The 57,671-nt window shown below is 48.3% G+C and carries 68 protein-coding genes (1 of these 68 running past the window's edge); 2 read left to right on the forward strand and 66 right to left on the reverse strand.

Going from position 1 to position 57,671, the window contains the following annotated elements; genetic code table 11:
- Window positions 1-114 precede the first annotated feature (114 nt).
- Complete coding sequence (gene tnpA / locus QTL79_RS08110) at window positions 115-585, forward strand: IS200/IS605 family transposase (RefSeq protein ID WP_346353254.1); 471 nt, start codon at window positions 115-117, stop codon at window positions 583-585.
- 134 nt (window positions 586-719) lie between these two features.
- On the opposite strand, the gene QTL79_RS08115 is transcribed toward tnpA, so the two are convergent.
- From QTL79_RS08115 to QTL79_RS08150, 8 genes are all read right to left on the reverse strand, one after another.
- A complete protein-coding gene (locus QTL79_RS08115; protein WP_346354465.1) occupies window positions 720-2,306 on the reverse strand; it encodes an ArnT family glycosyltransferase in 1,587 nt (528 codons plus the stop codon).
- A 12-nt stretch (window positions 2,307-2,318) separates the two neighbouring features.
- Window positions 2,319-3,860 (reverse strand): ArnT family glycosyltransferase, encoded by a 1,542-nt coding sequence (locus tag QTL79_RS08120; protein ID WP_346354466.1) that lies wholly within the window; start codon window positions 3,858-3,860, stop codon window positions 2,319-2,321.
- Window positions 3,861-3,875: 15 nt separating this feature from the next.
- Window positions 3,876-4,796: an NAD-dependent epimerase/dehydratase family protein gene (locus tag QTL79_RS08125; RefSeq protein ID WP_346354467.1), complete on the reverse strand. Its 921-nt coding sequence runs from the start codon at window positions 4,794-4,796 to the stop codon at window positions 3,876-3,878.
- Window positions 4,797-4,820: 24 nt separating this feature from the next.
- Window positions 4,821-5,657 carry a ChbG/HpnK family deacetylase gene (locus QTL79_RS08130; RefSeq protein WP_346354468.1) on the reverse strand — a complete coding sequence of 279 codons (837 nt, stop codon included), beginning with the start codon at window positions 5,655-5,657 and terminating at the stop codon, window positions 4,821-4,823.
- 119 nt (window positions 5,658-5,776) lie between these two features.
- The gene (folE2, locus tag QTL79_RS08135) at window positions 5,777-6,565 is read right to left on the reverse strand and encodes a GTP cyclohydrolase FolE2 (RefSeq protein ID WP_346354469.1); all 789 of its coding nucleotides are present in this window, start codon (window positions 6,563-6,565) and stop codon (window positions 5,777-5,779) included.
- A 12-nt stretch (window positions 6,566-6,577) separates the two neighbouring features.
- Complete coding sequence (queC, locus tag QTL79_RS08140) at window positions 6,578-7,252, reverse strand: 7-cyano-7-deazaguanine synthase QueC (RefSeq protein WP_346354470.1); 675 nt, start codon at window positions 7,250-7,252, stop codon at window positions 6,578-6,580.
- Window positions 7,253-7,276: 24 nt separating this feature from the next.
- Window positions 7,277-8,371 carry an HD-GYP domain-containing protein gene (locus QTL79_RS08145; RefSeq protein WP_346354471.1) on the reverse strand — a complete coding sequence of 365 codons (1,095 nt, stop codon included), beginning with the start codon at window positions 8,369-8,371 and terminating at the stop codon, window positions 7,277-7,279.
- A 162-nt stretch (window positions 8,372-8,533) separates the two neighbouring features.
- A complete protein-coding gene (locus QTL79_RS08150) occupies window positions 8,534-9,589 on the reverse strand; it encodes an HD-GYP domain-containing protein (protein WP_346354472.1) in 1,056 nt (351 codons plus the stop codon).
- A 182-nt stretch (window positions 9,590-9,771) separates the two neighbouring features.
- On the opposite strand from QTL79_RS08150, the gene QTL79_RS08155 reads away from it, so the two are divergent.
- The gene (locus QTL79_RS08155) at window positions 9,772-10,005 is read left to right on the forward strand and encodes a hypothetical protein (protein WP_346354473.1); all 234 of its coding nucleotides are present in this window, start codon (window positions 9,772-9,774) and stop codon (window positions 10,003-10,005) included.
- Window positions 10,006-10,080: 75 nt separating this feature from the next.
- Here QTL79_RS08155 and QTL79_RS08160 read toward each other — a convergent pair whose 3' ends face one another.
- The 58 genes from QTL79_RS08160 to QTL79_RS08445 form a co-directional block, all read right to left on the reverse strand.
- Window positions 10,081-13,215, reverse strand: coding sequence for an efflux RND transporter permease subunit (locus tag QTL79_RS08160; protein WP_346354474.1), 3,135 nt, complete (start codon window positions 13,213-13,215; stop codon window positions 10,081-10,083).
- Window positions 13,212-14,339 carry an efflux RND transporter periplasmic adaptor subunit gene (locus QTL79_RS08165; protein ID WP_346354475.1) on the reverse strand — a complete coding sequence of 376 codons (1,128 nt, stop codon included), beginning with the start codon at window positions 14,337-14,339 and terminating at the stop codon, window positions 13,212-13,214. Before QTL79_RS08165 ends, QTL79_RS08160 begins: the two co-directional genes overlap by 4 nt.
- A 279-nt stretch (window positions 14,340-14,618) precedes the next feature.
- The gene (gene aroB / locus QTL79_RS08170) at window positions 14,619-15,704 is read right to left on the reverse strand and encodes a 3-dehydroquinate synthase (protein WP_346354476.1); all 1,086 of its coding nucleotides are present in this window, start codon (window positions 15,702-15,704) and stop codon (window positions 14,619-14,621) included.
- On the reverse strand, window positions 15,670-16,218 hold the full coding sequence (locus QTL79_RS08175) for a shikimate kinase (protein ID WP_346354477.1): 549 nt from the start codon (window positions 16,216-16,218) through the stop codon (window positions 15,670-15,672). The genes aroB and QTL79_RS08175 overlap by 35 nt, the downstream gene beginning before the upstream one ends.
- Window positions 16,215-17,375: a chorismate synthase gene (gene aroC, locus QTL79_RS08180; protein WP_346354644.1), complete on the reverse strand. Its 1,161-nt coding sequence runs from the start codon at window positions 17,373-17,375 to the stop codon at window positions 16,215-16,217. The genes QTL79_RS08175 and aroC overlap by 4 nt, the downstream gene beginning before the upstream one ends.
- Window positions 17,376-17,387: 12 nt before the next feature.
- Entirely contained in the window at window positions 17,388-17,963 is a 576-nt protein-coding gene (locus QTL79_RS08185) for a type IV pilus inner membrane component PilO (protein ID WP_346354478.1), read from the reverse strand.
- Window positions 17,960-18,502 carry a PilN domain-containing protein gene (locus QTL79_RS08190; protein WP_346354479.1) on the reverse strand — a complete coding sequence of 181 codons (543 nt, stop codon included), beginning with the start codon at window positions 18,500-18,502 and terminating at the stop codon, window positions 17,960-17,962. Before QTL79_RS08190 ends, QTL79_RS08185 begins: the two co-directional genes overlap by 4 nt.
- Window positions 18,499-19,494 (reverse strand): type IV pilus biogenesis protein PilM, encoded by a 996-nt coding sequence (gene pilM, locus QTL79_RS08195; protein ID WP_346354480.1) that lies wholly within the window; start codon window positions 19,492-19,494, stop codon window positions 18,499-18,501. The genes QTL79_RS08190 and pilM overlap by 4 nt, the downstream gene beginning before the upstream one ends.
- A complete protein-coding gene (locus QTL79_RS08200; protein ID WP_346354481.1) occupies window positions 19,460-19,777 on the reverse strand; it encodes a late competence development ComFB family protein in 318 nt (105 codons plus the stop codon). The genes pilM and QTL79_RS08200 overlap by 35 nt, the downstream gene beginning before the upstream one ends.
- 14 nt (window positions 19,778-19,791) lie before the next feature.
- Window positions 19,792-20,280: a PilW family protein gene (locus QTL79_RS08205; RefSeq protein ID WP_346354482.1), complete on the reverse strand. Its 489-nt coding sequence runs from the start codon at window positions 20,278-20,280 to the stop codon at window positions 19,792-19,794.
- Between the two features lie 3 nt (window positions 20,281-20,283).
- A complete protein-coding gene (locus QTL79_RS08210; protein ID WP_346354483.1) occupies window positions 20,284-20,682 on the reverse strand; it encodes a hypothetical protein in 399 nt (132 codons plus the stop codon).
- Window positions 20,679-21,107: a pilus assembly FimT family protein gene (locus tag QTL79_RS08215; protein ID WP_346354484.1), complete on the reverse strand. Its 429-nt coding sequence runs from the start codon at window positions 21,105-21,107 to the stop codon at window positions 20,679-20,681. Before QTL79_RS08215 ends, QTL79_RS08210 begins: the two co-directional genes overlap by 4 nt.
- A 16-nt stretch (window positions 21,108-21,123) precedes the next feature.
- The gene (locus QTL79_RS08220) at window positions 21,124-21,894 is read right to left on the reverse strand and encodes a prepilin peptidase (RefSeq protein WP_346354485.1); all 771 of its coding nucleotides are present in this window, start codon (window positions 21,892-21,894) and stop codon (window positions 21,124-21,126) included.
- Between the two features lie 4 nt (window positions 21,895-21,898).
- The gene (locus QTL79_RS08225; protein WP_346354486.1) at window positions 21,899-22,342 is read right to left on the reverse strand and encodes a hypothetical protein; all 444 of its coding nucleotides are present in this window, start codon (window positions 22,340-22,342) and stop codon (window positions 21,899-21,901) included.
- A 37-nt stretch (window positions 22,343-22,379) separates the two neighbouring features.
- Window positions 22,380-22,862, reverse strand: coding sequence for a prepilin-type N-terminal cleavage/methylation domain-containing protein (locus QTL79_RS08230; RefSeq protein WP_346354487.1), 483 nt, complete (start codon window positions 22,860-22,862; stop codon window positions 22,380-22,382).
- Window positions 22,863-22,885: 23 nt separating this feature from the next.
- The gene (locus QTL79_RS08235) at window positions 22,886-24,103 is read right to left on the reverse strand and encodes a type II secretion system F family protein (protein WP_346354488.1); all 1,218 of its coding nucleotides are present in this window, start codon (window positions 24,101-24,103) and stop codon (window positions 22,886-22,888) included.
- A gap of 10 nt (window positions 24,104-24,113) precedes the next feature.
- Window positions 24,114-25,166: a type IV pilus twitching motility protein PilT gene (locus QTL79_RS08240; RefSeq protein WP_346354489.1), complete on the reverse strand. Its 1,053-nt coding sequence runs from the start codon at window positions 25,164-25,166 to the stop codon at window positions 24,114-24,116.
- Window positions 25,167-25,191: 25 nt separating this feature from the next.
- On the reverse strand, window positions 25,192-26,877 hold the full coding sequence (locus QTL79_RS08245; protein WP_346354490.1) for a GspE/PulE family protein: 1,686 nt from the start codon (window positions 26,875-26,877) through the stop codon (window positions 25,192-25,194).
- A 194-nt stretch (window positions 26,878-27,071) separates the two neighbouring features.
- Window positions 27,072-27,911, reverse strand: coding sequence for a shikimate dehydrogenase (locus QTL79_RS08250; protein WP_346354491.1), 840 nt, complete (start codon window positions 27,909-27,911; stop codon window positions 27,072-27,074).
- Window positions 27,904-28,476 (reverse strand): YqeG family HAD IIIA-type phosphatase, encoded by a 573-nt coding sequence (locus QTL79_RS08255; RefSeq protein ID WP_346354645.1) that lies wholly within the window; start codon window positions 28,474-28,476, stop codon window positions 27,904-27,906. Before QTL79_RS08255 ends, QTL79_RS08250 begins: the two co-directional genes overlap by 8 nt.
- Window positions 28,476-29,168 carry an enhanced serine sensitivity protein SseB C-terminal domain-containing protein gene (locus tag QTL79_RS08260; protein WP_346354492.1) on the reverse strand — a complete coding sequence of 231 codons (693 nt, stop codon included), beginning with the start codon at window positions 29,166-29,168 and terminating at the stop codon, window positions 28,476-28,478. The genes QTL79_RS08255 and QTL79_RS08260 overlap by 1 nt, the downstream gene beginning before the upstream one ends.
- 161 nt (window positions 29,169-29,329) lie before the next feature.
- Window positions 29,330-29,569, reverse strand: a complete 240-nt coding sequence (locus QTL79_RS08265) for a hypothetical protein (RefSeq protein WP_346354493.1) — start codon at window positions 29,567-29,569, stop codon at window positions 29,330-29,332.
- A 543-nt stretch (window positions 29,570-30,112) separates the two neighbouring features.
- The gene (locus tag QTL79_RS08270; RefSeq protein WP_346354494.1) at window positions 30,113-30,652 is read right to left on the reverse strand and encodes a hypothetical protein; all 540 of its coding nucleotides are present in this window, start codon (window positions 30,650-30,652) and stop codon (window positions 30,113-30,115) included.
- 122 nt (window positions 30,653-30,774) lie between these two features.
- Window positions 30,775-32,304, reverse strand: coding sequence for a YifB family Mg chelatase-like AAA ATPase (locus QTL79_RS08275; RefSeq protein WP_346354495.1), 1,530 nt, complete (start codon window positions 32,302-32,304; stop codon window positions 30,775-30,777).
- A 23-nt stretch (window positions 32,305-32,327) separates the two neighbouring features.
- Window positions 32,328-32,882 (reverse strand): UbiX family flavin prenyltransferase, encoded by a 555-nt coding sequence (locus QTL79_RS08280; RefSeq protein WP_346354496.1) that lies wholly within the window; start codon window positions 32,880-32,882, stop codon window positions 32,328-32,330.
- A gap of 61 nt (window positions 32,883-32,943) precedes the next feature.
- Window positions 32,944-33,303, reverse strand: coding sequence for a YraN family protein (locus tag QTL79_RS08285; protein WP_346354497.1), 360 nt, complete (start codon window positions 33,301-33,303; stop codon window positions 32,944-32,946).
- A 6-nt stretch (window positions 33,304-33,309) separates the two neighbouring features.
- Window positions 33,310-33,603, reverse strand: coding sequence for an EscU/YscU/HrcU family type III secretion system export apparatus switch protein (locus tag QTL79_RS08290; RefSeq protein ID WP_346354498.1), 294 nt, complete (start codon window positions 33,601-33,603; stop codon window positions 33,310-33,312).
- 3 nt (window positions 33,604-33,606) lie between these two features.
- On the reverse strand, window positions 33,607-34,395 hold the full coding sequence (rnhB, locus tag QTL79_RS08295; protein ID WP_346354499.1) for a ribonuclease HII: 789 nt from the start codon (window positions 34,393-34,395) through the stop codon (window positions 33,607-33,609).
- A gap of 104 nt (window positions 34,396-34,499) precedes the next feature.
- A complete protein-coding gene (gene ylqF / locus QTL79_RS08300) occupies window positions 34,500-35,360 on the reverse strand; it encodes a ribosome biogenesis GTPase YlqF (RefSeq protein WP_346354500.1) in 861 nt (286 codons plus the stop codon).
- 13 nt (window positions 35,361-35,373) lie between these two features.
- Window positions 35,374-35,901, reverse strand: a complete 528-nt coding sequence (gene lepB / locus QTL79_RS08305; RefSeq protein WP_346354501.1) for a signal peptidase I — start codon at window positions 35,899-35,901, stop codon at window positions 35,374-35,376.
- Between the two features lie 53 nt (window positions 35,902-35,954).
- The gene (gene rplS, locus QTL79_RS08310) at window positions 35,955-36,296 is read right to left on the reverse strand and encodes a 50S ribosomal protein L19 (RefSeq protein WP_346354502.1); all 342 of its coding nucleotides are present in this window, start codon (window positions 36,294-36,296) and stop codon (window positions 35,955-35,957) included.
- Window positions 36,297-36,406: 110 nt separating this feature from the next.
- Entirely contained in the window at window positions 36,407-36,985 is a 579-nt protein-coding gene (locus QTL79_RS08315; protein WP_346354503.1) for an RNA methyltransferase, read from the reverse strand.
- On the reverse strand, window positions 36,975-37,733 hold the full coding sequence (trmD, locus tag QTL79_RS08320; RefSeq protein WP_346354646.1) for a tRNA (guanosine(37)-N1)-methyltransferase TrmD: 759 nt from the start codon (window positions 37,731-37,733) through the stop codon (window positions 36,975-36,977). Before trmD ends, QTL79_RS08315 begins: the two co-directional genes overlap by 11 nt.
- A 2-nt stretch (window positions 37,734-37,735) precedes the next feature.
- A complete protein-coding gene (rimM, locus tag QTL79_RS08325; protein WP_346354504.1) occupies window positions 37,736-38,236 on the reverse strand; it encodes a ribosome maturation factor RimM in 501 nt (166 codons plus the stop codon).
- Window positions 38,237-38,240: 4 nt separating this feature from the next.
- Entirely contained in the window at window positions 38,241-38,648 is a 408-nt protein-coding gene (locus tag QTL79_RS08330; protein ID WP_346354505.1) for a YlqD family protein, read from the reverse strand.
- Between the two features lie 90 nt (window positions 38,649-38,738).
- Window positions 38,739-38,966 carry a KH domain-containing protein gene (locus tag QTL79_RS08335; RefSeq protein WP_346354506.1) on the reverse strand — a complete coding sequence of 76 codons (228 nt, stop codon included), beginning with the start codon at window positions 38,964-38,966 and terminating at the stop codon, window positions 38,739-38,741.
- A 20-nt stretch (window positions 38,967-38,986) separates the two neighbouring features.
- Window positions 38,987-39,259 carry a 30S ribosomal protein S16 gene (gene rpsP / locus QTL79_RS08340; RefSeq protein WP_346354507.1) on the reverse strand — a complete coding sequence of 91 codons (273 nt, stop codon included), beginning with the start codon at window positions 39,257-39,259 and terminating at the stop codon, window positions 38,987-38,989.
- Window positions 39,260-39,294: 35 nt separating this feature from the next.
- Window positions 39,295-40,644, reverse strand: a complete 1,350-nt coding sequence (ffh, locus tag QTL79_RS08345) for a signal recognition particle protein (RefSeq protein WP_346354508.1) — start codon at window positions 40,642-40,644, stop codon at window positions 39,295-39,297.
- Window positions 40,645-40,646: 2 nt separating this feature from the next.
- Entirely contained in the window at window positions 40,647-41,006 is a 360-nt protein-coding gene (gene ylxM, locus QTL79_RS08350; RefSeq protein ID WP_346354509.1) for a YlxM family DNA-binding protein, read from the reverse strand.
- 76 nt (window positions 41,007-41,082) lie between these two features.
- Entirely contained in the window at window positions 41,083-42,000 is a 918-nt protein-coding gene (gene ftsY / locus QTL79_RS08355) for a signal recognition particle-docking protein FtsY (RefSeq protein WP_346354510.1), read from the reverse strand.
- 22 nt (window positions 42,001-42,022) lie between these two features.
- Window positions 42,023-45,589, reverse strand: a complete 3,567-nt coding sequence (gene smc, locus QTL79_RS08360; protein WP_346354511.1) for a chromosome segregation protein SMC — start codon at window positions 45,587-45,589, stop codon at window positions 42,023-42,025.
- 128 nt (window positions 45,590-45,717) lie between these two features.
- Complete coding sequence (locus tag QTL79_RS08365; RefSeq protein ID WP_346354512.1) at window positions 45,718-45,978, reverse strand: stage V sporulation protein S; 261 nt, start codon at window positions 45,976-45,978, stop codon at window positions 45,718-45,720.
- Window positions 45,979-46,071: 93 nt separating this feature from the next.
- Entirely contained in the window at window positions 46,072-47,133 is a 1,062-nt protein-coding gene (locus QTL79_RS08370) for an elongator complex protein 3 (RefSeq protein WP_346354513.1), read from the reverse strand.
- A 54-nt stretch (window positions 47,134-47,187) separates the two neighbouring features.
- A complete protein-coding gene (gene rnc / locus QTL79_RS08375; protein ID WP_346354514.1) occupies window positions 47,188-47,913 on the reverse strand; it encodes a ribonuclease III in 726 nt (241 codons plus the stop codon).
- Window positions 47,914-47,917: 4 nt separating this feature from the next.
- On the reverse strand, window positions 47,918-49,159 hold the full coding sequence (gene fabF, locus QTL79_RS08380; protein ID WP_346354515.1) for a beta-ketoacyl-ACP synthase II: 1,242 nt from the start codon (window positions 49,157-49,159) through the stop codon (window positions 47,918-47,920).
- 18 nt (window positions 49,160-49,177) lie between these two features.
- Window positions 49,178-50,125 (reverse strand): NAD(P)H-dependent flavin oxidoreductase, encoded by a 948-nt coding sequence (locus tag QTL79_RS08385; protein WP_346354516.1) that lies wholly within the window; start codon window positions 50,123-50,125, stop codon window positions 49,178-49,180.
- A 91-nt stretch (window positions 50,126-50,216) separates the two neighbouring features.
- The gene (locus QTL79_RS08390; RefSeq protein ID WP_346354517.1) at window positions 50,217-50,453 is read right to left on the reverse strand and encodes an acyl carrier protein; all 237 of its coding nucleotides are present in this window, start codon (window positions 50,451-50,453) and stop codon (window positions 50,217-50,219) included.
- Window positions 50,454-50,490: 37 nt separating this feature from the next.
- Window positions 50,491-51,234, reverse strand: coding sequence for a 3-oxoacyl-[acyl-carrier-protein] reductase (fabG, locus tag QTL79_RS08395; protein ID WP_346354518.1), 744 nt, complete (start codon window positions 51,232-51,234; stop codon window positions 50,491-50,493).
- A 1-nt stretch (window position 51,235) separates the two neighbouring features.
- The gene (gene fabD / locus QTL79_RS08400) at window positions 51,236-52,183 is read right to left on the reverse strand and encodes an ACP S-malonyltransferase (RefSeq protein WP_346354519.1); all 948 of its coding nucleotides are present in this window, start codon (window positions 52,181-52,183) and stop codon (window positions 51,236-51,238) included.
- Between the two features lie 14 nt (window positions 52,184-52,197).
- Window positions 52,198-53,088: an enoyl-[acyl-carrier-protein] reductase FabK gene (fabK, locus tag QTL79_RS08405; protein WP_428845470.1), complete on the reverse strand. Its 891-nt coding sequence runs from the start codon at window positions 53,086-53,088 to the stop codon at window positions 52,198-52,200.
- A 61-nt stretch (window positions 53,089-53,149) separates the two neighbouring features.
- Window positions 53,150-54,160 carry a beta-ketoacyl-ACP synthase III gene (locus QTL79_RS08410; RefSeq protein WP_346354521.1) on the reverse strand — a complete coding sequence of 337 codons (1,011 nt, stop codon included), beginning with the start codon at window positions 54,158-54,160 and terminating at the stop codon, window positions 53,150-53,152.
- On the reverse strand, window positions 54,153-55,172 hold the full coding sequence (plsX, locus tag QTL79_RS08415; RefSeq protein WP_346354522.1) for a phosphate acyltransferase PlsX: 1,020 nt from the start codon (window positions 55,170-55,172) through the stop codon (window positions 54,153-54,155). Before plsX ends, QTL79_RS08410 begins: the two co-directional genes overlap by 8 nt.
- The gene (gene fapR / locus QTL79_RS08420; protein ID WP_346354523.1) at window positions 55,169-55,741 is read right to left on the reverse strand and encodes a transcription factor FapR; all 573 of its coding nucleotides are present in this window, start codon (window positions 55,739-55,741) and stop codon (window positions 55,169-55,171) included. The genes plsX and fapR overlap by 4 nt, the downstream gene beginning before the upstream one ends.
- 128 nt (window positions 55,742-55,869) lie before the next feature.
- Window positions 55,870-56,046 (reverse strand): 50S ribosomal protein L32, encoded by a 177-nt coding sequence (rpmF, locus tag QTL79_RS08425; protein ID WP_346354524.1) that lies wholly within the window; start codon window positions 56,044-56,046, stop codon window positions 55,870-55,872.
- 54 nt (window positions 56,047-56,100) lie between these two features.
- Complete coding sequence (locus tag QTL79_RS08430; RefSeq protein ID WP_346354525.1) at window positions 56,101-56,604, reverse strand: YceD family protein; 504 nt, start codon at window positions 56,602-56,604, stop codon at window positions 56,101-56,103.
- A 75-nt stretch (window positions 56,605-56,679) separates the two neighbouring features.
- Window positions 56,680-57,132, reverse strand: coding sequence for a hypothetical protein (locus QTL79_RS08435; RefSeq protein WP_346354526.1), 453 nt, complete (start codon window positions 57,130-57,132; stop codon window positions 56,680-56,682).
- Between the two features lie 64 nt (window positions 57,133-57,196).
- A complete protein-coding gene (gene thmT, locus QTL79_RS08440) occupies window positions 57,197-57,382 on the reverse strand; it encodes a 2-hydroxymuconate tautomerase (protein ID WP_346354527.1) in 186 nt (61 codons plus the stop codon).
- A gap of 42 nt (window positions 57,383-57,424) precedes the next feature.
- On the reverse strand, window positions 57,425-57,671 hold the 3' portion of the coding sequence (locus tag QTL79_RS08445; RefSeq protein ID WP_346354528.1) for a TVP38/TMEM64 family protein. Its footprint extends 455 nt past the window's final position; the window shows 247 of its 702 coding nt (coding positions 456-702); its start codon lies beyond the right edge, outside the window; its stop codon occupies window positions 57,425-57,427.

The following is a 57,671-nucleotide window of genomic DNA, read 5'->3' on the forward strand; positions in this document are numbered from 1 at the left end:
CTAGGCGTGTGGTTCCGGAAAGCTTATAGCTATAAGTAGAAAAGAAAAGCCTCCTTTGCTAGAATAAATGCAGGTTTGCCGACCGCATAAACTAACAAAGGAGGAGTATCCAAAATGGATAACAGCAGTTTAGCACACACAAAATGGAAATGCAAATACCATATAGTTTTCGCACCGAAATACAGAAGACAAATCATATATGGGAAAATAAAAAGTGATATCGGAGTTATACTGAGAAAGCTATGCGAACATAAAGGTGTTGAAATTATAGAAGCAAGTGCTTGCCCGGATCACGTTCACATGTTGGTAAGCATACCGCCGAAAATAAGCGTGTCAAGTTTTGTGGGGTATCTAAAAGGAAAGAGTTCATTAATGATATTTGATAGGCATGCGAACTTGAAATATCGATATGGCAATCGACAGTTTTGGTGTAAAGGATACTATGTAGATACAGTAGGTCGAAATAAAAAAGCAATTGAAGAGTATATCAAAAATCAGTTAAAAGACGATGTGATCGCCGAGCAACTTACTTTGAAAGAGCTAGTTGACCCGTTCACGGGTGAGCCAGCAAAAAAGTCGAAATAAGACCCCTTTAGGGGTAGACTGAAAAGGCTATGCGGTTGGCGAACTATTCAGCGAGTCTTGAGACTCAGCCAGTATTATGCCCTTATAAGGCTAAAGCAAACCACCCGTTAGACGGGTGGTCCTGATTTATTGCCTTATGGCTGTCGATAAAAAAGTCGCATATCTTTCGTCTTCGCAATTTCTTTAAACATATCACGATATGACACGTGGTCAAAGTCCGAAATATTTTTCGTTCGAACGATAATGTATTGCGGTCGATCGCTTGCCAAGAATGCCGCCGCACTCTGGGTCGGCATCGTGTATTTCCCTGCCCAGATATCCCGTTCAGGATTTTTCGCTTCTGCTAGGCGGACTATTTTTTGATTGCCATAAAAAACAGCGGAGGTCGGGTAATCGCCATAGCAGGCGATTAGCGCCCGTTCTGTTTCTGCCGGGAAATATGGCGCAATGTCTTTCGCCGAACGGCTTTGAACGAGCGGCGCAATCAGGCAAAATAGCGTGACTAAGACCATTGCCGTATTCGATATAACCGCCACCGGAACGAACATCGTTCGCTTTCCTCTTGCCTGCTGCCAGACACTGAGCATCAGGCAAAGCGCGAGGACCGAATAAAGCAGCGCAGGCTGCTGCACTTCGATTCTTCCGGCCGCGACAGCAAACGTTATCGCTTGAAGCCCGAGCGGTATAGTAAGCCAAAGCCATTCGCGCCGTCCAGACCATGCCTGCGCCATCTCTTCGATGCGCTGGCCAATCAAAATCGCCGCCGGAAACAAAGCCGGGAAAGCATATGTCGCGTACTTGGTCGCCATTAACGAGTAAAAAAAGATGATTACCCCAAGCCAAAGCCAGAGAAAAAGTCCATTACTGGCCCGCGTATGACGGATTCGCATCAAGCAACGCAGAAAAATGCCGCTCCAGGGCAACAACGCAATCGGCATGAGCAGCAAATAATAGTACCAGACATTGTCCTGCGGATGTTCTGATACCGTGGCACGAACATAATTGTGCAACCCAAGAAAAGTTTGCACGAACGCGTCACCATGCAACGAATACATCGCCAAATACCAGGGCGTCACAACGAACGTGAAACAAGCGACTCCCCGCAATAACGCCCACGGCCTCAGCCAACCCCACTGCTTGCTTTGCAGTGAAAACAACAGAATGATTAAACCGGGCAGAACCAGACCGACCGGCCCTTTCGTCAGGACAGACAACCCCGATGCGACAAATGCGAGATCAAGCCAATACTGTTCTCGTTCACTCCACCATTGATAAAAGGCAGCTAACGTCAAACTGGCAAAGAGCATTAGAACCGCATCTGTTATTATGCCTCTGGCAACAATCCAAAACTGTAACGCAGTTGCCAGTACAAGCGCCGCATACAGTGCCCCTTGGCGATGCCGATACAGTTTCAAACTAAACCAATAGGCCAGCATGACCGTAGCTGCACTCGATAAGGCGGCAGGCAAACGAGCGGCAAACTCGGTAAGACCGAAAACTTTAAAGGAAGCTGCGATAAGCCAATAAATCATAATCGGCTTATCAAACCAAACCTGCCCATAAATTTGCGGCGACAGCCAATTTCCCGTCAGCAACATTTCCTTCGCCGTCAACGCATAATTTGATTCTACCGGATCCGTCACCGGCAATATATCGTTGCAGGCCATATTAAACAGCAATGTTCCCGCAAATAACAGAAACATTATCGCTCGATTCGACATAGCGCCTCCCTATTAGCGGCTTTTTTCCAATAGAATTTTGTCATCGACATCCGCTAAGACTTTGGTTTGAATACGCAAGGCATCCGGCAAATGAGAATACTCTGACTTGCGTATCAGATAGTAGGCTTTCCCCTCTTTGCCGAGCGCCTCCTGCAACTCAGACTCCGTCTTGATTTCAGAGCCATACAGACCGCTGTAAAAACTGACGCCGGGACGGAGAAATTTAATGACGTAAAGTGAACTTTTTCCATCGTATTGCCGCGTCAGTTCTGTTGCAATGTCTTTACTTGTAAACAACGGCGCAGCGATAGGGAACATCACGCCAACCAAAATGATCGCAAAAGCAGTCATCGCAGTTACTTTTACCCCAACAGCCCACGCGTAGTCCTTTCGCCAGACAAACCACCAGACTGCTGCCATCATCGCAACCAATACGCTGAGTTGCATATAAACGCCGTGTGCAAGCTGCGGCATCTCTTTTAAGCCAAAAAGCATGCCGCCCCCCAATAAAACGCTCATGACGGTCAAACCGATAGCCCAACAATAGGGGCGCGGTTTCGGATACTGTTCGCTTAACTGTGCAATATACCAGCCCACCAAAATTGCTAATGGCGGATACATCGGCAAGATATAAGAAACCAGCTTCGTCTGCGAGACGGAAAAAAACAAAAAGATAAAGCTTGCCCAGATCGTCAAGAAGAGCATCAATTGCCCTTTTTCACCCCGTGTGTCAATTGCCCGCCATAAAGCCTGCGGCAGCAATGCAATCCACGGAAAAAAACCAAGCACTAATACCGGAATATAATAATACCACAGCACCCCTTCCGGATGTTCCGGCGAAGTGAATCGCGTGACATTATGAAATCCGATAAAAGTGTCAATAAATGCATTGCCATGCATTTTATACATAAACCAATACCAGGGCAGCGCGACAATGGAATACACCAGCATGCCGCTACCCAATTTCATGCGTAAAAGCAAGCCAAATTCACGTGACAATAACAAATAACAAGCCAAAATTCCGCCTGGGAACAGCAAACCAATCGGCCCCTTCGCCAACGTCGCCAACCCAGCAAAAAAATAGGCCCAATAATAACGTTTATCCCAAAAGCAAAGCAGCGCAAACGTTAAACAGCTGACTAACGTAATATCGGTTACTGCCGCTTTGGCCAAATAGAAATATTCAATGCTGGTCGCCAATACCAATCCGGAAAAAATCGCCGCACGATCACCAAGCCAGCGCCTGGTAAAAACATAGACCGCTGCTGCAGAAACAACAGCCAACAATGCGGAAGGAAAGCGCGCCGCAAATTCGTTAACGCCAAATAATTTATACGATCCGGCTACCAACCAATAATAAAGCGGCGGCTTATCGTACCAGTATTCGCCATAGATACGAGGCGACATAAATTCATTGTATTGGAACATTTCCTTTGGCGTCTCCGCATAAACAGGTTCATCCGGATCCAACAAGGGTATTGCGCCTAAGTTGAAAAAATTGATAACCACCGACAACAAGATGACCAATAACATTCCTTTATCAAACCTGATCACGCTGTAAGCCCTCCATTATCCTTTTCCCGCCAACGCGGCATATGTTTTGGCCAGCCCTTCAGCCAATGTTGTTTTTGGTTGCCAAGACAACGCATCTTTGGCAGCCGCATGTGAAAGACAGGAACGATAAATATCTCCTTCACGAATCGCACAATATTCTCGTGTTGCTGCAACACCGGAGACGCTCTCCATTTGCGCAAGCAACTCATTCACGCTGACTTCGCTTTGTGTGCTTATATTATAGATGCCGTGTCCGACTGCAGTATTCAATCCCAGCCAGTTTGCTTCAGCAACATCGCCAACATAAATGAAATCGCGCGTTTGGCTACCGTCGCCAAATATTTTAAGCGCTTCGTTCTCGGCTAACTTACGTGAAAAGATGCTTACAACGCCGCCTTCCCCGCTGTCGCCCTGCCGTTCACCATATACATTTGCGTAACGAAAGATGATGGTCTCCATGCCATAGCATTGATGATATAACGCCAGATAGCGCTCGCCAACTAATTTGCTTAGGCCATAAAAGGAGGCGGGTTCGGTCCTGGCCGTTTCCAATACGGGCAATTCTCCGACATCGCCGTAAACGGCTGCCGTCGACGGGAAGAGAACGCGCCGGACACCGCCTAAACGGCAGGCTTCCAATACATTGACCAATCCCATAACATTGACGCTGCAATCTTCATCCGGGTACTGCAACGATAGGGGAACTTTCGTCTGTGCTGCCAGATGAATCAGCGCATCAAACTTACCGTTCGCAACCACGCCACGCAACGCCGCATCGCGGATATCCATTTCAACCAACTTCACTTCTTCCGGCAGATTATCACGCGATCCGGTACTCAAATCATCAACAACAACAATCTCACACTTTTCCCTCAACAATCGTTCTACAATATGTGAACCAATGAATCCGGCTCCGCCCGTCACTAATACCTTCACAAAACGTTCCTCCTCTTTTCCCGTTTAAAAACTCTGCAAGCAGATCTGCTCCTTCTCTATTAAAGAGCGAATATCTGAGCTACATACGGCCGCCAGCTCACTTTCCCAGCTATACGGCCAGCCAAACGCAGCTTGCAATATTTTATTGTCACAGCCAGGATGCATCATGATTTCGCTGCACCCTGACGGCAGAGCACTAATAATTCGCTGCAATGACGTTTCTGTCATGTTTCCGCCAGCCAGCATGCCAAAAAACGAATCAGTCGTCCGCAAACCGCGCTGTGTTGCCAAACGTCGAGCGCGCTCCGCCAAGAAAGTCAGCGCACAGCGCCCCCCCCAACGGCCAAGCGTATATGGGTAGCCGCCGCTAAAAAAGTAAGGTTCGGCCGGAATTCGTAGCGCCGGAATCGCATAGCGTTCGGCCAGATTCAAAACAATCTCCAAAATGCCGGGAAAAACATGCAAATGCTGATGACTATCCAAGTGCGTAATGCAAATGCCGCTTCCAGCTACCTTTTCAATTTGCGCCGCCAATTCCAGCATTATTTCAGCCCGTGAAATCCGCCCCTGCAGATATCGTTGCAAGAACTGAGGATACTGGCGGGGAAAAGAGCCGGTTTCATCCAGTAGGCTACGCACGCTTTCAGCCGCCGCTACCGGCTGTTCTCCAACTAACGTCAAATGAACGCCAACGCCAAGCTGCGGTAACTCTTTAGCCACTAGAACCGCATCATCAAAGGCGGGCGCGCCCGCCATGATTGTTGTACTGGTAATAATCCCTTTTTGATGCCCAATGCGAATCGCTTGGTTGACTTTTTCGTGCAAGCCAAAATCATCGGCATTTATAATTAATCGTCTCATTTATTTACACCTCGGATATATATGGTATCATGCCTAAAACATTCTGGCAAATGGCCCGCTTTAGAAATGACGCCAAAAAGAGCTTAGCGTCTATGGCCAAGCTCTCCGTTACCCCTCGATTACTTTTGAACCCTTTCGACATGTCTGGCATACGCGCTATGATTATGGATTGATTCATAATTCTCACACTCCACCGCAAACCACGCAATTCCAGGTTCTTGGCGCAATGCCAATACTAAATCCCGCAGAATGTCCTCAACAAATTTCGGATTTTCATACGCTTGCTCCGTAACATATTTTTCATCTTCTCTCTTCAAGAGTGGAAAAATAGGACAACTGGCTTGAGCTTCCAGAAGGGAAACCAAATCTTCCAGCCAAATAAAATGCCCTGCCTCATGCTTGACCTGTACACGCATTATCCCTCGCTGATTATGCGCTCCGTAAGCGGAAATCTCTTTACTGCACGGGCAAAGGGACGTAAACGGAACCGAAACGCCTAGCGTAAATTCGACCGCATGATCTTCTTCTAATCGAGCCGAAAAAAGACAATCTACATCCAACATGCTTTTCAATTTACTAACCGGCGCTTCTTTTTCAATAAAATATTTAAACTCGATATCAAGTTGCGCACTTGGCGCATCGAGTCGCTGTACAGTCTCTTGCAAGATGGTGGCCATTTCGCGGCTCGAAACCGGCTTTTGGCTCCATTCGCTGAGAATTTCCACAAAACGGCTCATATGCGTTCCCTTATAAGCTCCCGGCAATTCAACGGTGAGTTTTATATTGGCCAGTACGGATTGAAAAGATCGGCTCTTTGTTTTAATCAAAAACGGTAAATGAACATTGCTAATCCCAACATTTTGAATCGCAATACCCCGCTCATCCGCTATATTTTGTACATCTTTCACTACGGTTCACTCCTACTTTTCTTGGTACGGAATCGGATCTTTCATTCCCGCCTCGGTAAATCCTTTTAAACGCAATAAACAGCTATCGCAGACGCCACAAGCCACTGCACCGCCATTATAGCAACTCGTAGTAAATTGCAGCGGAGCATTCAACTTCACGCCCAGTTCCACGACGTCTTTTTTTCCTAAGTGCAACAGCGGCGTCTCCATGACGATTCGGCGCTTATCCTGCACGGCAGCCTTCGTACTATAATCCGCCAATTGCTGAAAAAGTTCAATGAATTCTGGCCGACAATCCGGATAGCCCGAATAATCCAAGGCATTGACACCAATATAGATACGATCGGCGCCAACTACCTCCGCATAACCTAACGCATAGCTAAGAAAAATAAGATTGCGAGCCGGCACATACGTCACCGGTATCTCCTGTTGCGCAATATCGCCTTCTGGAACACTGATATTCACGTCAGTCAATGCGCTGCCGCCCATATCATTTAAATTAGTCTCAATAACCAAGTGCTTTTCGACCTGATAATATTCAGCTACCTTTCGAGCACTCTCAAGCTCCCGGCAATGCCGCTGATGATAGTTAAAACTAATTGGAAACAATTCATAGCCCGCCTGCTTTGCAACTGCCATACAGACTGTTGAATCCAGACCACCTGACAATAATACTACTGCTTTCATTGTTGTTTCACGCTCCAAGTCTACTCAAGTCTGTACTAAATCCATAATACTGATATTTTTGTTTTTTTCCAAATCAACAAATTCACCATCCGCAGTTCGCACCGTAGGTCGCGAAGCCGTAATCGGGCTGATATAAACCACTTCCGCTTGACGCCCATCGCTTAATTCTACAATATTCCCGACGAAATAGTCACGTACATTATTTAAAAAAACGGTGCAAATTTCAGGATCCAGTTTGTTATACATTTCCTCCAGCATTGTTTCCACCACTTTAAAGGGACTAACCTTTGCTTTATAAACACGGTCCGACGTCATTGCATCGTAGGTGTCAGCAACCGCAATGATCTTGGCAAAGCGATGTATTCTGTCTTTCGGCAGCTGCAACGGATACCCTGTTCCATCAACCCGTTCATGATGCTGTAAGATCCCTTGCGCAATATTGGTAGAAATGCTTTTGCGATCCTTTACCATTTGATAGCCAAGCACGGTATGCGTCCGGACAACTTTCATCTCTTCTGGCGTAAGCGGACCCGGCTTATTTATGATTTTTGCATCGATCTGCGCATTGCCGATATCATGCAACAGCCCCGCCATAATCAGCTCTTGCAACTCCGCTCCTGTAATCCCAAGCCACTTACCTAGCACACCGCACATAACCGCAACATTCACCGAATGATGAAACTGATACTCATTGTCACGGTCCACCATATGCAGATAATTCACTACGCCAGTCGATTCCAAGAGAGGCTGAACGCCATCTTTCATTAATTCGTTCATCTGTACAATCGGCACTTCATTAAAGGCACGTATCGTCTCGAAGGCTTTTTTTACTTTATCCATCGTATGATGATAGGAACCAGAAAACTGCTGTTGCGCCGAACTCACCGAACGTTCGATTTTAGCAGCTGTCGGCGTCGTCTCTTTTTCAGACTCTTCAACAAGTTCTCGAATTTCCACTGTGCTTATATCCCAGAACTGCAACCCCTCGATCATCGTTTCATTCAGAATAACACCATTACTCAAGATGACCTGGCCATCTTCATTTAAAACGTCTTTGCCGATTTCCATGCCCGGAACAACATCGAAACTGCTGTACTTTTTCATTGTGTATGCAGCCATCGCTCTTTCCCCTTTTCTTTTCCGGATAGTAATACGTCCATTAGAAATTATTCACCCAAAGCGTTTTTTTTCCTGCAGTAAATCAAACTTTTCTTACCAGAATTCACTACTCATGTTCTTTAGATATGCAAAGACAGCATACGATTGTATGCTGTCCATTCTCTATGATGCCACACCAACAATGTTTAGCTTTGTCTCACGTAGTAAATTCAGCTCGCCTTGCTGCGTCTGTATCCACGGGCGTTTCAAATTGCTCGTATTTAAACGAACGACCTTGCCCCATAAACCATTGTCGAGACGTACGTTCTCGCCGATCGAATAAGGAATCGCCACTTTCTGAAAAGCCTGTAACACCTTTTCATCAAACTGAATGCCCGCTCCAGCCTGAATAATTTGAATGGCTTCTGATGAAGTCATCTTAGTTCGATACACACGATCTGTCGTTAACGCATCGTACACATCTGCAACCGCAACAATCTTCGCCAGCGGGTGTATCTGTGCCCCCAAAATTCCCCAGGGATAACCGCTACCGTTGCATCGTTCATGATGTTGCAAAGCCATCAACATGATTCGATGATCCATGCTTTCATCGGTTCGCAGCAGATTATAGCCCAATAACGCATGCTCCTTGACGGCTTTAAATTCCCTAAACGACAAGGCCGTCTCTTTATTCAAAATTTCTGCATCGATCCGTACTTTTCCCAGATCATGCAGCAAGCCGCCCATCCCCAGCAAATAAAGTTCCTGTCGACTCAAGCCCATCGCCATACCGATAGCGATAGAAAACAAACCAACATGAGCGCTATGCACAAACAAGTAATCTCCCATCCAGTCCATTTGTTCCAGATGGATCAAGACATTAGAGCGTTTACTCAGTTCTTGTATAATCTGCCAAACCTGACGTTCCAGTTGCGAAAAAACTTCAGGAAAAGCGTTGCCATCAGCAAAAGCGGCCCCCACGCATTCCAGTAGTTTGCCTCGAATCTCGGCGCCAACCAGACTCACCGGTTGGTAAATTTCATCACTCGTAATTAGCGGGACAACATTTTCTTGCACGGCTATCCTTGCTACGCTATAGCGCGGCAAGGAATTGATGATCTCACGATTCAGAGACTTTCCCGCTGCAATCAGCACTCGACCAGATTGATCAAATACATCTTGTGCAACAATCATTTCTTCGTCTAATTCAGCAATCGTTACGTACCGGATAAATCTCACCTCCGTGCGCGGACAAAATTCTACATCTTATCCATATTCTACACATACGCTGTTTTTCCTCCTCTACTTTTCCTTTTTTGAACAACTGTTCAAAAGTATTTTTTTCATCACGCATGACACAGAATAAATTATTTCGTTATAATATACATATAAAGGTCTGATGCTAAAAAGGAGGCGTTTTAGTGGAAAAATTAAAAGTTTCCGTTACGTATTCCAACGGCGAATCCATCGAGTATTTCTTAAACGCAAGCCTCGTCGTCCTTAATGACGCATTGCGCGATAACGGCATCTTGCGCGTACTTCGTATTCGCGACGGCATCACCGTGCCGACCTATGTCAATTTCTCTCACGTGTCGAGCGTCGAGTTGCTCGATTATGCCGGAAAAAACTGGGATGAGGTCAAACGAAGTCAGTAAAAGATTGAATGATTTTTAAAATCGAAAAAGGGTGGTGAAAACGTATTGCTACGTATTCACCACCCTTTTTCAGTTTTATTCTTGACCTTGTTCAAGTATTTTTTTGCTTTTTCCTCGATAGCGGCTCCGCCAATTTTGCAGATTGTCCATAAAGATATACATTTGCGGCACGACAATCAACGTCAAAATAGTAGAGGTGATCAACCCGCCGACGACGACAACCCCCATTGACGATCGCAATTCCGCTCCTGCGCCCCAGCCGAATGCAACTGGCAACATACCAAGTACCATCGCAGCGGTCGTCATCAATATTGGTCTGAGACGCACCGTTCCAGCTTCGAGCAGCGCCTCTTCTCTAGAGAGCCCATCACGTTCCCGCAGCGTATTTGCATAATCCACCAGCAATATAGCATTTTTCGCCACCAAGCCCATCAACATGATGATACCGATCAAGCTCATAATGTTAACGGTTTTGGCGCTGATCAACAAGCCTAAAATCGCCCCGATCATCGCAAACGGCAACGACAGCATAATCGTCAACGGATGAATAAAGCTTTCAAACTGCGCTGCCAGCACCATATAAATTAGGATAACCGCAATTAACAGTGCACGTCCGATTTCCTTGAAGGAGTCGTTCATGCTGCGCGTCTGCCCGACGAACTTGTAATGGTAGCCAAACGGGATATTCATCTGCGCAATTTCATTTTGCGCCGCCGTGATGATTTCGCCAGCGGAAACGCCAACATTATTGGCATATACGATAATTTCACGTTGACGATCTTCACGATCGATCTGGGTCGGTCCAGATGTGAATTTAACTTGCGCAATATCGCCTATTCGAACCTGTCCGCCAAATTTACTGGTCACGCGGATATTGGCGACATCGTCCGGTTTAGTTCGCAGCTCATCCTTGAGCCGTACCCGAATATCATAATCCTTATCACCAACCCGGTAACGGTTTCCCGTAGTGTTGCCGGCAAACGCAGTTTGCACAATCGCGCCTACGGAATCGACGTTGACTCCCGCCTGCCCTGCTTTCATCCGATCGACAACGACCTGAACCTCCGGTTGATAATCGCTGGCCGACGTATCGACGTCGGCAGAACCTGGAATCTGGCGCAAGCGTTCAGCAAGTTCTTGCGATAGTTGCTTCAATACGCTCATGTCACTGCCCTGAAAACCGACTTGAACGGCCCGGTTATCGCCGCGCCCGCCTGAAGTGGATGCCGCAACGACCGAAATTTTCATGCCGGTATAATTACGAAACTTCATTCGCAAGGCATCCATGATTTCCATCATCGTCCGGTCACGTTGATCGATGTCTTTTAGTTTTACCCCAATCATCGCCTTATTGACCGGATTGCGTGAATAGCCGATATTGAGAAAAGCCGCCCGTTTTTCCGGCAAAGCCAGTACCTCTTGCTCGACCGGTTTTGCCAACTCTTGCATTTTCTCAATGGATGTTCCCGGCGGCGCCGTCATAAAAATATTGAATTCTCCCGAATCATAGGTTGGTTGAAATTCAAAACCTAAGAGCGGAATGAAAAAGACATTCACGACAAGCGAAAGAACGGCCACGCCGACAATGAGCCACGGATGATGCAGCGCCCACTGCAAAAACTGCCGATACGCATCGCGAATAAATAAAAAGCCAGCTTCCCACTTGTCGAGCCCTCGCTCAATAAAACGATTAAATGCAGCAATTACAGTGGGCCGTTTTGGCGGCTCTTCATCGTGCGGCCTTAGCCAACGCGCCGACAACATGGGCGCGAGCGTCAACGCAACAAAAAGCGAGAAGGCCACCGCAAAGGCCACCGTCAGGCCAAACTGACGAAAAAACATGCCGATAATTTCTCCCATTGAACCAACCGGCACAAAAACGGCCAGAATCGACAATGTCGTCGCCAATACAGCCAGCGAAATTTCCACAGTGCCAGAAAACGCACCGTCCGCCGGCGAAGCGCCCTCCTCAATATGGCGATGGATATTTTCTACAACGACAATCGCATCGTCAATCAATATTCCGACCGCCAGACTTAAGCCCATCAAAGACATGTTGTTCAAGGTAAAGCCGCCGACCTTCATCAGGCTAAACGTCGCGATAACGGATGTCGGAATCGCCAACGCGCCAATTAAGGTCGCCCGTGTATCACGCAAAAACAAGAAAACAATAACAACAGCCAAGAAACCGCCAATAATCAAAGAATTGGCCACATCTTCCACATTGCTCTTGATATATAGCGAACCGTCACGAACAATCGTTACCTTGACGTCTTTGGGAAGTTCTTTTTGGATCTTGTCCATTTCGGCCTTAACGGCATCGGCAACCGCAACCGTATTCGTACCGGATTGCTTTTGTACGGATACCACGACGGAAGGAGTACCATCCGTGCGTGCGTAAGTACGTTCTTCCGAAAATGAATCTTTGACTTCCGCCACGTCCGTCAAATAAAGGACTCGATTGTTTTGATTCGCAACTGCAATCGTACCGATTTCTTCAACCGTCTTATATTGTCCCAGCGTGCGAACAATCATCTCAAACCCTTTTTCCTTAACGTAGCCGCCGGGAACATTGGCATTTGCGCTGTTAACCGCCGAAAGGATTTGATCCATCGTCAGTCCATAAGCATCCAGTTTACGCGGATCGATTCGCACCTGAATTTCACGGTCACTACCGCCGTTAATTCCGACATCGCCGACGCCATCGATTTGTTGCAACCTCTCTTTTATGACATCATTGGCCATCTTGCGGATTTCACCGCGCGGTCGCTGATCTGACGCCAAACTGAAATAAACAACGGAGGAAGCCGTAATGTCATAGCGCTGCGTCACCGGCTCATCAATCTGGTCCGGTAAAGTGCGACGTACACCGCCTACTTTTTCACGCACGTCAGCCGCCGCCATACGAGGATCGACGCCGAGTATGAATTCAATCGTAACCTGAGAAACGCCTTCCTTCGACAAGGACGTGATCGTCTTGATGCCGGCGACGGAACTCACCGCATCCTCGATCGGTTTTGTGACCAAACTTTCCATTTCTTCCGGCGAAGCGCCTTTCCAGGTCACCAGTACCGAAACAAGCGGATATTCGACATCCGGCATTAAATCGATGCCCAGTTTAGGCAATGATGACAAACCAAATACGACCAGTACAAATACCAGCATGGTCGTAAAAACCGGTCGACGAATAAAAATCCTTAGAAAATTCATAACTGACCAGCCTCCCGTGTCGCAGCCACTTTAACTCTGGCGCCGTCACGCACGGTATTCTGTCCGGCTACAACAATCAACTCGCCTGGCTTCAGGCCATCCAGTACTTCCGCATAACCGTCGCCGACATAGCCGATTTTCAGTTTACGTTGCACCACTTGGTCTTCTGACAACACAAACACTGTGCGTTGGTCTTCAAAAAGAACCAGAGCCGCTTCCGGCACAACCATCGCATCTGGATGAATTTTACCATTGACAAGCACCTTGGCTGTCAAACCGGCCAGGAGAGTATTATCAGCATTATCAATACTGACTTCGATCGTAAACGTCCGTGTCGGCACCGCCGCCGCCGGAACGATTTTTGTAATTTTACCGATAAAAGGTTGCGTTGATAGAGCTTCCACCAAAACTTGTGCCATATCGCCCAGTTTCAATTGCGTAATTTGTCCTTCTCCAACCGTCGCCTTAGCCAACATCACGCTGGTGTCCGCCACGGTCACAATAGCCGTACCTGCTTTCGCATAATCACCGGTTTGTAAATAACGGTTCAAAATCACGCCGCGATGCGGCGTAGTCACATTGGTGTTTTCCAGCCGCGCTTCCTGATATCCGACGTTGCCTCTATTCGCACGAACCAGACCTTCCAGATTGGCAACCTTAGCACCGGCAGCATCGAGTTGTTGCTGTGAAATCGCCCCCTGCGCAAATAAGCTCTGCGCTCTCGACAAATCGACACGCGCTTGCGACAGATCCGCCGCAGAAGCATATAAGGTTCCTTGCGCCTGCGAAACCTGCGCACCAAATTCGCCATTCTCCAGCGTCGCCAGGGATTGCCCCGCCGTTACCCATTGGCCTTCTTCAACAAACAGAGCGCCAATCCGTCCATCCAGTTTAGGACTGATATCTGAACGCCACACCGGATCTAATGACGCCGTAAGTGTGAAAGTTGGCGTAATACTCTTTTTGAAAACCGGCATCACTTCAACTGTCGCGATTCGACCTTTCCCCATGGCAGCCGCTTTGTCTTTAGCCGTTTGTATATTACTGTAAATTTTAAAACCGATAAGTGCTGCCATAATTATAAGTGCAATGCTGATTCCATATACTAATTTTTTCCGTTTCACTTAAGTCGCCCTTTCTCTTTTCCAATTCTCTAAAAAAGTCGAAGCTTTTACTCTTTTCGGCTGCTGAAGTGCAACAAGGTTATCTTCCTGTTTTGAGAATCGTATTGATATTGCACATCGCTGACCGTATGACTATATCTACTGTAAAAACAACTTTCTTTCGCCCTCCTTCTGCGTTATCTCGACATCTTTCACTCTTATTCTCTCTCTTTACACATTTTCCTGTCAGAAAAAAAGGTAAAGTGGCCAAAAGCCACTTTAAATTTAAGTAAATTGTAATTATTTTATAATTTCAGCCAACGTCTTTTCCACCAAACCTAACGCAACGTCATCTCTAATCTTTATACATCCCGGTTTTTCTAGAAGAATCCAACGCACTGCGCCATCGAGTACTTTTTTATCATGCGCAATAAAGCCAAGTAATTCTTTACTTTGACAACCTTCTACTTGCGTCGGCAATCCAAAAGAAGAAAGCAGCTTTTCTGTTCGCTGATAGAGCTCACGCTTCGCCAGCCCGAGACGACAGCTCAAAATTAATGCGCCACAAAGGCCGATTGCCACCGCCTCGCCATGATTGTATCGCTTGAATCCGCCCCAGGCTTCGACACTGTGACCGATCGTGTGCCCCAGATTCAAAACCATGCGCAAATCATTTTCCGTCTCGTCAGCTTCTACCACCTTAGCCTTGGCAGCGCAAGAACGTCCGATTAATTCCGCCAGGATGTCGGGTTGCCGTTTCTTTATTTCATCTTGGTTCTTTTCAAGCCATAACATAAAATCATCTTCGGCCAGCAAACCATATTTGACAACCTCCGCCAAACCAGCTGAAAATTCACGTTCCGACAACGTCTGCAGCACTTGACTGTCAATGAACACCGCTCGCGGTTGATGAAACGCGCCAATCAAATTCTTGCCTTCCGGGTGATTCACTGCCACTTTCCCGCCAACACTCGAATCCACCTGGGCCAACAACGAAGTCGGGATTTGAATGAAAGGAACGCCGCGCAAATAGGTCGCTGCAACAAACCCGGTAAGATCACCGACAACACCGCCGCCAAGCGCAACAAAAGCCGACTTTCTATCGAGCCCAAAACGAATTGCCGCCGAATAAATTTCCATCGCAGTCGCCAATGATTTTGCGCCTTCCCCGGCAGTTACGACATAAAGTTCCACTATAAAATCGGCAGCAGTCAACGCGTCTAGAACCGTCTTTGCATAAAGTGGTGCGACATGTTCATCGGATACGACAATAACCTTTCTGCCGATTTTCATTTTTCTCATTTCCTGGTCTAGCGTTGCCAGAAGTCCCGGCAAAATCCGAATCGTATAACTACGGTCGCCTAGGTGCACTGTTATATCGGCCACGAAGATATCCCCCTTGCTGCAAAAAATCCATAATTTTTTCAACGACTTGCGGCGGCGACAGTTTCGTCGTATCCACTACGCAATCCGCCTGTTGGTAGCGTTCGATGCGGCCATTCAGTAACTCTCGCACCGTCTTTTCCCGCTCCCCCTTGTTCAAGAGCGGTCTAACATCCTTGCGTGACGTACGAGCCAAAATCATATCGAGTTCTGCCGTCAAAGCAATGATCACGCCATGTTGGCGTAAGCGAAACATATTTTCCTCCAGCAAAACGACACCGCCGCCCGTGGCAATCACCGCGTGCCGGTAACGGGCTAAGCGTGCAATTGCCTCCTGTTCGCACTGACGAAAATAAGCTTCTCCGTGTTGAGCAAACATTTCTTTAATCGTCATGCCATGCCACATTTCAATTTTTTTATCGCTATCAACAAACGGACGCCCCAGTCGTCTCGCCAAAAGCCGGCCAACGGTGCTCTTACCAGTCCCCATAAAACCGATGAGTACTATATTTTTCATCCCCGCGCCACCCGCGCGCGGTACTGTTCCATATTTGCCAATAGATCAGCTAAGCAGGCACCGCCAAACATCTCAAGCACCGCCTCTGCCAGTACACTGGCGACCATAGCTTCACCAACAACTGCCGCCGCAGTAACCGCGCAAACGTCACTACGTTCCGTACTTGCTTCCACCGGCTGGTGCGTCCGGATATCGACCGTACGCAGCGGGGACATCAGCGTCGGTATCGGCTTCATGACTGCACGTGCAATTAAGGCTTCTCCATTACTCATGCCGCCCTCTACGCCGCCTGCACGATTAGTTTCCCGATAATAACCACGCTCTGGTTGATAAAAAATCTCATCATGCGCTTGCCGACCTGATAATGAACCATAAGCAAAGCCCGCTCCAAGCTCCACACCTTTAATTGCGGGAATTGACATCAACGCCGCTGCCAAGCGGCCATCCAGTCGTCGATCCCATTGAACATGACTGCCTAATCCTGGCGGCAACCCTTGCGCTAAGACTTCAAAGCAACCGCCGAGCGTATCTCCCGCTATTCCCGCTTGGCGAATCGCCTCCTTCATTGCCGTCTCTGCTTCGGGATCCATGCAGGCCAGTTCCGAACGTTGAAATAATCCCTCTAATTCTGTTGCCGACTTCACTTCTACCGTACTTTTCACGCCGCCAATTTCTATCACATGTGATGCCAGAGTGATGCCGCAAACCGCCAACAACTGCCTTGCCACCGCTCCTACCGCAACGCGGGCGGCTGTTTCCCTTGCACTGGCCCGTTCCAAAATGTCTCTAACATCTTCACGCTCATACTTCAATATCCCCGTCAAATCGGCATGGCCTGGACGGGCTGCCGTCACTGCTTCGCCGCTTTGCGGCCCATACGCCGACATCCGTTCCTCCCAGTTGACCCAATCTTTGTTGCGGATCAGCAGCGTCAACGGACTGCCCAGCGTTTCGCCAAAACGCATCCCCGATAAAACTTCTGCGCGATCTTTTTCAATCTTCATTCGCCCGCCGCGTCCATACCCTTGCTGACGACGCGCCAAGTCCTCCTGGATTGCGTCCAACGAAAGAGGTATCCCTGCCGGCATACCGTCAATAATGGCAATCAAACCCTGACCATGTGATTCTCCTGCTGTCATGAATCGGAACATGTATATCTCCCCTATCTCTTATGAATTCGTGTTTGCTGCTGTAATGCTCGGTTCTCCTGTCCCGAAACTGTAAATATGCACCATTAGCTTTGTCATTAATAGACCGCTTTGCATTTGCACGGCCGCTTTATCGATTGCAGTAAAACGGTTTGCCCCCTCAACGCGACGCAAAAAATCGAGTAACGAAAAATAATCACCTCGTACCTGAACTTCCAGTGCAATATCCAGATAGCCATTCTTGTTTAACGGCATGCCTGGTTTCACATTGCTAAGCCGTACTTTGCTCTCACCTGCCAAACGTTCCAATTCGAGCATAAATACTGCGACTTCCGTTTGCTCAGGCAATAAATTCATCAACACACTCTGCCGCTGTTCTAATTCTTGCAAATAGCGTTCTGAATCAGGATGCTGTCCGCTAAAAACGGTTATCCTACGATTACGTTCTTCCTCCTCGCGGCAGCGATTTTCCAGGAGGAGAATTTCCTCGTCTTGCGGCAATAAGACAACGTGCCAAAAGAACAGGGTAGCTCCAATTATAAATACCATTGTAAGCGCGAGTTGTTGTACGCATTTTAATTTTCTCCACCATTTCACGGCGACAGCCCCTTGATCTTAACAATTATTTCAAATCTAGCACCGGCTTCAACGCCGTCATCCTGACTGACGGTCAGGATATTCGGTTGGCTAAATAAATTATCCTTTTCTAAAAGTTGAACAAACTTCAATATCTCCGGCGAAGTAGCCGCCCTTCCTTTAATGGAAATCACTCCACTATCGCCGCTATTGACTTCAGTCAGATAAATCGCCGGTGGCACTACAGCACCCAAATGCGCCAATACCGCATGCCATGATACACGCTCTTTAGACAAATTCAATAAGACTTGATCACGCATTTGTATCTTCAGCCACTTGTCTTCTGCCGCCGTCATCACAAGCTCACTACTACGCAGGATTTGATATTTCTGCGTCGTCGCACGCAGTTCTTCTTCAAGCAGGTTTTTGCAATATAAGCCATGACCATATTTTGCGAGAATAAACAAAACACAAAACATGATTAGCAGAAATACACAGCGCTGCGACAAAGCGGCGTTCGGACGCTCTTGCGGAGCCAGTAGATTGACGCTCAGTCTCAACCGCCTTCACCTCCCCGCAACGCCAAACCAATCGCAACGGCCAGTTGTGGCGCTGTCTGCTGAAGTTGCCGCGGATCGAGAACCGGCGAAAACACTACGTTCTCTAAAGGGTTATGCAATGAAACAGGTAAATCCAACTGAAGCGATAACTGTTCCAACAGATTTTCCATTCGAGCAGCTCCGCCGCAGACAAAGACGCGCTCTAGCAGCGCCTGCGCATTGTGCATTCGGTAGTATTCAATCGTTCGCAACACTTCCGTCGACAATTTTTCAATTAATACTGCAAAATTTAAGTTACCGACTGCATCTTCCCCTGCTTTGCCCAACGGATTCAACGCTCGCTTTTCTTTTGGAATCGCCTCTAAACTCCGCTCCAACACAGGGCAGCCATTTTGATAGAGAAATAGTTTAGATGCTTTGCTGCTAAGATCAAGCACCGCAAAATTTTCATCCGTCAAAACAGTGCGCACTAATGCCAGTGACTCGATCTCTGCCGCAAAAGGAATCAGTCCGACATTTTTAATAATTTTTGTCATATAATCAACGCTCCGCCTCGGAATCGCAACCAACAGCACGATTTGCTCGGCTACCGCTTCCTTCGCTGGCAAGACTGCAAAATCATAATAATATTCGTCCGCTTGATACGGAACATATTTTTCTAAATCCCAGCGGATAGCTTCCTTCAACTCCCGTAACGGCATAGGCGGATACGCTATTTGTCGTACAAAATGGTTCCGCCCGCCAATTGAAAAAACAGCCTGCCTTCCCTTGACGCCCGCTGAAAGCAATAACTGTTTAAGCCGATCCGTCAAAACTTCTTCCTCTCCATCCTTCGAGAAAAGATGTTCAATAGATCCGCTTGCCTGCAAACAAGGTTTGTTTTTGCGCCAGACAACCTCTGCAACCTTGATAGCCGTAGTGCCAAAATCGATTCCGACTAAGGGGCCGTTTCTTTTCTTAATAAGCGTCTTCAGTGCTTTGATGGGGTTCAATCCGTTTTTCTCCCTGTTCATGCCGCGGTTTTCCGCTGACAATAATGGCCGCATTGGTGATGGCTGACAAAATGTCAATATTAAATTGCTGCTCCAGCTCCTTAACCTTGGTAAACATTTCCCCTTGGTGGCTAACAACATAACGCGGCGGCAAAAAGTTCAGCGCTAAAGCAACGACATCATAGCGACAATGCTCGCACCGACATAAGTTTTTCTGACAGTCAATCACCTCATCTACTTTTTCCCAAACCAAGTCTTCCATAAAGTTCTTTACCTGCATCATCTGACCTCCTTCACCTACTCTTGCACCTTTACTGCCGAGTGCAAGGAAAATATCTGATCACGACCAGGTTTAGACCAAGCCGTCACACGCAAGTCAATCTCGACAATTCCATCGCTCTGTTCAAACTGCAATTCACTTTTTGTCGAAGCCAGCCCATAGCCGCTCATAGGCTGTGCGCCGCTGCCGTCACCGCTGTCACGACGCAAGATGCCATCGGCATCAGCCAGGTAATAGATTACAGCAGCATTACTGCCTTGTCGCCAAAGGTCTAAGCGTTTTCCATTATTGCTGACCAAGGCGCGTCGGCAGTTTTTTGCGTCCTTAATGATATTTTCCATTCCATAGCGAGCCGTTTGCTGCGCTTCAATCCGGCATATAATATCTTGCCCCCATTTTATTTGCGCAGCAAAAAATGGTGCTGACGCTGCCAGCAAAATGACGCCTATCGTCATTGCCGCCAATAACTCCGCAAGGAATATCCCTTTCTGATTCCACATAAGCATCCGTTAGTCCTGCCTCCGTAATGCAGCAATTTTAAGCTGACACATTTCTTTTCTGTTCAGAGGATCACTCCAGCGCACCGTAATGTCCACCTGGCATAGATGCAAACTCGAAAGCGAAAATGGTCTTTTTTCTCGAATCACTCTATATTCTGCACCGCCACGCATCAACACGCGCTCGTCATTTTCCTTTAAAAGTTGAAGTACAGCCGGAGCTTTCAGCTTTTCCTGCTCAGCCTGCGCCAGTTGAAGCGCAATCGTCCGGCAGCCTGCCGCAGTAGAACTTCGCCCAGCCTGTTGGAACAGTAACGCCATCGCCGGAACTGACAGGCTGAGAATCAGGATCGCCAACAATGCTTCAAGCAGTAAAAAACCACCTTGTTTTTTGCGGGACAGCGTATTCATCCAGCCCCCTCCGTAACTCGAATGCGTCCGACAAAATCAATGATCAAATGCCTAGTATATTTACCGCAATGCAAGATAATCCGTCTCCCTTTTGAAGGGAAACCATTGCTGCCGAACGTCAAGGGCTCACTCTCCGTCTCAACAACCTGTACCGGATCGAGTGTCCTAAATCGGATTATCTTGCCTCCGGCACGTAAATAATAGCCATACGGTTTGATATAAGAAAAAGCGATCTGTGTAAACGCACCGTCGCCGCCATTCATCGATTTCATTTGCACCAAGCGCATGTCAGCAACCAATTCACTTGTCGCCTGGTCCAAACGATAACGATCTAACTTGTCAATCGCAATCAGACAAACGCCAGCTGTAAAAAAACCAATCAATGCTACGGTCAATAAGCATTCCACCAGCATGCTTCCTCGCACTTTATAGCCTCCTTGTTCAGGCAAAAAGAACCCAATACCACGCCATAATTTGTTTTCCATACACGTACGTCAGCCAAAGTCCCAACGTCAAAAACGGTCCAAAAGGAATCAAGTCTTTGCGGTCCTTGCAGCCGAAAAAGATCAATGCACAGGCAATTAATCCGCCACTGCTAAATGCAATAAACAGCATCAGTATCATCTGCTGCCAGCTTAGCCAAATACCGGCAGCAGCAGCAAATTTCACATCGCCTAGCCCTAAACCGCCGTGACTGGCCAGCGCAATGCTCAAAAGGCAAATTGCGCCGATGCTCACAGCTGCACCATGCTCACTCAGCATCCATTGCCAGCTTTCAGCCTGAAAAGACCCTATCATTATCCCGCTGATTGCAAAGGCAATGACAACTTTGTCGTAAATAATCTGCCAATCATAGTCAATGATCGCAATCAACAATACAAACGCCGACAACGTAAATATTGCCAAAACATTTCTCAAATCAGCACCATTCAAGGCAGAAAATCCGCCAAACCCTGCCATTGCCACTTCAACTATGGGGTAACGACTGCTAATTGTCCTGTCACAATACCGACAGCGCCCTCGATTCCACAAATATCCGATAAGCGGAATCAGTTCAATCCAACTTAGCGATGTCGAACAGCTCGGGCAGTGTGAGCGGGGAAAAAGAAGTGATACTTGCCTTGGAATCCGATAAACGCAAACATTAATAAAGCTGCCAATTACGGCGCCGAATACCATCCAGAAAATAAGAAAAGTAATCTTGTGTTCCATCACTTTAATGCTCCCATTGTGATAGTATGCTCATCGTTCTTCCCGCTTCGCTTTGCGTCTCTTGCACCGCCACTTCTAATACCCGCAGGGCACCGCTCGGCATTGCAGCGCTAGATTTTATCCAGTGTTGATTCGGTTCTCTTACTTCTCTACCATCGGGAAGTTTTTTGCAGTTCATTTTTATTTCAAGCGAAAAATTTCCCGCGCTGCCCGCCAGGCTTAAGTTATTCAAACGGTTTGGCATCATTTGCTCTGCCTGCCTCACTTCCAGGAGTCGACAGGCATATACAATCCCTGCTTCCGCCAGATAACGCGCCGCAATCCCCTCTTCTTCCTCTTTCGCAATAGCCAATTCCGTACGGCTAACGTTGCTGACCAGGCTGCCAAACAACAGTAGCACCGTTGCCATTACCAAGATAATAATTGAAATCGAACCACGTTCTTTCATTACGAATTCACTGTCCTTTGCGAAATGTAACGTTTTCCTACTTTTTGAAAACAGCGCCGCTGCCTAGCGCTTCCGCCGTATATGAACCGGCAATCGTATCCGCCGCAGACCCGCCGGATGTAGCATCCACTTTAATTACCGCACGTCCATCGACAACCATATATGCTGTTGTCGGTGAATTGCACTTGTAGCTGATTTTTCCTACCATAAAAGTTTGCGTACCTGATGCGCCGGCCGCAAATGGTGCAGGTGAAGCCGATAAGTTATCCAGCACGCTCTGCGGCAGCGAGGCTCCGTCCGCCACATCTTTCCCCTGAGCCTTGGCCATTTGAATCGCCGAATCGATCGTTGCCAAGTCAGCTTGAATTTTCCCGCCTCGCGCCGAATCTGTCGCATTTGCAAACTTGGGAACTGCGATGGCAGCCAACACTCCGATAATTGAAATAACAACCATAAGCTCCACCAAAGTAAAACCGGCTTCATTTTTTCGCTTTTTCCCGCCTATTTGCGTTATCCCCACCGCTAACGCCTCCATCTTCAATATTATTGCCCAAGATTCATCGTCAAATCAAAAAGAGGCAACATGACCGACATTACGATTCCTCCTATAAGTACGCCAAGAAAAATGATAAGCATCGGCTCAATCAATGTACTCAATCGCCGAACAGTCTCATCCACCTCCGTCTCATAAAACTCACTGATCTTTTCCAACATGGACTCCAACTCTCCCGCCTCTTCGCCGACGCTTATCATTTGAATCACCATGACCGGGAAAAATTGTTGCTTCGATAATGCTGTCGCGAACATCTCGCCTTGCTTCACATTGTTTTTCGCCGTCTCCAAAATTTGCAGCATATAGTGATTAGCGGTAGTTTGTCTGGCCATTTCTAACGCAGTCAAAATGGATAATCCGCTACGCATCAGGATAGCCAAAGTATGCGTGAAGCGAGCAATTGCAAGGTTTCGCATCAGCACACCGAATAACGGAGTCTTAAGTGCTACGGTATCCATAATATAACGCACGTTCTGACTTCGGATCCCTATAGACAACAAGGGTAAGGCAGAAAGGACGATCAAAAGTGTCCCCAACCAGTGCAATTGGCAAAACAGGCTTATCGAGATCACCAGTTTTGTAATCGCCGGAAGTTCTATCTTACTGCCGTCAAATATTCTTGTAAACGTGGGCAATACAAAGCTCAGTATGAACAAAACCATTCCGCCCCCCAGAAACGTAACAAGTAACGGATACGCAAGCGCGGATTTCACTTTTTCTTTTGCCTTATACTCTTTTTCAAACAAAACAGCCAGTCGTTGCAATATGACATCCAATACGCCGCCAGTTTCTCCCGCCTCAACCATTCCCACCATTAATTCCGGAAAAATTTTCGAATGGTTCCTCATCGCCTTTGCCAATGTTTCGCCTTCACTAACTCGCTTATAAATATCGCTTACAGCCTGTTTAAGGCGAGGATGCTCCATTTGCTCTTGTAAAATCGCAAGACACTTGACGAAAGAAACACCTGCTCCGCTTAGAGTGGCAAACAAGCGGCAAAATATCGCCAACTCTTTAACGCCAACCGTTTTAAAATTACGCAGATCAATATTAAAATCACGCAACCGTTGCTGTTCTTTTATTTGAGTAACAAACCAACCCTTATCACGGATAAACGCAGCCACTGCCGACTGGCTATCGGCAACAATGTTTCCGCTTAGACGCTGCCCTTGAATATCGCGCGCTTTATATGAAAACGTCTTTGCCATATGCGCCTCCTTATCGCAAATGCAATAAAGTTTCCGGATCATTAACCCGGACGCCTATTTCTGACTCGCTGATTTTTCCGCTGCGATATAAATCAGACAACGCTTTATCCATCGATTGCATTTGCCACTTCCCTCCCGTTTGTATTGCCGACGCAATTTGGTGAGTCTTTCCCTCACGCACCAGATTACGCACGGCAGGCGTGGCAATAAGGATTTCAAACGCCGCGATTCGCCCGCTCTCGTCAATGCGTTTTATAAGTTGCTGCGCTACGACTCCCTGCAGAGTCAAGGAAAGCTGTAAGCGAACTTGCGCTTGTTGCTGCGGAGAAAATGCATCGATGATACGGTCTATTGTTTGCGCTGCATCGGCAGTATGCAAAGTCGCCAAAACAAGGTGTCCCGTTTCCGCTGCGGTAATCGCAGTGGCGATCGTTTCTGCATCACGCATTTCGCCTAGCAAAATGACATCCGGGTCTTCCCTGAGCGCCGCACGCAACGCACTGGCGAACGAACGCGAATCGATAGTAATTTCGCGTTGATTGACAATGCTGGAGCGATGCGCATGCAGATATTCAATCGGGTCTTCCAACGTAATGATGTGACAGCGTCGTTCTTCATTAATCAGATTAACCATTGCCGCCAATGTTGTCGATTTGCCGCTGCCGCTGGGCCCTGTAACCAAGACAAGCCCTCTTGTCTTGCGCGCAAGCGTTTTTACTGCTTCAGGATGTCCGAACTCATCAAGTGTCGGCACCCGCTCAGTTAGTATCCGAATCGCCAGCGCTACAAAACTGCGCTGTTTAAACGCGTTCACCCTAAAGCGCCGTTCCTTGAGGCAGGTAAATGAAAAATCGATTTCTCCGCACTTGGCAAAGTCAGCCAGTTGCTCCGGCTTGGCAATTTCCTTCAAGATACGTTCTACCTGCTCAGGCATCAGTGCATTCGTATCCGAAAGCGCCTGCAGTTCACCATTGATGCGCACTATCGGAGGAATTCCGACCGTAATATGCAAATCGGAGGCTTTCTTCGTCAATGCCCTTTCTAATAATTGTTCCAACTGCATGGCTCCCCCGCCCTCTCCTTGGAATTTATACTTCTATATAGGCAACGCGCATCACTTCACTCACTGTCGTTTTTCCCTGACACGCCTTATCAATCCCATCTCTCAGCATAGAAATCATCCCATCCTGCAGCGCAAAAGCAGCTACCTCATGTCCTGTTGCTCCACGGCATACTTTTTCCCGTAAAGCAGCACTAAGCGGCATCACTTCATGAATGGCCATTCTACCTCTGAAACCGCTGTGATTACAACGTGCGCAACCTCGTCCCTTGTAGAAGCGACGCTCCTCAATACCGAGCCGGCTTAAAAAAGCCCGTTCCAGGCCATGTTCAGGCAGGATATATTCCTCGCGGCACTCCTGACAAATCACGCGTACTAAACGCTGCGCCACAACGCCCAGGAGCGAAGATGCAATCAAAAAAGGTTCCACTTCCATATCGATCAAGCGGGCGATCGCTCCGACAGCATCATTGGTGTGCAACGTGCTAAGCACCAAATGCCCCGTCATTGCTGCACGGACGGCTATGTCAGCCGTTTCTCCGTCTCTTACTTCACCTACCATGATGATATTGGGATCCTGACGCAAAATGGAACGCAACCCACTGGCAAAACTCATGCCCGCCTTGACATTGACCTGAACTTGATTAATGCCTGCCAGCAAATATTCAACCGGATCTTCAACCGTTATGATATTGCAGCCCGGGTCATTCAATTCCGTTAGTGTGGAATATAAGGTTGTCGTCTTGCCTGATCCCGTTGGCCCTGTAACGAGAATCATACCATATGATTGCGCGTAGAGTTTTCGATAACGTCGCAGATTGTCATCGGAAAACCCCAGCTGCGCGACATCCAAGATAACCGCTTTTTGATCAAGTATTCGCAATACCACTTTTTCACCACGAATCGTCGGTAGCGTCGAAGTGCGAATATCGATTTCACGTCCCTGCTCTTTCACCTTAATCCGCCCATCTTGGGGTACTCTCCGTTCCGCAATGTTCATGCCACTGATAATCTTAATCCTCGACACAATCGCCGCATGTGTGTGCATTGGAAAAGTTGCAACATCATGCAAGATCCCGTCGGCCCTAAACCTCACCCGGACCGCATCCTCCGTCCTTTCAATATGAATATCACTGACCGTCTCACGGATAGCCTGACTAATCAGGGAATTGACAATGCTGATAATCGGCGCATCATCGGCCATTTGAAATTTAGCTGCCTCCGGCAAAGAAGGTTCCTCGCGTTTTAACTGACTTACCGCCTTTTCCACCAGTTCCGTCACACCATAGCACTGCTGAATGGCACGCAAAATATCCGATTCAGCGGCAAGAGCCGGTTCTATCTCATAGCCAGAAGCCATTCTGACGTCATCAATGGCAAAAAAATTAGTAGGATCCGCCATCGCGACTCTTAGCCGTCCTTCATGACAAGCAACCGGTATCAATTTATAACGCTCTGCCAAACTGACCGGTATCGAAATGGCTGCTGTCCGGTCGATTTGAATTTGCATGAAATCAACGCGCGAAATGCCTAATTGTTCTTCCAGTGCATCGACAATTTCCCACTCCTTAACGCAGCCAAGCTCAATTAAACTTTCGCCAAGCCGTCTTCCCGTCTGTCGCTGTTTCTCCAAAGCCGCTTCCAACTGCTGTTCAGTTATCCGTCCTTTTTCAACTAATAACTCGCCTAATCGCTGCCGCTTTCGTTTCATCATTTCACCTACACACGTTTTGTGAATCATAATAATCCGTAAAAAAAGCAAGCCCTTGCATCATAAAATGAAAAGCTTGCTTTTAATCGAACGAAGATAAACGCTCTGTTCCGTATCTAATTTTTATATTCGCATGCCTGCAGTTTTTTCCTGCATAAATTTTGAAAATTTTATCATTTATCCCAGTTGAATTTATTTCATTCTTTTTCTTCCATTGCCTTGCGCATTGCAGCACGACAATCCGCTCTTCCAGTCCAAAGTGCAAACGCCAATGCCCCTTGTTCAATCAACATGCCCGCGCCATTTAGAACGCGCTGCCCACGCTCCCGGCCGTAACGTAAAAACGGTGTTTCTTTAGGATTATAAATTAAATCATAAAGCATCGCGTCGGTAGCGATTACGCTCCAATCGAGAGGCAAAATTTGTTCGGCTTGGCCATGCATCCCGACCGGCGTCGAGTTGATAATGATGTTCGCTTGCTCACTAACTTCAGCAAATTTTTTTTCTTCCCAGCCGCAAGCTGCCACTTTCACTAAAGGAAAAAGCTGCGCCAGTTCGACCGCTTTATCGCGTCGCCGCGCCGCTATTGTCACATTAGCGCCAACACCAAGCATGCCTGCAACAACCGCGCGTGCTGCGCCGCCTGCACCGAGCAGCAGCACGTTCGCTCCGTTTGCTTCAACGCCAAACGCTGCCAGCGATCCCATAAACCCGCCGACATCGGTATTATAGCCGATTGAGCGCCCTTCTTCAAACACGATGGTATTCACCGCTCCAGCCAAACGAGCCGATTCATCCAGTTGCGTCAAATGTTGCATCACAGCAACCTTGTGCGGTATCGTCACATTGACGCCGCGAAATCCCATCTGTGGCAGCGCCGCAATCACACTTGCTAATGCATCCGCCTGAACCGGTAAAGGCACATATGCATAATCCAGATCTAATTCTCTAAACGCGGCATTATGCATCTGCGGCGAAAAAGAATGTCCTATAGGCCAACCGATAATGCCCGTCAATCGAGTCGTTCCTTTAATCATCTGTCCTTCCCCTTTCCGGCGGCAGCATTCCCCGCACCGCTAAACGCCGCAGCACAAACCGTTCCAAACAACGTGTAATCTTTGTCCCGGCGAATTCGCGCGCCGCAATGGGTCTGACCCATATCGTATGCATGCCAAGGCGATTGCCGCCCAACATATCCGTAAACAACTGATCGCCAATCACGGCAATCGCCGCAAGTGGCAGGCGCATCGCCGCTGCAACGCTGCGAAATCCTTTGGAGCTCGGCTTATACGCACGACAGGCATAGGGCGCGTTCAGCGGTTTCGCAACCATCGCCACCCGTTTGCGTTGGTTATTGGAGACCATCCCCAGCTCAAACCCCTGCGCTTGCAACTGTTGCAGCCATATTTTCACCTTTTCTGGAACCACTTCACTATCCCATGGCAACAGCGTATTATCCAGATCAAGAATTAAGCCCCTAAGGCCCCGTTGCCACAACTCTTGCGGACAAATATCGGTCACACAGCGATATCGCTCATTCGGTGTAATGAGTTTATAAAAAGAGCACCTTCTTTTTTCTTTACGCAGCAGCTCAAATAGCATCAAAAAATGCCCAGCCACTTTTTCTTATAAAAAGGTTCCACCGCTTCCGTAATGCGGTCGGCCAGCTCCGACGATCCGGCATGAACCAGCTCAAACGGCGTTTTTTGCCCGATGGCAGCTTTGATTAACCAATCCGCCTTGCCGCGTATTTCCTCATACTCATATTCATCACAAGAAATGGCGACGGCCAAACGACCGTCCTTCATTTGCGCCAGATACGCTTTTTTCACTCGTGCGTCTTTTTTAAAACAAGTTGCAAGTTCCTCCTCTATGGCCTGCGGATCAACAGAGTTCGCTTCTTCAGCCTGCAACTGAATATTCATTCGTTGCGCGCCTTGCAGCAAAGAGGCAATTGCATCCGGTGGGAATTCACAGCCGCCTTCCGTCGTCGCATCAAGCATGACATAACTTCCATTGACAATCGCCAATAAGTCAAGACAAGAAATCGTCATATAGGGTGTATCCTCTTTCACCGAAGCCAGCATACACTCAAGGCTCGAATATATAGGCACCACCGGCGTACCGTCCTCCTTTTCCCAGGTTGCAAAAGCAATCTTTGCATCCCCCTGCGTCGACTGTTCGCGCCCATCCGTAATGACGAACACCGTCGTCTGGCGCAATGGTTCATACCACTGCGTCACAGCGGCGGGGTCGTTTATCGCAGTCTCCAGCAATTCTTTTAACGTATTCATAGGCCCTCCCGCTCAGAATATATTCTCTAAAAGAAAATGATACCACATAGTTATCGAAAAGCATACCACCCTCTTTTCACTGATAAAAACTCTTTTCTCCAAACAGGTGCGCTATTGATAAAAAAAGCGCCCCGGCGGGCGCAACTGCTTACATATAAATATTATGATAGCAAACCGTAATATTGATCTTGCAAGTCAGAGAATTCTTCATATTGCTGCTCGGCAAGTTCCAACCAAACAATACTGAATTCACAGGAACCAGGAGGAAAACAAAACCAACGTCCATATGGATGCTCAATACTGCACAACCACTCGACAAAACCTTGTGCCAATGTCGCACTAAAGTGATGGGTTCCGTAGACGATACCGACTCCGGACTCGACCGACACTTGCGCGCCCATTACCAGCCCTCCTTTATTATTTTTTCTCCTGTTCTTTTTCGTCGTCAGGCATCACTTCCCTGCAAAAAAACCTAGCAGAAGCATGACAAATGCCTGACACTTTCGCTTTGATTAATTCATACGAATCGCTTTAAAACCGCAAGCGGAATTTTAAAACGATCTCCATTTTTATTAGCTCTAGATATCCTTCAAACTCATCCGCAACTCACGCTGCGCTGCATCGATGGTTTCCGTTCCGGCCACCAGATCGGTGATAGTATTGCCGACTTTCATCAGGCGATAGAGCATCGTAGCCAAAGCATATCACTCCGATTGGGAGGTTAACCCGACTCGGAAGTACCCCTGCTATTTTCTTCACGTAGCTCCGCTGTTACAAATACCTAGACAGGCAGATCCTAGGTAGCGATTTTAGCAACACACGCGGGAGTATGACATCTCTGCATTTATGCGCGAAATTATCACCACCCCAACTTCGGGCCGATTACACTTGCTCGCGTTTAGGTTATTCTTTCTTAATAGCATTTATCTCATTTACCTCAACTGTTAATCTATCTTTTTAAGTTCTGCATCCTTATCTTTACTGAAAATCTCCTTCCACTCCATTAATAAATCTTCTTGAATTTGCCATTCAATAGGCGCGCGTTCTCTAAATATAAAACAAACAGTAACCTTTTTTGCTGAAGCTATCTTTTTTAATTCCCTATCCGACTTTGTTTCATAATATATATGTGAGGAATATTTAGGAGAACCATTCTTGTTTTTTGTTGTATTTTCAGATATGCTATACGCCGTTAATTGTAACGGTTTCTCACTATCATCAACATATATTCCTGTTTTAGGTAATAAGCCGCAAGAATTTTCAATACTTGTTAAATCGAATCGTAGATAACAATATGTTTTATACCCATCTTGAAAATCGATTGTTGCGTATGTATTAACCCTAATATCCTTTACCTGGTTATCATTCGATGCAGAATAAACTACTTGATGACCTTTTATATTTATTTCTTTAGATACTCCGGCAAAAACCGATGACGAATTTAACAAACACATTAAAACAGTGCCCAGTAATACTTTTTTCATTTTATCAAAACCTTTCTGATATATTTATCACAGTATCTGCCGTAACGTCTGTCAGAAATCATATGGCGCAGATTAAACCATTCTGCCTTAAATATGTCACCGAACTCCGCTTACTAAACGCCTCAACTCCACACATCCTTCAAACTCGTCCGCAGCTGTATCGCCTCCGCGACCTGCGCTTCGTCGATCATTTCCGTTCCAGCCAAGTCGGCGATCGTCCGGCCTACTTTCAGCAAACGGTCATAGCCGCGTGCGCTCAAATTCAGACGGTCAAATGCTTGCTTCAGAAGTTCCTGCGCTTCTCCGGTCATTTGACACGTCGCTTTGACGTGCCGATGTCCCATCTGTCCATTCGCGCTGAGTCCGTATTTTTGCAGTCTCTCCTGTTGCAAAGTGCGTGCCTGCTGCACGCGCAAACGGATAGCCGTCGAAGATTCCGCCGGTTGCTGCGTAACCATATCCGAATATTCAAGGCGCGGTACACCGATTTGGATGTCGATGCGATCTAAAAGCGGCCCGGATATTTTCTTCACATAACGCCGCCGCTCCTGCTCACTGCAGGTACATTGACGGCCGGGATCCGTGAAAAATCCGCAGGGGCACGGATTCATCGAACTGATTAATAAAACACGCGCGGGATAGGAAAGCGACGCATTGACGCGCGAAATCGTCACCGCGCCGTCTTCGAGCGGTTGGCGCAGCACTTCGAGCACACTTTTCGGAAACTCCGGCAGTTCATCGAGAAACAGTACACCCTGATGGCTTAATGTGACTTCGCCTGGTTTTGGAATGCTGCCGCCGCCAGCCATTCCGGCGCTCGAGATTGTATGATGCGGACTGCGAAACGGACGAACGCGCACCAAGCCGCCGCGCGATCCCGGCAGCAGTCCGGCGACGCTGTATATCTTCGTCACTTCGAGCGCTTCCGGATCCGACAGCAGTGGCAGAATCGACGGCACGCGCCGGGCGAGCATCGTCTTGCCGGATCCAGGCGGCCCGACCATCAGCAGATTATGTCCACCGGCTGCAGCAATTTCGAGTGCGCGCTTTGCGGCAAACTGTCCCTGCACTTCGGCAAAATCATCCCATATCAACGAGTTTGGCGCATCATCCGACGAAAAATCAGCCGGTTTTAACAACGTTTCGCCGCGCAGATGGAATACTAGTTGTTGCAGACTTTCCGGCGTATGAACAGTAATCCCTTTTACCAGATAGGCCTCCGGCCCGTTATCGAGGGCAGTATAAAGGCGCAGACAACCATGTTCTTTTGCCGCCATCGCCATTGGCAGTGCACCTTTTAGGCCACGCAACTTCCCCTCGAGTGACAATTCGCCAATGAATAAGCTGTCTTGGCACGACGCATCAGGAATTTGACCGCTCGCAGCCAGGATGCCAAGCGCGATCGGCAGATCCAATCCAGCGCTGTCTTTTTTCAGCTCGGCAGGAGCCAAGTTCACGGTAATACGCCGAGCTGGAAACTCCAGCCCGGCATTCTTGATTGCAGCGCGCACCCGCTCTTTCGATTCGCGCACCGCCGTATCCGGCAGACCGACAATGTCAAAGGCAGGTAATCCATTGCCAATATCGACTTCTACGCTGATAATCATTCCTTGCAAACCAACCGTTGTCGAGCCCAATGTCTGTGAAAACACTTCGGTCCCTCCTCAATCCGCCGTCAGCCCTGCCAACGGGGAAACAATTGATGCTCAATGCCTAGACTATCACAAATTTTCCCTACCATCATGTCGATCACTTCATTTAATGATTCCGGTCTATGGTAAAAACCGGGACACGCCGGTAAAACCCGCACGCCAAGGCGAGCCAAGCGCAACATGTTCTCCAAATGTATCGCACTAAGTGGGGTTTCGCGTGGCACAATCACGAGTTTTCGCCCTTCTTTCAGCATCACATCCGCCGCACGCAAAACCAGATTATCGGCGATGCCAGCTGCAATCGAACCAAGCGTTCGCATCGAGCAAGGCGCTATCACCATAGCCTCCGTCAAAAAAGAGCCGCTGGCAATACTGGCACCGACATGCTCCACTTCGTGCAGAACCGTTGCCAGTTCCCTAATCTCTTTGCGCCCGATTGCGCATTCGTGTTCCAATACTTCCCACCCGTGCGCCGATACAACTACATGCGTCTCGTGACCTGCTTGCTGCAATACTTCAAGCAGGCGTTTGCCATAAATGGCGCCGCTGGCGCCGGTGATTGCTACGACGATTCTCACCGCTGCATCCTCCTGCCCTTAATGATAATTGATGGTCTTAACACGATTTCTCTTTCTAACGCTAGCTGATAAATGCATTTATAATGTGATGGACTTCCAAGCGATTTTTCTCATCGAGCAGCACTTCGATCACATCAAAGCGGCAAGGTTGATTCCACTGCTTTGTCTGTTGCAGATAGCATTCCGCCATGCGCAAAATTCGGCGTTGTTTCGCTACCGTTACCGCTTCAGACGGGTGCCCATACCCAAGTCCGCTGCGACTTTTCACTTCAACAAAGACCAGACTTTCCCGCGCTATCGCAATAATATCAATTTCACCGACTCGATTTCTATAGCCGCGCGCAAGGATCTGATATCCTTTGTTCTGTAAAAATTGCGCCGCCGCTTCTTCTCCTGCCGCCCCTAATTCTTTACCGCGCAAGAAAATCTACCCCTTCCCAATAAACCGTTTATCCAACTGGTAGATATAGGAAAGCACTTCAGCCACCGCCTGATAGAGCTCCGGGGGGATTTCGCGATCGAGTTCCAGTGCCATCAGCATACTGGTCAGCGTCTTATTTTGATATACCGGGACGGCATTCTTACGCGCTGCAGCCAAAATCTGATCCGCAATGTAGCCTGCACCCTTCGCTACGATGCGCGGCGCCCGGTCATCATTTACACTGTAGCGAAGCGCTACCGCCTTCCTATTGATATCCGGCCGTTCTTCTTCCTCCGCCATGTACTAATCACCTTCTTTTGCCAGCATCGATTTAACCGGCTCAAAACTACATCGATGAATCGGACAGGGCCCATATTCACGAATAGCGGCCATATGCTCCGGTGTGCCGTACCCCTTATGTTTGGCAAAGCCATATTCCGGATATTGAAGATCGGCCTTTAGCATCAGACGGTCCCGTTCCACTTTTGCAATGATGGAAGCAGCTGCGATGGAAGCGCTGCGCGCATCGCCGCCAATAATCGACTCATTGGGAAACGTCAAATCTGGCAGCGGCACAGCATCGATCAAAACGCCATCCGCCTGCGGCTTTAGAGCGCGGACCGCTTGGTACATGCCTTGAATGGTCGCTTGATAAATATTCAGCGTATCAATCATCTCAATACCGATCACGATGCTGCTGACGGCAATTGCTTTTTCCTTCACCTGATCATACAATCGCTCGCGTTGTTGTGCAGACAATTTTTTTGAATCGTTCAGCATCATCAATCGGCAGTCCTGCGGTAAAATAACCGCTGCAACGACTAAAGGTCCGGCTAGTGGGCCGCGCCCGGCTTCGTCCATACCGGCGATCAGGCAGCAGCCCGCTTCCTTTAGTTTCCTTTCATAAGAAAACATCGCCTCTAAACGCTCCATTTCTTCGCGTTCCTTCGCCTGACGTTTTTGCCATTGCTGCAGCAATTTTATCACAGAAGCTCTGGAGTCTTGCTCTAGGCTTGTCAATTCTTCAAGCGAGAATTCCGCGGCCTCAAGGCGTTGGCGAATTTGAGGTATCGTCAGTTTTGCAGCGTCCAAATTAATTCCTCCTTAACTTCTACCTAGTGATATTCTTGAAAATACCGTCAATCCCTGTTGGTAGATAGAAAAAAACCGGCGAACATTGCTGTCGCCGGGATTTTTTATTCGGTCGGATAATCGAGCGTAAACGCGCCCAGCTTTCCGCCACGAAATTCATTGAGAATCAAGCGCATGGCCTTTTCACAGTCAACTACACCGCCACTACGCAGACAGCCGCGTTTTGCGCCGATCCGTTCAAGCAAATGAACATTTTCTTCCGGCAGAGGCAAGTCAAGACGATAGCGTTCGATCAAGCGTTCTTCATAACGCGGTCTAAGCAAAGCCAAAAACTGAACAATCGCCTGCTCCAAATCATAGACCTCATCCTTAATTGCGCCGGTCATCGCCAGTTTCAAAGCGACTTCCGGATCCTCAAACTTAGGCCAAAGTACGCCCGGCGTATCCAACAATTCCAAGTTTCGTCCGATCTTGATCCATTGTTTACCGCGCGTAACGCCAGGTCTGTCCGCCGTGCGCACAGTATGCGTACCCAGCAAGCAATTGATCAGAGACGATTTGCCGACGTTCGGAATGCCGAGAATCATTGCGCGCACCGCACGCGGCCGGATACCTTTAGCGACCAGCTTGGCAATCGTTTCACTGCCGGCCTGTTCTAAAAGTGAAACCAGCGTCTTTGCACCTTTGCCTCCGGTGGCTTCGAGCGGAATGGCCTTGACCCCTTGCGCCTTGAAGTGATCCATCCAGGCTTTTGTCCAACTAGGTTCTGCCAGGTCAGCCTTATTTAGCGCTACGATGCGCGGTTTACCCTCCAGTACGTCATTGATCATGGGATTGGCGCTACTGTAAGGTATCCTTGCGTCAAGGAGTTCCACGACCACATCGACTAGCTTTAAATGTTCGCGAATCGTGCGATGGGCTTTGGCCATATGGCCGGGAAACCAATTGATATGCATTTGTTCCATACTATTATCTCACTCAAGGCAAAGTCTTCAATTGATCAAATGGCCAGAATACCAACATGGCTTTCCCTTTAATCAAATCACGGGATACAAATCCGACATCCCTGAACCGGCTGTCTTCGGAATTGTTGCGATTATCTCCCATGACGAAAATCGTGCCCTCCGGCACGGTGACTAACGGATAAGAACCACGGGTCTTTTCCAGGATATATGTCTCATTCTGGAGCTGGCCGTTGAGAAATACTTTGCCATCCTTTATTTCTATGGTATCGCCAGGTACGCCGATAACACGCTTAATGAAATCGCGGCTCGTATCCCGAGGATATTGAAAGACCAATACATCGCCCCGCTCGGGCGCCTTAAATCGATAGATAAACTTATTGACAACCAAACGTTCGGCATTAAGCAGCGTTGGTCGCATCGAAGGGCCTTCTACCATGTACAATTCGACAATGAAATAACGGATAAAGAAGGCTAAAACCACAGCAACCAGGATCGAAACGATCCAATCCTTTATTTCTTGATTCCAATCAGTGGTCGACACAGAAATCCCTCCTGCCAAATGAAGAAAAGGGACTGAAAACAGTCCCTAATGTCCTAGCGTTTTTCTCTAATACGAGCTGCTTTACCGGTGAGGTTACGCAGATAGTAGAGTTTTGCTCTGCGGACGATACCGCGACGCATGACTTCAATCTTTTCCAAGCGAGGGGAATGTACTGCGAAAGTACGTTCAACGCCGACGTTGTAAGAGATACGTCTTACGGTGAAGTTTTCACGTACGCCGCCGCTCTTGCGGGTGATGACCAGACCTTCGAATACCTGGATACGCTCACGAGTACCCTCGACAACCTTTACGTGTACACGTACGGTGTCTCCCGGACGAAAATCAGGAATGTCCTTGCGAAGCTGTTCTTGTTCTAAGGCTTGAATAATGTTCATTATGAAATCCCCCTTAATCTAGACGTTCTTACCTTATGGCAGCGGACCGCCCGTTTTATGCTTTTGAATTATAACACATCTGTCCTGCGCTGACAAGGATTAGTTATGTTTTACGCCTTTGTCCACCAAGACTCTCCGAGCAAACGGTCAAGAATAATCGCCACAGCGGCTCGAACCGGCAAATGATTATAATCCGATGGTCCGTAAATCGGCTCTAGGATGCTGTCGAAGGCCGCCATCGTTTCCTTCTCTATTCCCCAACCAGTTCCGAAGAGCAACAGTACCGGCTCATCGCCTTGACTGATCTGTTCGCGTACCTTGGCATAGGAAACGGTATTGGGAAAGATTCGCGCATCAGTCGTAACAACACGCGGACGTTTTCCCTCACGCTTCTCAATTTCGGCAATCGTCGACTCAATGCTGGCCGCGACCTCCACCACTCGGAATGCTTCCTGGCGATCCGGATTATACTGCGCGCCGCCGCCCTGCTGCCAATGTTCCATGATTTCGTTCGCTAACTGTGCCTGCGCTTCATGCGGATGAATCAGGAAATAGGTCGCAATGCCGTACGTTCGCGTTGTCCGTGCTATATCATGAATATCAAAATTAGTAATCGCGGTCGCGACCACCTGTTCATGTTTATTATAGATTGGATAATGAACCAATCCCACATATACATTAGCTGCCACTTACATCGGCCTGCCTTTCCGCCTTGATTTCCGTTAACAGCTTGGCATCTTCCTTGGAGAGTTCACGGCCGGCCAACAGATCCGGTCGCCTCTCCAATGTATTTTTCAAGGATTGTTTGCGCCGCCAGCGATCAATCTTGGCATGATCGCCGGACACCAACACCTCCGGGACTTCCAAGCCTTCAAACTCGCGCGGCCTTGTATACTGCGGATGCTCGAGCAGTCCTTCATAAAAAGAATCATGCGGCGCGGAGCTACTCGAGCCCAGAACGCCCGGCAGCATGCGCGCCACAGCATCCGTAAGCACCATCGCCGGTAATTCGCCTCCGGTAAGCACATAATCTCCAATCGATACCACTTCATCAACCAGATGGGTACGTACACGTTCATCGACGCCTTCATAATGGCCGCAAAGCAAGATTAGCTGTTCATATGCAGCCAGTTCCTTCACCTTATCCTGCGTCAACGCTGTGCCGCCGGGGCACAGCAAAACGATTCGCCGGCGCAAAAAAGACTTCTGTTCCGTAACATAAGCCACCGCTCGAAATAACGGTTCCGGTTTCATAACCATGCCTGCGCCGCCGCCGAACGGATAATCGTCGACGATTTTGTGTTTATCAAAGGCAAAGTCACGCGGGTTCGTGATGCCAATTGACAACAATTCGGCATCTTTCGCCCGCTTGATAATACTGTGTCCAAACGGCCCATCAAACATTTCCGGAAATAGCGAGATGATATCAACTCGCATCGCTAATCCCATTCTTCCTGCAGTTCAACCGTCATCCTGCCTGCCGACAGATCGATCTTATGAACCACTTGCTTTAGCGCTGGGACTAAGAGAGGCTGCTCCGCCTCACGTTCAACCACATAAACATCGTTGCTGCCGGTGTGCAGGACTTCACTGATCTTACCCAAGCGAGCTCCAGATAGATCATACACTTCCAATCCAACAATATCAAAAATGTAATAGCGGCCATCCGGTAACGGCATCAAATCTTTCTTATCAATGGAAATCAATTTATTCTTCAAGAGTTCCACCTGATCGCGATCATCCAGGCCGTCAAACTTAAGAATAACAAATTGTTTGTGATAGCGAACGCGCGAAATGGTTAGAGTGGATCCCTCTCCTACATATACGGTTTTCAAACGCTCGAAACGTTCAGGAAAGTCGGTCTGGGGCGTGACTCTGACTTCTCCTTTTACGCCATGCGGTGCGCCGATTTGTCCAACGATGATTCGCTCTTTTTTCATCACATTAAGACCGCAGCGCTACGACCTTGCCGTCTTCCAGGAGAATTTCCGTAGCCATATATTTGTGCAGATCATCGCCCACCTTGACCGTCACAATTTGTTCGAGCGTTCCTTGAACGATTTCAGATCCGATTTCAAGTTCAGCCGTATCTTTAAGTTTATCCGTCATATGCTGTTTGAATTCTAGACGTTTTTGTTTTTCGCCCTCGATTTGCTGGCGCAACGAAATTAAGCCCTGCGCATCCATTTTCGCCTGTTCCGACAAAACACGCTTCGCATGGAATTCGATTTGCTGCAACTCCATATCCGCTTTTTTCAGCCCGTCTTGGATTTCAGCCGCCATCGTCTTTTTCAATTCTTCCGTCACGCGCGCCTTAATCGTCACCGGACATTTTAATGTAATGCTATCCATTGTTCTTCCACCTTTCGCCGTGTGCTGCAAAAGGTTCACCAGCAATGCCGATGAACCTTTTGCGTCTTAGATATTCATTTACAAAGTCGCTTAGAGAATCTCGACTGTCACTTTTTTGCGCTTCTTCGTAGCCCCAGCCTTCACGACGGTACGGATCGCCTTGGCAATACGCCCCTGCTTTCCAATGACCTTACCCATGTCATCCGGCGCTACACGCAGTTCGTATACAGAGATGTTCTCATCATTCAACTCGGTAACACTGACCTGATCAGGGTTTTTGACTAGCGATTTGGCGATAATTCCCACGAGTTCTTTCATGTTGATTACGCCCCTCTTGATTACTTAGAACGCTTCATCTCGTCCCATTTTGTCATGATGCCAGCCTTACTGAACAGTGCTCGTACAGTATCGGTGGGTTGAGCACCTTTCTGCATCCAGCTGATGGCCTTTTCTTCGTCAAGCTTAACGATAGCCGGTTCCACAGTCGAGTCGTAATGGCCAATGTTTTCGATGAAACGACCATCACGAGGAAAACGGGAATCAGCAACAACTACACGGTAGAAAGGACTTTTCTTAGCGCCCATGCGCTTCAAACGGATTTTTACAGCCACATTTTTCACCTCCTTTAAAGGATATCGTTGAAAATCTATTGCATGAACGGCAATTTCATTCCGCCAAGGAACTTGCGACCGCTCTTTTGCATATCTTTGAATCGTTTCATCATCTTGCGCGCTTCTTCAAACTGCTTGAGCAGTTTATTCACTTCCTGAATGCGCGTACCGCTACCGATGGCAATCCTTTTACGCCGACTGCCATTAATGATGCTAGGGTTAAGTCTTTCCTTACGCGTCATCGAACGTATGATCGCTTCGACTCGGGCCACTTCTTTCTCGTCGATCTTGACATCCTTCATCTGCTTTAGGTTGCCCATACCAGGCAACATGCCGAGAAGATCCTCAAGCGGGCCCAATTTCTTGACCTGCTGCATCTGTTCCAAAAAGTCATCGAGATTGAAGTCGTCCTTGCGCATCTTGCGCTCCATTGCTTTCGCCTGCTCGAGATCAAACGCGCTCTCCGCTTTTTCAATCAAGCTGAGCACATCGCCCATTCCGAGAATACGCGATGCCATTCGGTCGGGATGAAACGGCTCAAGCGCCTCCAATTTTTCACCCATACCAACATATTTTATCGGACACCCGGTAACCGCTTTAATGGATAAAGCGGCGCCGCCTCTTGCATCACCGTCAAGTTTTGTAAGAATGACGCCATCCAATCCAAGGTCGGCATTGAATGACTCCGCGACGTTCACCGCATCCTGTCCTGTCATCGCATCGACGACCAGTAAGATCTCATGCGGCTTCACAGTCGCTTTTACCCGTTTCAGTTCACCCATCAATTCTTCATTGATATGCAGGCGACCGGCGGTGTCAATAATCACGACGTCTCTCGCATGGGTCTGCGCATATTCCATCGCCTGCTCGGCAATCTCAACCGGATTCAGGTTGTTCTCCAGCGTAAAAACAGGCAAATCCAGTTGCTCGCCAAGAACCTGAAGCTGCTTGATAGCGGCCGGACGGTACACATCGGCTGCGACCAAGAGCGGACGTTTGCTTTGTTTCTTGAGTTGATAAGCCAGTTTTCCGGCTGTCGTCGTCTTGCCGGCGCCTTGCAAACCAACCAGCATCACGACCGTCGGCGGCCGCGAAGAAATCGTCAGACGGCTTTGCGTCCCGCCCATCAGCGCGGTCAGTTCATCGTTGACGATCTTGATCACAAACTGTGCCGGGGTCAAACTGCTCAGCACTTCTTGCCCAATTGCACGTTCCTTGACTTTGGCAACGAAGTCCTTGACCACTTTAAAGTTAACGTCAGCTTCAAGCAAAGCCATCCGGACCTCGCGTAATGCTTCGGTTACGTCTTGTTCTGTTAATTTGCCGCGTCCACGCAGCTTTTTAAACGTCTGTTGCAGTTTATCGGCTAAGCCTTCAAAAACCATGACTACACCTCATCCGGTAATTCTAGCAATTTTTGTATCCGCTTGGCCGCTTCTATGATCCGTCCATCCGTCTTCAGCGCTTCGGGAAGATCCGCCAGCAGTGAAGCCGTTTGTTGCAACAGTGCCAACTGGCGCTGCTGCCGATTCACAAGACCAAGTTTATCTTCATATTCCTGCAATTGCAGTTCGGAACGTTTCAGCATATCATGCACCGCTTGGCGCGAGACATTCAACTGCTCGGCAATCTCACCTAACGACAAATCCTGATCATAATGAAGTTCCAGGCAAAGTTGCTGACGCTCCGTCAATAACGATCCATAGGCATCGACCAGTTTTCCCAGCCACAATATTCTTTCCAACATCTTCGATCCTCCTGACAAGGAGAAAACCTTTACCGTTAGCTATTATAGCCCGCCCGTTAAACCTTGTCAAGCATTTTTACTTGTCACCAAACAAAGCTCGAGAAAACTCTTTTGGATCAAACGGCCGTAGATCAGCGGCCGCTTCGCCGACACCGATCCATTTGACCGGCACATTTAATTCATTCTTGATTGCCACAACAACGCCGCCTTTGGCTGTCCCATCGAGTTTTGTCAGAACAACTCCGCTCAGCTGCACCGCTTCGCCAAAAATCTTCGCCTGATTGACCGCATTCTGCCCGGTCGTCGCATCGAGCACCAATAATGTCTCATGCGGCGCAGACGGAATTTCACGCCCGATTACGCGATTGATCTTTTTCAATTCTTCCATCAGGTTCGATTTGGTATGCAAGCGACCAGCGGTATCAATGATAAGTATATCAACGCCGCGCGCCTTAGCCGACTGGACTGCATCAAATGCGACGGCAGCCGGATCCGCTCCTTCGCTGTGCTTAATCAGCTCTGCTCCGGTTCGCTCGGCCCATATTTCCAATTGATCAATCGCTGCCGCGCGAAAAGTGTCCCCGGCTGCAAGCATAACCTTTTGTCCAGCTTCGCTGTAATACTGTCCCAGTTTACCGATCGTCGTCGTCTTGCCTACGCCGTTGACGCCAACAACAATAATGACTGTCGGACCTTCGGCCGCGACATTGAGCATATTGCTTCCCGTTTCCAGCATGGCACTGATCTTCGCCTGTAAAAAGGGCTGTAAATCTTCCGGCGTATTGATTTCCTTTGCCTTGATCCCCTTGCGAATTTCCGTCATCAGAGTCACGGTCGTCTTAACGCCAACATCAGCCGATAACAATACCGCTTCGACATCGTCAAGAAATTCATCGTCAATCGTCGCATAACCGACGACTAACTGCTCAATTTTTTCCGTAAAACTTTTCCGTGTTTTTTCCAGTCCACTTTTTAAGCGATCAAAAAATCCCATTTGTGTTCCTCCATATTCATTATCAAACAGCAGCCTTATCCATCAGTTTTACTGAAACCAGGCGAGAGACGCCCGACTCCTCAATTGTAATTCCGTGAATAATATCCGCAGCTTCCATCGTGCCTTTACGATGCGTAACCACGATGAATTGCGTATCGCTGCCGTAGTTTCGCAAAAAACCGCTCAATCGATCGACATTGGCCTCGTCAAGTGCTGCATCGATTTCATCGACCACAACAAACGGCGCCGGACGATGCGTAAGCAACGCAAACAAAAGCGCGATAACGGTCAAAGCCCGTTCACCGCCTGACAGCAACACTAAGTTCTGCAGTTTTTTACCCGGCGGCTGCACAATAATTTCAACGCCGGTCTCCAGGACATTACCGGGTTCCACCATCTTGAGCGCCGCCTGACCGCCGCCGAACAGCTGTGCAAAGATTTCGCCAAAGTGACGATTGATTTCTTCAAACGCCTTGGCAAATCGCGTCGCCATCGTCCCGTCAATTTCTCTAATAACGCCAAGCAGATATTCCTGCGCCGTCAGCAAGTCCTGACTCTGTTGGCTAAGGAATTCATAGCGCTCCCGCACTCTGGCATATTCATCAATCGCCGCCGGATTAATCGGACCAAGTTGCGCAATTTCGCTTTCCAACTGGTGACTGCGCGCCAACAGCACTTTGCTGTCTTCCTCACGCACCAACGGCCGAGCCGTTTCCTCCGTCAGACCAAACTGCTGCTCCAGCTGTTCATGGCAGACATTAATTTCGTAGCCGTATTTCGTATGAATTAACTGGCATTCATGCAGCCGATTTTGAATATCCTGCTGCCGACGCCGCGTGTCCTTCAATTCTTTTTCCAGCTGTTGACTCTGCGCCAAGAGTTCCAAGCGTTCGCCTTGGATCTTACGGCGCTCTTCTTCTTTTTCCTGACGCTGCAACTTGCCTTCTTCAATCTCGGTCGCAGCACTACGCAACGCAGCTTGTGCCGCCGCAGTTTCATCACGCTGCGCATCACGCTCGCTTCCGAGCGCCAAGTAACGTTCCTGCAAAGCATCCTGCTGCGCCTGCAATTGCTGCAAACCAAGCTGCAATGAGGTCAATTCCTGTTCGCCTGCGCCGATGCGAACTTTATGCTCCGTCAACTCGTTTTGCACCTGCTCGCGTTTGCTTTGCAGTTTGCTGAGTGAACTTTTCCAATCCTCCATCGCCTGCTGGTGTTGCGAGTCGCGTTGTTCCAGTTCTTTGATTCGCAGCGCAGCATTCTGGCGATTTTCCGTCAGACGTTCCCGTTCCGTAATAAATCCGGCCACATCGTTGGCAACATTAGTTAGAGCCTGTTCGATGCGGCGTAATTCTCCTGTCAGCTTGCTTTGATGAACCGTGATTTCCGCTAGCTTTACGTCAAGGCCTTGTTTTTCCTGACGGCAGCTTTCGCTTTCCAGCGCCAGAGCTTCACTGGCAGTCGCCAGCTTCGTTAACTGCGTTTGAATGGCGTCAAGCTGTTCTTTTTCCTGCTGGATTTCAGCATCCAATCGCTTTATTTCCGGCCCCCGGCTTAACAGCCCCGCGTCTTTGCGTCCAAGACTACCGCCTGACAACGCGCCGCCAGGCTGAACCAGCTCGCCATCGAGCGTTACAATGCGTAGTGAAAAGCCGAATTCCTTTGCAATTCTAAGAGCATCGTTAATCGTCTCTGCAACAATTGTCCGGCCAAGCAAAAATTCAACAACGCTGCGATACTTATCATCGCACTTCACGAGTTGGGCAGCCAGCCCCAATGATCCTGAGCGCTTTGCCGCCTGGATCTCGTTCTCCTTCGGCTTCAACGGACGAATAGTGTTCAGCGGCAGAAATGTGGCGCGCCCCAAATTCTGTTCTTTTAAAAAACGAATCGCGCCTTTCGCGATTTCATCACTTTCGACGACAAGATTCTGCAAAGCGCCGCCCATCGCGATTTCCATCGCCGTCAGATACCGCTCCGGCACATCCAGCAATTGTGCAACTGCGCCGCAAATACCACTGCGCCAAGCTGCATTGCTTTTAAGCACGCCACGAATTCCACGCGAGAACCCTTCATATTCCTGTTCCATGCTGACAAGCACGCGCTGTTTGGAAATGCGCTCCTGCAAACGTCCGGCACATTTTTTTTCATCCTGGCGCAAGACAAATTCCTGTTCCGTCAATTGACCGCGACGCGACGCAATATCTTGCTGCCGTTCGATTAAACTTTCCGCCTGTCTCTGCATCTCAGTCTGTTGCCGTTCCAGTTGGCCAAGCTGCTCTGTTTCGACTCGTTGCTGTTCTTTTATCGAATTTTCTTCCTGCCCGAGTTCCTGTTGTCTTTGCGCCAGACGAAAGATTTCTTTTTCCAAGTTAGCATGGCGGTTCTTTTCACCGACCAATTCTTGCAGATAATCGAGCGTCTTATTCTTGTCGTTTTCCAGACGATGTTCCAATTCTTGACTCTCTGAGCTAAGCGCATCACAACGTTGTTGGCGATCCGCAGCCTGAAAACGCATCGATTCCAATTGCAAGCGTTTTTCGCGGATGACGCTTTGCGCGTCCTGACGTTTCTTCTCCAATTCGCTTTGCTGACGCTTCAGTCCGCTCGCTTCGTTACTCAGACGTTCTTCAGTCTTTGAACCATGATTGATCCGTTCCTGAAGCACCGCTACTTTGCCCTGCAAACGCTCCAGTTCCGTATCAGCCTGACTGATCGCCTCGGACAGAGCGGTCGTCGCCCGTTCATTTTCACTTAGTGCACCAACCATAACGTCACGCTGATTTTCCTTTTGCAATAAAGCCGTAGAAAAAGCAATGTCATCTTCCGCCAGCTGCGTCTGTTGCAGCGTAGCGCTTTCCACCATCTTGGCCGCCTTTTCTAAACGATGCAAGAGCACAGTGACCTGGCATGCTTTTAATTCACCATACAATTCATTGTACTGACGCGTCCGGCGTGAACTTTCTTCCAACGGTCCGAGTTGTCCGTCAAGTTCGTTAATAATATCGCTCACACGCGTCAAGTTTTGATTTGCATCATCCAAGCGGCGCAACGCATCTTTTTTCCGATTCTTATATTTAGTGATGCCCGCTGCTTCTTCTAAAAAGTTGCGCCGATCTTCCGGTTTGCTATTTAAAACTTCATCAACCTTATTTTGGCCGATGACGGTCATCGCGTCACGGCCGAGGCCCGTATCGGCCAGCAGTTCATGAATATCCTTCAAACGGCAGGCACTCTTATTGATGTAATACTCACTCTCGCCCGAACGAAATACTCGTCGCGTAATAATGACTTCATTATAATCAATTGCCAACGAACCATCGGTATTGTCAAATATCAGCGATACCTCAGCAACGCCAAGCGGCCGGCGCCCAGAGCTGCCGGCAAAAATGACATCTTCCATCTTAGTGCCCCGCAAAGTACGAACGCTTTGTTCGCCCAATACCCAACGGATCGCATCGGAAATATTGCTTTTACCACTGCCATTAGGACCAACAATGGCGGTAATCCCCTTGCCGAATTCAATTTCCGTCTTATCTGCAAAGGATTTGAAGCCGTAAGCTTCTAATTTCCGCAGCAGCAAATTCATCACCACACCGTTCTTTCATGATAGCCATTCAAATTGTACCATGGGTGTTTTTTTTCGACAACTATACTAAAGTAAAAAAACCTGTCTGCCTCGCAAACAGGTTCTTCTTTATGCATAATTCCGTTTGACTACCTCGGCTCAACAATAAAACGAATTGCAGTGCGTTCCTCGCCATCAATGGCAATTTCAGCAAAGGCCGGAATGGAAATCAAGTCAATGCCATTCGGTGCGACAAAACCTCGTGCAATGGCCACAGCTTTGATCGCCTGATTGACTGCACCGGCCCCGACTGCTTGAACCTCTGCAGTTCCTTGTTCCCGTAAAACCGCTGCTAACGCCCCTGCTACAGATTTCGGATTGGATTGTGCAGATACTTTGAGAACATCCACTTAGAAAACCTCCTTTTATCGTTTAAGGGCTGCGTGGTACTTGTCATAAGTATTCTGCCTTCTTCCTGATAATTCCTTCTTTTACATATAAAGTTATTTAATATTTTTTTTATTTATTACATAACGCCAATCGTCAATTTTCGCCAATAGCTGACCTTTGGGGGTTTTCGTTTCGTACATAATTATTTTACCAATATTATATCTCTTTTGCAAACATTGGATATTATTATTTTTATTGCCTCTAATTTGCGAAACATCTTTCGCATGGTGACCTAACTCCAAACAACGAATCAAACCAAACTGTCGTTCATGTTGACCACATAAATCACTAAGCACCTGCTGAAACAAATGACTTTCTACCATTTCACCAAACGCCGCATGAAACGGCCCAGCAACGATTCGTCCTACTTGACGCAACTCACTGCTGTCTTGTAAGCCGATGCGAATGACAGGAATTCCCTCACGCTGAAAGATTGCTTTCGCATAAGCAGCCCTCTCTACGGCCTCATGCAGCAGCAAGGGGCGGTACTCTCCTTTACTATAAAGCTTTTCGAGTTCCGTTCCTGCAAGAACAATAGTCGGATAGATACGGATAAAATCCGGCCTGATTCGGCATGTTTCCTGAACCGTCTTAAGCCAGCTTTTCCAATCTTCTCCCGGCAAGCCCAACAACAATTGAAAACCGCAACGAATAGAGCTCGCGCGCAAACGCAGTCTCGCTTCCTGCGCCGCCTCTGCAGCATGACCGCGCTGTGCTAATTGCAACACTGTAGCATCCAAGCTTTGCACTCCGATTTCGACCGTGTTTACGCCATAACGCCTAAGTCGCTCAATCACAGCATCATTCAAATAATCCGGCCTTGTCGATAATCGAACTCCTTGCACTTTTCCTGTGGTAACATAGCGCGCCGCCAGTGCGAGAAATTTTTCCTGCTGCTCACCCGGAAGTCCCGTAAAACTGCCGCCATAAAAAGCAATTTCTACCGCTTGCTCGACCGTTTTTCGTTTCCAGCTCAGCTGCTCATCGATAATCCGTTCCCCTTCCGCCACACTCATCGGGCACGTTATTCCCGTCAGTGTTCTCTGATTGCAAAAACTGCAGGTATGCGGACAGCCCTGATGTGGAATGAAGAGAGGAATGATAAATGGACTCATGTACTCCGTTCTCCTTTCTATATAGTAAAAGACAGGCGCTCTTCGCCTGTCTTCCTATTCGGCCCGCAAGACATCGAGTTGCATTAGCGCTTGACGCGCAGCCTGCTGTTCCGCCTCTTTCTTGCTTTTTCCATTGCCGCAACCCAATTGATTGCCGTTTATTTGAACCGCCGCTTCAAAACTTTTATTATGATCCGGGCCCGAGGCCGTAACGATTTCATAATGAATGCTTACTTCGCCTTGCCGCTGCACGGTTTCCTGCAACAAGGTCTTGTAATCCTTGCCGTAGCGTCCATCCTTAACCTGGCACAAAAAAGAATCCAGATGGCAAAGGACAAAACTGCGCGCCGCTTCAATTCCGCCGTCAAGATACAACGCACCGATGACGGCTTCAAACGCATCTGCCAAAATGGAGGCGCGTTGCCGGCCGCCAGTGACTTCTTCTCCACGTCCTAGATACAGCACAGAGCCTAGTTTTATTTTGACCGCCGCTTTAGCCAGCGTCGTTTCGCATACAATGAAAGCGCGCGCCTTCGTAAGCTCCCCCTCTGGCAACTGCTTCAATATGGAAAAAAGACGTTCACTGATAATCAAATCCAAAACTGCATCGCCAAGGAACTCCAGTCGTTCATTATGATCGCCCTGTCCTTGACGGCACTCGTTGGCATATGAACTGTGCGTAAGCGCTTGATGCAACAACCGCCAGTCTGCAAACTGCAGACCGGCGTCTTGTCCCCATTGAATCAATTGTTGCTGCCTAACCAGACATACTCCAGCCATCTTATTAGCCTTGATACTTCCGGAACAGGACGGTGGCATTATGGCCGCCGAATCCAAACGAGTTGGATATCGCGACATTAACTTCCCTTTGACGGGCCGTATTTGGCACATAGTCTAAATCCATCTCTTCATCCGGAGTCTCATAGTTAATGGTCGGCGGAACCATGCTCTCGGTAATGGCTAGGATAGAAGCGATTGCTTCAATACCGCCGGCTGCTCCCAGCAGGTGTCCGGTCATCGACTTGGTTGAGCTGACCGCCAACTTAGCGGCGTGTTCGCCAAACAAAGCTTTGATTGCCATCGTTTCGTTTTTGTCATTCAGGCCAGTCGACGTACCATGTGCATTGATGTAGTCAACATCACTTGGTTCAATGCCCGCATCGCGTATCGCCTGTTCCATACAGCGAGCCGCTTGAACGCCGCCCGGTGCAACAGCCGTAATGTGATACGCATCTGCATTCGTGCCGTAACCGCTGATTTCAGCATATATTTTTGCGCCGCGCGCCATTGCATGCTCCAAGGATTCCAGTACAAGGATGCCGGCGCCTTCGCCCATGACAAAACCATCACGGTCTTTGTCAAACGGACGGGAAGCTTTTAAGGGATCATCATTGCGAGTGGACATCGCTTTCATCGAACAAAAACCAGCCATCGCAATCGGCGAAATAGCCGCTTCCGTACCGCCTGCCAACATAACATCGGCATCACCGCGTTCAATAATCTTAAACGCGTCGCCAATTGCATTGGTACCGCTGGCGCAGGCTGTGACCACGCAACTACAAGGCCCTTGCAGCCCGAAAGAAATCGAGGTTTGCCCAGCTGCCATATTGCCAATCATCATCGGTACGAAGAAAGGACTAACACGCCCCGGCCCTTTTTCAAACAAAGTCCGAAACTGATCGTTTAAAGTATCCATACCGCCAATGCCTGCGCCGATCATCGTACCGATTCGGGTACGATCTTCCTGCTCCAACTCGATGCCGCAATCTTCAAGCGCCATCTTACTGGCAGCCACGGCAAATTGCGTAAAACGGTCCATCCGTTTTGCTTCTTTTTTATCAATATACAATGATGGGTCAAAATCTTTTACTTCACCGGCAATTTGAGTGCTAAAATCAGTAGCATCAAAGCGGGTAATCGGACCAATCCCCGATTTTCCGGCAAGTAAGGCCTGCCAATATGCATCTTTACCGATACCAATCGGAGTCACCGCGCCTAAGCCGGTTACAACAACGCGTTTATTCACTGGGATCACCTCACGAACTTATTTTACCGCAGCAACCTCTGTCATCAATTGCTGGAAGATTTCCTTTACGGAAAGAATTTCTTTTATTTTATGGATGTACTCACCGGTAAAGACCAGTCCCGATTCTACATCACCTTGTTGTGCGCGAATCAACGCCTTGATAATGCAGAACGTCTTTTCGCAATGCTTCAAACACGCATCGCAGGAATCGGGCTGCGGAACAGTACCATCCAGAATTTTCTCAGCAAAGGGGTTTGTCAGCGCACGTCCCGGCAAACCTACCGGACTATGTATCAGAACCACATCTTCAAGCCCAGCTTTCAGATAGAATTCTTTCAACGCAGGCGCTGCATTAGACTCCTCGCTCGCCGCAAACCGTGTACCCATCTGCACACCGTCGGCACCTAAGCTGAAAGCGTCTACTATATCTTGACCGGTCATGACGCCACCGGCTGCAATCACCGGTATGTCCACCGCTTTCTTTATATCCGGAACCAGGATTTTCATCGACTGGTCCGTGCCTAAATGGCCGCCTGCTTCCTTGCCCTCGACAATAACCGCCGACGCACCCAAGGTTTGCGAAATGCGCGCCAGTTTTACTGAAGAGACAATGGGAACGATTGGCGTACCCGATTCTTTACCCAATGCAAACATATCCCGGGAGAATCCAGCTCCCGCTACAACAAGATCAATACCTTCTTCAATGGCGGTTTTAACCAGGCCGGCAAATTCGCGGGCCGCAACCATTGCATTAATACCTATGATACCTTTTGTCATTGAACGAGCCATACGTATTTCTTTCCGCAATTCATCAAAACTCATGCCCGATGCGGCAATCAGGCCAATACCGCCTTCCTCGGCGACAGCCGCTGCCAGTCGGGACGTCGATATACGAATCGCCATGCCGCCCTGGACAACAGGAATTTTTGCAATCAGTTTTCCTATTTTAAGTTCCGGAAGATTCAAGGCCATATTCCTCCATTCACACTGCTTTGCCTTTAAGAAAGTCCCGCGAAACTAAGTTCACGGGACTTCTTCTGTTCATAGCACCGATTGATTAGGCTTGCTTTTCTTTTTCGATGTATTCAACAGCATCTTTTACAGCTTTGATTTTTTCGGCAATTTCATCAGGAATCTCAATGCCGAATTCTTCTTCAAAAGCCATGATCAGCTCAACGATATCCAGAGAATCAGCACCCAGATCATCGATGAAAGTCGAATCCATGTTTACATCAGCTTCTTCAACGCCAAGTTGCTCTACAGCGATTTGTTTTACTTTTTCGAACGTTGTCACAAGTTTCACCTCCTTCCAAAGGCTCTTTTCTTATTCATTACATTACCATGCCGCCATCGACATTCAATGTTTGACCAGTGATGTAAGCAGCAGAGTCCGACGCAAGAAAGAGCGCCGCCGCAGCTATATCTTCCGGCGCCCCCAGGCGTCCGGCAGGAATTTTCTCCGCCATTTCGGTACGGATCTGCTCAGACAAGACCGCCGTCATGTCGGTAGCGATATAACCAGGAGCAATCGCATTCACGGTGATACTGCGCGAAGCCAGTTCCTTTGCCATGGATTTCGTGAAGCCAATGACGCCAGCCTTGGCAGCCGCATAATTAGCCTGCCCGGCATTGCCCATGATCCCGACGACGGATGTCATATTGATAATTCGGCCATAGCGTTGCTTCATCATGATGCGTGAAACAGCCTTCGTGCAGTGGAAGACGCCTTTTAAATTCGTATCCATAACCGCATCCCAGTCGTCTTCTTTCATTCGCATCAACAAACCATCGCGCGTAATGCCCGCATTATTCACTAGGATGTCAATCCGACCAAAAGTATCCATTGCCTGTTTTACTAAAACCTCTACCGCTTCGCCATTTGCCACATCAGCCTGCACGGCAATTGCCGCTCCGCCGTTACTTTCAATCGCGTTCACAACTTCTTGCGCCGCTGCCGCATTGCCTGCATAGTTGATAACAACTTTAGCTCCGGCACCAGCCAATTCAAGCGCAACCGCCCTACCGATGCCGCGCGAACCGCCAGTTACAAGGGCCACTTTTCCGTCTAAAAGCATTTTAGCGAACCTCCTTGAAATAATCAAGGGTTTTTTCTAGCGAAGCGAGATCTTCAACATTAAGATTTTCTACTTCTTTGTCGATTTTTTTTGTAAAACCGGACAAGACTTTACCCGGACCAACTTCAATGAAGAGATTTGCGCCAAAGGACGTCATGCCAGCTACGCAATCTTCCCAAAGCACGGGGCTATCCGCCTGTTTCACCAAAGATGCTTTGATTTCTGCGCCTTTTTCCACGATTTTACCATGAATGTTGGCAATAACCGGAATTTCAGCATCGGACACTGTAATCGCATCGAGTTCCGTCGACAGTCGCTCAGCTGCCGGTTGCATCAAACTGCTGTGAAACGGCGCACTGACCGGCAACATAACGGCACGTTTAGCCCCAGCCGCCTTTAGATTTTCTGCTGCCTTTTCTACAGCTGCCTTTTCACCGGCAATGACGACCTGACCCGGGCAGTTGAAGTTGACGGCCTGAACTACGCCATGCCCCTCCGCTTCGATTTGTTGACAGATGCTGACTATTTTGTCGCGATCCATCCCCAATATGGCAGCCATGCTGCCTTGACCAAGCGGAACAGCTTCTTGCATGAACTGCCCGCGTTTGCGCACCAGTCTTACTGCATCAGCAAATTCGAGTACGCCAGCTGCCACCAACGCCGAATATTCGCCCAGACTATGTCCGGCCACAATTTGCGGCACAATCCCTTTTTCTCGTAAGACCGCATAGCAAGCCATGCTCACCGTGAGAATAGCCGGCTGCGTATTATACGTTTTGCGCAGCTCTTCTTCTGGCCCTTGAAAACACAACTCCGTAATCGAAAAACCAAGCGCCGCATCCGCTTCTTCAAATACCCGTCTGGCAACCGGAAAAGCCTCATATAAATCTTTGCCCATACCGACTACTTGGGATCCTTGTCCCGGAAAGACAAATGCTATTTTTTGCATGGCTCTTATCCCCCTTATTGCTCCTTGCATGTCTGTTCAATCGCAGACAGCACGGCAGGAATTCCCTTTACCATTTCCTGAATTACTTCTTCTACTGATGAAACACAATCGATCATGCCGGCAATCTGACCAATCATAACCGAACCGCGCTCAACGTCACCTTCACGCGCCGCAGCACGCAATTTTCCGGCTCCCATTTCTTCGAGTTCCTCCGGGGTAGCGCCATTTTTTTCACGCTCGAGATATTCTCTGGTCAACTTGTTAGAAATGACGCGCACCGGATGTCCTGTCGATACGCCAGTGACAACAGTGGAGCGGTCTTTCGCTTTCAAAATTGCCTGTTTATAATTTTCATGCGCAATGCATTCTTTGGTCGCGACAAAGCGAGTACCGATCTGTACCGCTTGCGCGCCAAGCGCAAATGCTGCAATAATGCCGCGAGAGTCAGCAATGCCGCCTGCTGCGATGACCGGAATCTTCACCGCATCAACGATTTGCGGCACCAATGCCATCGTCGTGATTTCACCGACGTGACCGCCGCTTTCCATGCCTTCTGCAATCAGCGCATCAACGCCTGTACGTTCCAGCCGTTTAGCCAGTGCAACCGATGCTACAACCGGGATCACCTTGCTGCCGATAGCCTTCAATGCCGGAATATACTCGCCAGGATTACCAGCCCCAGTTGTAACAACAGGAACTTTTTCTTCAATGACAACCTGCATAACTTCTTTGACAAACGGTGACATCAACATGACGTTGACGCCATAAACCTTATTAGTCAAAGCTTTCACCTTGCGAATTTCCGCCTGCAATGCATCCGGCGGCATATGTCCGGCGCCAATTACGCCAAGACCACCTGCGTTGGATACCGCCGCCGCGAGTTCTGCGGTCGCTACCCATGCCATACCACCTTGTACAATGGGATATTGAATATTGAGCAATTGACAAATTTTATTGTTAAACAATCTACAAATCCTCCCCACACCATTTCAGCACGCAAGACGCCCAGGTAAGGCCTGCACCGAAACCTACTACTACTACCACATCATTCTTCTTAACCTTACCGCTTTTTACCGCTTCATTCAACGCTATCGGTATCGATGCGGAAGAAGTATTGCCATATTTATCGACATTCACCATCACTTTATCCATCGGCATCTTCAAACGTTTAGCCGCCGATTGGATAATTCGGATGTTTGCCTGATGCGGAATCAGACAATCAACATCTTCCGAGGACAATCCAGCATGCTCAAGCGCTTTTGCCGCCGCTTCGCCCATCACTTTCACGGCAAACTTAAATACATCATTGCCGCTCATATGGACATAATGAAGTCGATCGGCTACCGTTTGCGCCGATGCTGGCATACGGGAACCGCCCGCCGGCATTTTCAAAAGATCGCCGCCCGAACCATCCGCACCTAACTCCACACCTAAGATGCCATACCCTTCTTCCACTTCGCCCAGTACTACCGCACCGGCGCCGTCGCCAAAGAGCACGCAAGTATTGCGATCGGTCCAATCAAGAATCTTTGATAGCGTCTCAGCGCCAATCACCAATACTTTTTTATAAGTTCCATTTTGAACGAACTGTGTACCAACCACGAGTCCATACGCAAAACCGGAACAGCCTGCAGCCAGATCGAATGCCGCTGCTTTTGTCGCACCAATGCGGTTTTGCACCAAACAGGCCGTAGACGGGAAAAACATATCCGGAGTGGCCGTTGCAACAATGACCAAGTCGATTTCGTCCGCAGACACTTTTGCATCCGCCAACGCCTTGAGCGCAGCCTGATACGCCAAGTCAGACGTAGCCGTTTCTTGATCGGCAATCCGTCTTTCGCGGATGCCGGTCCGATCTACAATCCACTCATCAGACGTTTCTACTATCGCCTCTAAGTCCTTATTTGTCAATACCTTTTCAGGCACATGACTACCAATGCCAATGATTCCGACCGAACGTTTCTTCACTTCATTCATGCATTGTTGCCCCTTCCTTGGCAATATTCTCTTTGATATGCTCTACCACTTTTTGTTCGTTAAATTCTTTTGCCACACGAATCGCATTGCGAATCGCCTTCGCCTTCGAACTGCCGTGACAAATAATAAAACCACCATTTACCCCTAATAACGGCGCACCGCCGTATTCAGCATAATCAAGTTTTTTCTTTAACGGCCGTAGTGCCGGCAGAACTAAAAGTGAGGCCAGCTTAACAAGTATATTGCTATTTTTAATTGATTCTTTCACCAAGTTCAAGATGACTTTAGCCAACCCCTCGCCCAATTTAAGAACCACATTACCAACAAAGCCATCGCAAACAACAACATCCACCGTACCTCGCGGCACGTCACGCCCTTCCACGTTGCCAATGAAATTAACCATTTTCAATTGTTTTAAAAGCGGATATGTGGCTAGTGCTTGCTCATTTCCTTTTGTTTCCTCTTCGCCGATGTTCAAGAGTCCGACACGCGGATTTTCGACACCAAGCACATATTGTGCGTACATAGCTCCCATGACTGCGCTCTGGACGAGTTGGCTAGGTTTACTATCCACATTCGCACCGGAGTCGAGCACAATCGTCGTCCCCGTCAAATTAGGGATCGGCGTGGCAATCGTCGGACGGTCAATGCCCGGGATACGCCCCAGGCCAAACAGTGCCGCAGCAACAGCCGCACCCGTACTTCCCGCCGAAATAACGGCGTCGCATTCACCCTCGCGCACCAATCGAGTGGCAACGACGATCGAAGCATCTTTCTTTTTGCGCACTGCAGCGCCAGGATGTTCATGCATTTCAATATTTTCACTGGCATGTCGAAGTGTAATCCCACTTTGACGCCACTTAGGCACTTCTTTATCAAGGATTCGCTGCAAAACAACTTCATCGCCCACCAGGACAACATCACAGCCATACTGTTTCACCGCCTGAGCTGCACCCAGGACAATTTCATGTGGAGCATGATCGCCCCCCATGGCATCAACGGCTATCTTCATATCTTATTCTCCCCGTATTCCATGGTCACCATGATAAACTTGGCCCGGAATACTTCCTGCTTATCATTGCGGGTCTTTACCCAGACAAAATGTTTATTGCCGCGGCGGCGTATCACTTCCGCCTTGGCAATCAAACGTTCCCCCGCATGAATAGGCACTTTATATTTTATATTCGCTACGCCGGTCAACGCGCCCGGCGCATCAATCACTGCCAATGCTAATGAATTCGCTTGGGAAAAGACGTGATGCCCGCGCGCAATCTGGGTGCGGCCAAAGACCATCGCTTCGGTCACGGTCATTACTGAAATGCCGTGACGGCCCAGCTCCAGATCAATGAGCTCCCCGACAATATCTTCGCTGGCAATCGTCTTTGGCGTATGCCGTGCAGATTCCGCCATTTGCTTCGTCCGTTCACGCAACTCGCGAATTCCAAGTTCCAGACGGTCTAGGCGAATTGTTTGCACACTGACCTTTAATTGCCCTGCCAATTCTTCATCCGTTAAAAACGGATTGCTCTTCAGTTTTTCCAGCAGCATTTCATGCCGAACTTTTTTATGCACACGTGCCATTTTTTCACTCAACGCCTGTCATATTCTTAGTAGTAACTATTATAACCAGTTGCTATTTGAAATGCAAGCAAAAAACAATGAGCAAGGACGGACCGGTTGGTCTTCCTTGCTCATTGAACATCCCATAGCTATTCTGCTGCAACAACGCTTTGCCCATTGTAATGACCACACTCAGGACATACACGATGAGGCATTTTCAGCTCGTGGCACTGCGGGCAGGCCACCAGACCGGGAGCAGTCAGTTTCCAGTTAGCACGACGTTTGTCACGACGCGACTTGGACATCTTACGCTTTGGTACTGCCATTTATTTACACCTCCTTAATCGAGTTCAGTTCCATGGCTATCTTTTTCAACAGCCTTACTTTAACAACTTTTGCAATCCGGCAAGTCGAGGATCCACAGTTTTTTGCTCACAAGAGCAAGTTCCATGGTTCAAATTGATGCCGCAGCGAGAACAAAGTCCTCGACAATCGTCCCGGCAGATAGGCTTCAATGGTTCTGACAAGATAATATGTTCGCGAATCATTTCGCTGATATCGATGTCATCTCCTTGATAGAACAACCAGTCCGCGTCTGCTTCCTCCGGTTCGACGCCTTCTTGGAATATTTCCGAGAAAACACTCTCCAGAGTCAACGCAACCGCTTCTAAACACGCAGTACACGCAAATGCAGCCGGGATTGAAATCGTTCCATTTACCTGCAAACCATTGCCAGTATTGGTCACCAATCCCGCCACCTGAACATCACCCTGTATCCACGGTGCGGATTCCGCCAAATCCAATTGGAGAGGCGAACAGGCAAATGTAAAGGACGAACTGGCACCAAGTTGTTCCTTGATACCGGCAATTTGAATTTTCATCATTATCCACCTCAACCTTCATCTATTATAGCGATGCCGCTAACCTTTGTCAAGAAAAGCTAATGCACATCACGATAATTATCCGATTTCCCAGGCAAAAGGCGAAAAGCCGAGTTCCTGCCACAATTGACTATGCGCATGCTTCGCTACGCCTTCCACTCGCTTACGCAGTAAAAGTTTCCATTTGGACAGTGAAGAAAAGAAAAATTGCTGCGACGGATAAGGACTATTCTTCGCCGCTTGTTGATAAAACTGCACTGTTTTTTCCAACAGCCAGACAAGATTCAGTAGATCCATGGTCGTCCGCAGCGAATCGCTTTCCCACTCATCGTGAGGCATATGTTCCGCCCACTCTGCACTGAATTCCGGATACATACATTTTGCCGGATCTTTGTCCGCTAGCGTTTGCAGCAGCTTTACTATTTCTTCTTCTTTCTCGCTCAACCAATATAACGAAGCCGCCTGCCCAAGCCGCATCAGCTGTTCTATGACTTGCTTTTCCAATTCAACCGCTATCTGAATCGCTTTCACCTTATCACCCCCGCCTAAAATCGGAAACGGACCACCCTGTTGAATGGCCCGTTCGTTTAATCGATCATTTGTCGGACATTAAGATGCCAGCTTTGGCAATATTTTGTTTGGATTCTTCTCGAATGATGATCGTGATTGCATCGGCCGGACATTTTGCCGTTTCCACGATCACTTCGGTCAAACGTTTGGCCATTTCGCGTTTTTGTTCCAGAGTGCGGCCTTCGGCCATATCAATTTGTACGATTGGCATGTAAAATCCCTCCATTTATAACATCCTACTACTGCCTGTCTATTATTCTCCGTCGCATCCGCGCTTCCCTGCCTCGATCGCTAAACGTTTTTTTCGTTTTCTCCACCATAGCCAAAGATAAATTAAAATCACCACGGCAACAACGCTAATCAAACGCGTCATATTTTCACTCGCATACACCAAATCATGGCCGATCAGCACTTTAAATACGACCGGCGGAAACTTCCCCAACAAAGTCGCCAAGAAAAAATCACGAAAACTAATGCGGCTAATGGCCGCCACCGCCGTG

The sequence above is a fragment of the Azotosporobacter soli genome (genome assembly GCF_030542965.1).
In the GTDB taxonomy this organism is placed as follows: Bacteria; Bacillota; Negativicutes; order SG130; family SG130; genus Azotosporobacter; species Azotosporobacter soli.

Excerpts from the sequence above, each read along its gene's own strand:
- thmT (WP_346354527.1), bottom strand. The coding sequence starts at position 57,382 with ATGCCAATCGTACAAATTGATATGGCCGAAGGCCGCACTCTGGAACAA.
- tnpA (WP_346353254.1), top strand. The coding sequence starts at position 115 with ATGGATAACAGCAGTTTAGCACACACAAAATGGAAATGCAAATACCAT.
- QTL79_RS08245 (WP_346354490.1), bottom strand. The coding sequence starts at position 26,877 with ATGATGAAACGAAAGCGGCAGCGATTAGGCGAGTTATTAGTTGAAAAA.
- smc (WP_346354511.1), bottom strand. The coding sequence starts at position 45,589 with ATGAATTTGCTGCTGCGGAAATTAGAAGCTTACGGCTTCAAATCCTTT.
- QTL79_RS08430 (WP_346354525.1), bottom strand. The coding sequence starts at position 56,604 with ATGATGAAAATTCAAATTGCCGGTATCAAGGAACAACTTGGTGCCAGT.
- QTL79_RS08145 (WP_346354471.1), bottom strand. The coding sequence starts at position 8,371 with ATGGCTGCATACACAATGAAAAAGTACAGCAGTTTCGATGTTGTTCCG.
- trmD (WP_346354646.1), bottom strand. The coding sequence starts at position 37,733 with ATGCGAGTTGATATCATCTCGCTATTTCCGGAAATGTTTGATGGGCCG.
- rimM (WP_346354504.1), bottom strand. The coding sequence starts at position 38,236 with ATGAAAAAAGAGCGAATCATCGTTGGACAAATCGGCGCACCGCATGGC.
- QTL79_RS08235 (WP_346354488.1), bottom strand. The coding sequence starts at position 24,103 with ATGGCAAAGACGTTTTCATATAAAGCGCGCGATATTCAAGGGCAGCGT.
- QTL79_RS08200 (WP_346354481.1), bottom strand. The coding sequence starts at position 19,777 with ATGATGCAGGTAAAGAACTTTATGGAAGACTTGGTTTGGGAAAAAGTA.
- QTL79_RS08370 (WP_346354513.1), bottom strand. The coding sequence starts at position 47,133 with ATGAGTCCATTTATCATTCCTCTCTTCATTCCACATCAGGGCTGTCCG.
- QTL79_RS08260 (WP_346354492.1), bottom strand. The coding sequence starts at position 29,168 with ATGAATACGTTAAAAGAATTGCTGGAGACTGCGATAAACGACCCCGCC.
- plsX (WP_346354522.1), bottom strand. The coding sequence starts at position 55,172 with ATGAAGATAGCCGTTGATGCCATGGGGGGCGATCATGCTCCACATGAA.
- QTL79_RS08240 (WP_346354489.1), bottom strand. The coding sequence starts at position 25,166 with ATGCAGTTGGAACAATTATTAGAAAGGGCATTGACGAAGAAAGCCTCC.
- QTL79_RS08330 (WP_346354505.1), bottom strand. The coding sequence starts at position 38,648 with ATGGATAGCATTACATTAAAATGTCCGGTGACGATTAAGGCGCGCGTG.
- QTL79_RS08210 (WP_346354483.1), bottom strand. The coding sequence starts at position 20,682 with ATGAATACGCTGTCCCGCAAAAAACAAGGTGGTTTTTTACTGCTTGAA.
- fabK (WP_428845470.1), bottom strand. The coding sequence starts at position 53,088 with ATGGCATGGGTAGCGACCGCAGAACTCGCGGCGGCGGTATCCAACGCA.
- ylqF (WP_346354500.1), bottom strand. The coding sequence starts at position 35,360 with ATGGAACAAATGCATATCAATTGGTTTCCCGGCCATATGGCCAAAGCC.
- rplS (WP_346354502.1), bottom strand. The coding sequence starts at position 36,296 with ATGAACATTATTCAAGCCTTAGAACAAGAACAGCTTCGCAAGGACATT.
- QTL79_RS08290 (WP_346354498.1), bottom strand. The coding sequence starts at position 33,603 with ATGGCGGAGGAAGAAGAACGGCCGGATATCAATAGGAAGGCGGTAGCG.
- QTL79_RS08130 (WP_346354468.1), bottom strand. The coding sequence starts at position 5,657 with ATGAGACGATTAATTATAAATGCCGATGATTTTGGCTTGCACGAAAAA.
- QTL79_RS08255 (WP_346354645.1), bottom strand. The coding sequence starts at position 28,476 with ATGCTATTTGAGCTGCTGCGTAAAGAAAAAAGAAGGTGCTCTTTTTAT.
- QTL79_RS08265 (WP_346354493.1), bottom strand. The coding sequence starts at position 29,569 with ATGGGCGCGCAAGTGTCGGTCGAGTCCGGAGTCGGTATCGTCTACGGA.
- fabG (WP_346354518.1), bottom strand. The coding sequence starts at position 51,234 with ATGCTTTTAGACGGAAAAGTGGCCCTTGTAACTGGCGGTTCGCGCGGC.
- rpmF (WP_346354524.1), bottom strand. The coding sequence starts at position 56,046 with ATGGCAGTACCAAAGCGTAAGATGTCCAAGTCGCGTCGTGACAAACGT.
- QTL79_RS08410 (WP_346354521.1), bottom strand. The coding sequence starts at position 54,160 with ATGAATGAAGTGAAGAAACGTTCGGTCGGAATCATTGGCATTGGTAGT.
- fabD (WP_346354519.1), bottom strand. The coding sequence starts at position 52,183 with ATGCAAAAAATAGCATTTGTCTTTCCGGGACAAGGATCCCAAGTAGTC.
- QTL79_RS08160 (WP_346354474.1), bottom strand. The coding sequence starts at position 13,215 with ATGAATTTTCTAAGGATTTTTATTCGTCGACCGGTTTTTACGACCATG.
- QTL79_RS08225 (WP_346354486.1), bottom strand. The coding sequence starts at position 22,342 with ATGAAAGAACGTGGTTCGATTTCAATTATTATCTTGGTAATGGCAACG.
- QTL79_RS08220 (WP_346354485.1), bottom strand. The coding sequence starts at position 21,894 with ATGGAACACAAGATTACTTTTCTTATTTTCTGGATGGTATTCGGCGCC.
- queC (WP_346354470.1), bottom strand. The coding sequence starts at position 7,252 with ATGAAAGCAGTAGTATTATTGTCAGGTGGTCTGGATTCAACAGTCTGT.
- fapR (WP_346354523.1), bottom strand. The coding sequence starts at position 55,741 with ATGGCACGTGTGCATAAAAAAGTTCGGCATGAAATGCTGCTGGAAAAA.
- ylxM (WP_346354509.1), bottom strand. The coding sequence starts at position 41,006 with ATGTTGGAAAGAATATTGTGGCTGGGAAAACTGGTCGATGCCTATGGA.
- rnc (WP_346354514.1), bottom strand. The coding sequence starts at position 47,913 with ATGGCTGGAGTATGTCTGGTTAGGCAGCAACAATTGATTCAATGGGGA.
- ffh (WP_346354508.1), bottom strand. The coding sequence starts at position 40,644 with ATGGTTTTTGAAGGCTTAGCCGATAAACTGCAACAGACGTTTAAAAAG.
- QTL79_RS08115 (WP_346354465.1), bottom strand. The coding sequence starts at position 2,306 with ATGTCGAATCGAGCGATAATGTTTCTGTTATTTGCGGGAACATTGCTG.
- ftsY (WP_346354510.1), bottom strand. The coding sequence starts at position 42,000 with ATGGGATTTTTTGATCGCTTAAAAAGTGGACTGGAAAAAACACGGAAA.
- QTL79_RS08335 (WP_346354506.1), bottom strand. The coding sequence starts at position 38,966 with ATGAAAGAACTCGTGGGAATTATCGCCAAATCGCTAGTCAAAAACCCT.
- QTL79_RS08250 (WP_346354491.1), bottom strand. The coding sequence starts at position 27,911 with ATGATTAAAGGAACGACTCGATTGACGGGCATTATCGGTTGGCCTATA.
- QTL79_RS08175 (WP_346354477.1), bottom strand. The coding sequence starts at position 16,218 with ATGAAAAATATAGTACTCATCGGTTTTATGGGGACTGGTAAGAGCACC.
- QTL79_RS08205 (WP_346354482.1), bottom strand. The coding sequence starts at position 20,280 with ATGCTTATGTGGAATCAGAAAGGGATATTCCTTGCGGAGTTATTGGCG.
- QTL79_RS08270 (WP_346354494.1), bottom strand. The coding sequence starts at position 30,652 with ATGAAAAAAGTATTACTGGGCACTGTTTTAATGTGTTTGTTAAATTCG.